Raw genomic sequence first — 57671 nt, forward strand, 5'->3', positions numbered from 1 at the left:
GATCCGAGGGCGTCGCCGCCACCGTGGCGGCGGCCGCGGGGCCGTCCGTTTGCGGCCCACGTGGTGCTGTGCGGGTCGGCTTACCTCCCCCCACCTCTGCGCCTATCTTGCCGCTGAGTCCGGACCGGAATTCCCGGCCGGCGAGTGGATCCGTAGAGAGGGAGGCGAGGATGGCGAAGGTGAACCCCCGGCTCGACGCGGCGCGGACGGCGTACCGGGAGGCCCTCGAGGCCGCCCGTGCCACCCCGTCTGCGGAGACGTGGGCCCGGCTGCTCGCAGCCGGGAAGGAGCTGTCGGCGGCGTCGGAGCCACCGCCGCGGAGCCGGCGAGGCCGGAAGCCCGCGGCTCGCGTCGAGGAGCCGTCCGGGCCGGCCCCGGACCTGCCGAACCTGGAAGGCGTCGAGTAGCGGCCCCGCCGAGCAGGGATGGGGCGGGGACGCAGTCCCCGATCATATTCGGTGCCGAGAGGGGCGCCGGGTGCGGTGGGCCGAGGGGCTCGCGGCGCCCGGCGCCTCGTCTCGTCAGGAGCGCGTCTTCGCCTGGCGGACGTAGCGGTCGAGGTCCTCGCGGTCGATGAGCGAGAGCACCTCGATCGCGTTCTGTCTCTCGCCCCGTCGGTAGAGGAGCCGCACGTCGGTCGCGACGCGCACCCGGTAGTAGCCCGGGAGCCCCTCGAGCGGGAGCGCGCGGAGGCTCGGGTGGCGGTGATCCTGCGCGAGCAGGTTCGCCTGCTTGAAGGCCGCGCGCTGGATGCGCCGATCCCAGCCTTGCAGGGAGTCGTAGAACTCGCGCGTGTAGACCGGCATGAGCCACGAGGCGGGCGCGTCCTCGGGCTCGTCGGCGCCCTCGGGCTGCGCGGACGCGGCGCCCGACGCCGGCCGCTCCGCCTCCGCGCGCGCCCGCGCCTCGCGGAGCGCGGCCTCGAGCTCGCGCTCCCGCTCCTCCTGGCGCGCGAGCTTCGCCTCGAGCGCTCCCGCGCGCGCCTCGAGCTCCCGCGCCGCGGCGCGGGCCCGCTGCGCCTCCGCCGCCGCGTCGGTGGCGCGCACCGCGGCGAGCTCCGCGTCGGATCGCTCCCTCGCGCGCTGCGCCGCCTCCATGGCCTCCCGCGCGCGCGCCGCGTCGTCCACCGCCTGCGCCGCCCGCGCCCGGGCGTCCTTGAGCCACTCCTGGAGCTTGTCGCGCTGCTCCTCGGCCTTCTTCCTCCCCGACTCCACGCGCGCCCGCGCCTCGGCGAGCTCCTTCTCGAGGGTCGCGACCCGCGCGGCGAGATCCGGGCCCTCCTCGCGCGGCGCCGCCTTCGCCGCCCCTCGCCCCTCTGCCTCGGGGAGCGGGCCGTAGTACTCCTTCACGAGCTCGTCGAGGAGCGGCGCCGCGCGCGCGCGGACGTCCGCGGCGGGATCGGCGAGCACGCGCCAGAGCGCGAGCGTGAGGCCGTGGTCCGAGGCGCCCGTGGTGAGGAGATCGTCCGCCGTGGGCGCGTCGAGGGGCGTCCGGGCGAGGGGCGGCGCGCCGAACGCCTTGCGGAGCGCGTCGAGGACGCGCGCGCGCGTCGCGGGGCGGGCGCGGACCTCGTCCGCGAGCACGTCGCTCCGCTCCACGTCCGAGAGCGCCTCGGTGCGGAACCCGGGCACCGACAGCCCGAGCTCCTTCACGAGCGCGCGCGTCTCCTCCGGGAGGAGCGCGACGTAGAGGAACACGGAGAGCGCGTCGCGCGAGAGCTCCTCGAGCGGCGCGTCGCCGCCCGGATCCGGGAGCGCGGGAGCCTTCCGGCGGGGCGGCGCGCGCTTCCGCCCCGTCGCCGCCTCGCCCTTGCTCTTGCCCTTGCCGCTCGCCTTCCGCGTCGTCACGGCGGGCCTAGGGCGCGGGCGCCGCGGCCTCGCGCACCTCCGCCTGGAAGACGGCGCCGGGCGGGAGCTTCCACGCGTCCGGGATCGGGATCTGCGCCTGGAACGTGGCGGGCCGGACGGCGCCGCTCGCGCCGCGGACGTCGGTCTGGATCTCGAGCTGGACGGTGGCGGCCTCGCGCGGGAGGAGCTCCACCCACCAGGTGCCGAAGATCGCGCCGGGCGGGAAGTCGTCCTGGAACCGCTCCGGGTCCGCGAGCTTCTGGTAGGGCTCTCCGCCGCCGCTCATCTCGCCGTAGGGCTTGCCGGCCGCGTCGAGCAGGTGGAAAACGATGCGCCGGAACGCCACCGGCACGACGCTCCGCACGACGGTGCGCTCCCCGCCCCGCTCGCGCTCGAGGAACCGCGGGCTGCCCCACAGCGCGAAGTCGATGCGGAGCCCGGGCGCGCCGCCCTCCGGCGGCGTCCCCGGCTCGACGGCGAGCAGATCGAGGCGGAGCCCCTCGGCGAGCATGGACTGGACGGGCGCGTAGCGGCCCTCGCGCAGCAGCGCGAGCCGGCCGTCGGCGTACTTCTGGAAGTCCTGGAGCTGGGAGCGATCCTTCTCCTCGAGCTTCCCCTTGCGGTCGCCCGCGGCGGCCTCGACGCCCGTCGGGCGCGCCGGCTCGGAGGGGTGGCGGTTGCGGATCGCCTGCAGCTCGTCGAAGTACCAGCGCGACAGGGCGGCGATCTCGTCGCGCCACTCGGGCAGCCGGTCGGCGGGGATGGCGCGCGCCGCGCCGGCACGCTCGGAGAAGTCGCGCTTCAGGCGGGCGCGCTCGAGCCGCGCCTCGTAGGCGTCGGCCTTCTCGCGGGAGCCGGTGAACAGGAAGGCGATCGCGAGCACGGCGAGCCCGATCGGCACCGCGACGAGGAAGAGCTTCTTCATGGGTTCACTCCGAGCCGGAGACGAGCGCCTCGACGCTCCGCAGCCCGGTACGATCGATCTCGTACACGTAGGCGCGCGCGCGGCGGATCGGCTCGTCCGCGACGCGCGAGGCGGAGCCCGCGCAGAGGACCGGCGTCGCGCCGGCGGCGCCGGGCAGGTCCACCCGGAACGCGATGTGACGGTGGCCGTGCAGCACGGCCGCCACGGGGAGCTCCGCGACGAGCCGGACGATCTGATCGGCGTCCGCGAGCGGCATGCGGGCGACGTGGGCGTCGGAGGGGACGCGCTCGGGAGGGAGGACGACGTGGTGGTGGAAGGCGAGGACCACGGCGCGTCCGAGCTTCGCGTGCTCGCGGACGATCTCCCGCGCCGCGCGGAGCTGGTCGCCGCCGAGGCGGCCGGGGGTCGTCCACGGATCCTCGCCCCAGCGCGCGCTGTCGAGCGCGACGAGCACGGCCGCGTCGCCGAGCGGGACGACGTGCGGGTAGCTCGGCGCCGCCTTCTTCATGCCGAGCCCGTCCGGCCCGAGCGCGCGCAGGAACCGGGCGGTCTCGACGGAGTCCTCGGTCCAGAGATCGTGGTTCCCCGGCACGACCGTCAGCTTGCGCGCCTCGGCGAAGGGGCGCAGCAGGTCGGCGGCCCGCTCGAACTCGCGGGGCTCGCCCGAGAACGTCAGGTCGCCGGTGACGACGAGGTGATCGACGCCGACCTCGCGGAGGGCGTCGAGCAGCCCCTTCGCGAGGCGAGCGGAGTGCTTCTCGCAGTCTCGCGCCGAGAAGCCGTTGCGGGGATAGCGGCTTCGGTCGGAGACATGGAGATCGCTGATGTGGCCGAGTCGGACGATGCGGCCTCCCGGGGCGGCGGCGATGCTATCGCAGCCCCGGCGCAGGTCAAACCTGCGACGGATCGGGGCGCGCGCCCTCCGCCACGCGCGGCAGGACGATCCGGAGCGTCCTCCCGCGCCCCGGCACCGCCTCGTCCTCCACCTGGCCGCCGTGCGGCGCGACGAGCGCGCGTGCGACCGCGGCCGCTCCGCCGTCGTCCGCCGCGGCGCCCCCCGCGATCTCCACCACCGCCTCGGAGCCACGTCGCCCGACACTCACCGCGATCTCCCCACCCCGCCCCGCACCGGCGCCCACCGCGCGGAGCGCCTCGCGGATCGCCGCTCGCAGCGGCCGGTCGTCGCCCATCGCGAGCGCGGGTTCGAGCGCGCTCCGCACTCGCACGCCCGGCGGCGGCGCCCACGCCGCGAGCAGATCGGCCACGAGCGGCGCGAGCTCCAGCGCGCGCGGCGCGCCGGCCGCCTTCTCCGCCGCGTCGTGCAGCGCGCCCACGCGGCGCGCGGCCTCCTCCAGCGCCGCGTCGAGCAGGGAGAGCTGCTCGGCGGCGCGCGGGGGCAGCGGCGGCGCCAGCAGCCGCAGGTACGAAGCGGCGGTGGCGGCGCGCGCGACGGGCGCCTTCACGCACGCGGCGGCGCCGGCGAGCACCTCGCCGAGCCGCACGGGCGCGGGCCCGGCCGCTGGTCGCGCCGCCGGCAACGGCGGCGGGGACGCGCGCGGCGGCTCCGCGCGCAGGACGACGACGTCCACCATGGGTCGATCCGAGACTCGGACGAGCGCGGCGGTCGCCCGCAGGCCGGTGCGCAGGGAGACCGCCCCGGAGGTGGCGTCCGCGCGTCGCAGCCCGTGCCGCAGGACCGCGAGCGCCTCGGCCATGGCGGCGAGGTCCTTGCCTTCGAGCGGCGCCGCGTCGGAGCCCGCGAGCCGCCGCGCCTCTGCGTTGGCGCGGACGATGCGCCCGTCCCCTCCGATCACGAGGACGCCGTCGCCGAGCCGCTCGAGCGCGCCCGCGACGAGCCGCTCCGCCGCCTCCGGCAGCCCCGCGCGGCGCCTGGCGCGGAGCGCGCGCAGCACCGCCAGGGCGGCGACCGCGAGGGTGGCGCCGGCCAGGAGCACGAGCGCATGCGTACCGGGCAACACGGCGCCCAAGGTGTCCACCCGCTTGCCCTCGCGGAAGCAGGCCTTATGCAGAGGGCATGATCCGCAAGCACGTATGGTCCCCGGCGGAGGGTCCCGGAGCCGCACCCCAGCAGATCTCCCGCCGCGCGGGATACGTCTCCGGGAGCGGCGACGACGACCGGAACGCCGGGTCCAGGCTGTGGGCGCCTTCGAGCGGTCCCACCCGTACCGACCCGGGAGGAGCCGGTGGCGAACCCGACGGCCACACGGTGCCGCGCCCCGGCCGCACCGCCCTCAACGAGGACTGACGCCTCGGGAGAGGTGGCCGCAGGGTGGGCTCTCGCCCGCCATGCCGTACCCGTAACGCCCGACAGGTCAAACGCTTTTCATTGATATCCGCTGCTCGCGCGGGTATCCCATCCCACCCGAAGCTCGGCAAGGAGACGGCGATGTCTGAGAAGGAAAAGAAGGCCGCAGCCGGCGCGCAGGTCGCTCCGGCGATGGTGCCTCCCGGGCTCATCGCCAAGGAGGACATCCCGCAGGTCCTCCCCATCCTGCCACTCCGGAACTCGGTGTTCTTCCCCGGAGGCGTGCTCCCGCTCGCGGTGGGGCGGCAGAAGACCATCGCCCTCATCAAGGACGCGGTCCGCGACGAGCAGGTGATCGGCGTCGTGACGCAGCGGCGCGCCGAGGAGGAGGATCCAGGCGCGGCCGATCTGTACACCGTCGGGACGGTCGCACGCGTCGTGAAGCTGCTCAAGATGGGCGAGGACAACTACTCGCTCGTCGTGCAGGGGCTCGCGCGCTTCAAGGTCCTCGAGCTCGTCCAGGAGAGCCCGTACCTCAAGGCGCGGGTCGATCCCGTCGAGGACAAGGCCGTCACCGACGACGTCGAGGTCGAGGCGCTCGCCATCAACCTGAAGAAGCTGGCGCGCGAGGTCATCGAGCTCATGCCCGAGCTCCCCGCGGCGGCGACCGAGCTCGTGGAGTCGATCACGCACCCGGGCCACCTCGCGGATCTCATCGCCGCGAACGTGGACGTCCCCATCGAGGAGAAGCAGCAGGTCCTCGAGACGACCGACCTCAAGTCCCGGATGAAGCTCGTCCTCGAGCTCCTCAACCGGAAGCGCGAGATCCTCAAGCTCTCGAACAAGATCGACTCCGCCGTGAAGGGCGAGATGTCGAAGACGCAGCGCGAGTACTACCTGCGCCAGCAGCTCAAGGCGATCAAGGAGGAGCTCGGCGAGCTCGGCGAGGAGGAGGAGGAGCTCGACGAGCTGCAGGAGCGGCTCAAGAAGGCGGGCCTGCCGCCCGAGGTGGAGAAGGTCGCGCAGAAGGAGCTCAACCGGCTCAAGTCGATCCCCACGGCGAGCTCGGAGTACACCGTCGCGCGCACCTACCTCGACTGGATCGCGGACCTCCCCTGGTCGAAGAAGAGCGACGACAACCTGGACATCGAGAACGCGCGTCAGATCCTCGACGCCGACCACTACGGCCTCGACAAGATCAAGAAGCGCATCCTCGAGTACCTCGCGGTCCGCAAGCTGAAGAACGACATGCGCGGGCCCATCCTGTGCTTCGTCGGGCCGCCCGGCGTCGGCAAGACCTCGCTCGGCCAGTCCATCGCGCGCTGCATCGGCCGCAAGTTCGTGCGCCTCTCCCTGGGCGGCGTGCGCGACGAGGCGGAGATCCGCGGGCACCGCCGCACGTACGTGGGCGCCCTCCCCGGCCGGATCATCCAGTCGATGAAGAAGGCGGGGACGGTGAACCCCGTCATGATGCTCGACGAGATCGACAAGCTGGGCGCGGACTTCCGCGGCGATCCGTCGGCGGCGCTGCTCGAGGTGCTCGATCCGGAGCAGAACCACGCGTTCTCGGACCACTACCTCGACCTCGCCTACGACCTCTCGAAGGTGATGTTCATCGGGACGGCGAACCTGCTCGATCCGATCCCCGGTCCGCTCAAGGACCGCATGGAGATCCTCGAGCTGCCCGGCTACACGTTCGAGGAGAAGGTCCACATCGCGCAGAACCACCTCATCCCGAAGCAGCTCAGGGAGCACGGGCTCTCGGCCGACGCGATCGACATCACCGAGAAGGCGCTCATCAAGATCATCATGGCGTACACGCGGGAGGCGGGCGTCCGTAACCTCGAGCGCCGCATCGCCGACGTGTGCCGCGCGGTCGCCGTGGAGGTCGCGAGCGGGAAGCTCCAGGCCGGCGCGAAGCGCTCCATCGAGGAGGCCGACGTCGAGTCGATGCTGGGGCCCGAGAAGTTCTACAACGAGACCGCCGAGCGCACGGAGATCGCGGGCGTCGCGACCGGCCTCGCCTGGACGGCCGCGGGCGGCGACATCCTCTTCATCGAGGCGACGAAGATGACCGGAAAGGGGTCGCTCACCCTCACCGGCCAGCTCGGCGACGTCATGAAGGAGTCCGCCCAGGCCGCGCTCTCGTACCTGCGCTCGAAGTCCGACTCGCTCGGCATCCCGGCGAACTTCCTCGAGCGGACGGACATCCACATCCACTTCCCGGCGGGCTCGATCCCCAAGGACGGCCCGAGCGCGGGCGTCACCATCCTCACCGCGCTCGTCTCGCTCCTCACCGGGATCCGCGTCCGCTCCGACGTCGCGATGACCGGCGAGGTGACGCTCCGCGGCCTCGTCCTGCCGGTCGGGGGCATCAAGGAGAAGGTCCTCGCCGCGCACCGCGCGGGCATCAAGCGGATCATCATCCCCGCCCGCAACGAGCGCGATCTGGTGGACGTCCCGGAGCAGGCCCGCAAGGAGCTCGACTTCGTCTTCGCGGCGCACATGGACGAGGTGCTGAAGGCGGCGCTCGAGGAGAACCCGGTCGGGCGGCAGGCGCCGCCGACCCCGGACGCGGAGGCTGAGAAGAAGGCCGCCGCCGCGAAGAAGTCCGAGGAAGTCCGGGCCTGAGCTTCGGACCGTGATCCGCGAGCCGCCTGGGCCCGCGGATCACGGTCGGCCCGGCCGGCTCCAACGGGGCCGCCGCCTCCCTCTGCGCGCAGTATCGCCGTCCTCGCGCGCCGGTGCGCCCCGGCAGGCTCGCTCCGCCCGCCTGCCCGTGGCCCGTCCCGCTGCTACACTCGCGGAGTGAACCGGCTCGCGATCCTCACCGGCTCGGCCGGCGCCATCCCGGACGCCGTCGCGGCGGCGCTCGGGCGCGCCGGCTTCTCGGTCCGTCAGGCGCCCATCGGCGCGGACGGCCGCCCGCGGCTCGAGGTGGACGCGCGCGGGGTGGACACGGTCGTCCACCTCGGCGTCCGTACGCCGCGCGAGCTCGACGAGCGGGCCCGCTCCGAGGCGGAGGCCGCCGCCGCCGCCGCCGCAGCAGCGCTCGCGCGCGAGGCCGGCGCGCGGCGGCTCGTGCACGTCTCGACCGCGGCGGTCTACGGAAGGCCACGGAACCTCCCCTGCCGCGAGGGCGAGCTGAAGGAGCCGCGGACCGCGCTCGAGCGGATCCGCTGGCGCGCCGAGCAGGCGAGCTGGGCGGAGTTCCGGCGCGGCGCCCCGCTCACCGTGCTGCGCCCCACGATCCTCTATGGCCCCACACTGACCGGCGGCCCGGTTCGAGCGCTCACGTTCTTCGCCCTGCTCGACCCGGGCAACCGCCGGATCCCGATCATCCGCCGCGGCCCGGTCGCGCACCTCGTCCACCTGGACGATCTCGCCCGCGCGGTCGTCCACGTGGTGCAGCACCCGCACGACGAGGAGGTGGTGGGGCGCGCGTTCAACGTGGGGGACGAGGCGCCGCTGCCGCTCGCGGAGCACCTCTCCGCCGCCCTCGCCGCGCTCGGCTACGAGCCGGGGCGCCTCCTCCCGGCGCTCCCACGCCTCACCGCGGCCCTGCTCTGGCTCGTGCGACACGTCCCGGACCGGGTCCTGCTCGGGCCGGTGAACCGCCGGCTCGAGCGCGCGTGGCGGCTCCTCGCGGGCCGGAACGGCGCGACGGCCGCGCTCGCGCCGCGCGTCGAGCGCGAGGCGCTCCACTGGATGACCGCGGACCACTACTACGACACGACCCGCCTCGCGGCCCTCGGCTTCAGGCCGCTCCATCCCATCTCCACGGAGGCGATCCCCGCGACGATCCAGGCGCTCGCGGAGCGGCGATTCCTGCCGGGATCGAGCGTGGGCGCCCTCCCCGCCGGGTAGCCTCGGCTGCGGCGAGCAGGCGTGCGCCGTCCCCGTCGCTGCAAGATGGCCGAGTCGGGGCAGCCGTGTCATAGTGCAGCGTCCGATCCGGTCACCGCTGTCGCGATCCGGAGCGAGCCGCGGCGGGGGTGCGCCGCGGGTGCCGGGTGAGTCGTGCAGCACGAGGATACCCACGCGAGCGCGAGGCTCGAGGGCGAGGGGGCGGTGATCCGCAGGCTCGGACGATACGAGCTGCTCGAGCAGGTCGGCAGCGGGGGCATGGCCGTCGTGTACCGCGGCCGCGACACCGCCCTCGACCGCGAGGTGGCGGTGAAGCTCCTTCACCCGCACCTCGCCTCCGCGCCGGACTCGCGCGCTCGCTTCTCCCGCGAGGCCCGCGCCGTCGCGCGCCTCTCCCACCCCGGCATCGTCGAGATCTACGACTACGCGGGCGACGGGGCGGCCGACAGCTACCTCGTGACCGAGTTCGTCCGCGGCAGGACCCTCCGCGCGTTCGCGCACGAGGTCGGGTTCGGCTTCCCCGAGATCGGCGCGCTCGTCGGGCGCGCGCTCGTGGACGCGCTCGTCCACGCGCACTCCGCCGGCGTCATCCACCGGGACCTGAAGCCCGAGAACGTCCTCGTGCAGGAGGGCGAGCGACCGGCGGTGAAGCTCGCCGACTTCGGCATCGCGCGCATCCTCGCGTCCGACGAGCGGATGACCATGACGGGCGCGCTCGTGGGCTCGCCGCACCACATGGCGCCCGAGATCGTGGAGGGGCGCGAGGCGGACGCGCGCAGCGATCTCTTCTCCATCGGAACCATCCTCTACTGGCTCGCGACCGGGAAGTTCCCGTTCGCCGCGCCGAACCCCACCGCGATCCTCCGCCGCGTCCTGGAGGCCGACTTCGAGGAGCCGCGCGCGGTGGACGCGCGCGTGCCGGACGCCCTCGCCGACCTCGTCGTCCGCTGCCTCTCCCTCGACCCGGAGCGGCGGCCGTCGAGCGCCGCCGAGGTCCGCGAGGTGCTCGATCGGCTCCTCGCCGAGAGCGGGCTCGAGCGCGCCCCGGACGAGCTCGTGGCGTTCCTGCGGGACCCGGCCGGCTTCAAGGCGGCCTTCCCGGCGCGGGCCGTGGTCGCGCTCTCCGCCCGCGGCGACGCCGCCCTGGCCGAGGGCGCGTCCGCGCGCGCTCTCTCGTTCTACTCGCGCGTCCTCGCCATCGATCCCGAGAACCCGGACGTCCCGGCCAAGCTCGCGCGACTCTCGCGGCGGCGGCGCCTCAGGAGGATCGCCCTCGGCTCCGGGGCGGCGCTCGTCGTCGCGGCGGCGGCCGCCGCGGTGATCGCCGTCGCCCCGCGCCGGGACATCGCGCCCCCCGCGGACGCGGCGGCCGTGCCTCACGACGCCGTGCCTCACGACGCCGCGCCGCCCGGCGGCTCCGCGCCGCCGGCCGCCGCTGCGGCTGCGCTCCCCGCCGAGCCCGTGGCCGACCCCGAGGCGCGCCCCGCGGAAGGCGCCGCGCCCGCCGGCGAGGCTCACGCGGCCCACCGGCCGCGGGGTGGCCGCGCCGGTGCGCCCTCGCCGCGCGCGCGGGAGAGCGCCTCGGGCCCTCCCGCCTCGCTGTCGGTGCACGTCCGGCCGTACGCGCAGCGCGCGCTGCTCGACGGGATCGAGGTGGCGCGCGGGGAGCAGCTCGTCCGCTTCTCGGTCGCGCCGGGCCGCACCCACGTCATCCAGATCGAGCACGCCTGCTGCACGCCGTTCGTCCGGGAGATCACCGCCGAGGAGGCGCAGCGCCTCGGCGAGCTGCGGGTGCCGCTCACGCCACGCCCGGCCCGGCTGCGCGTCGAGGGAGACCCGGCGACGCGCGTGTACGTGGACGGCAAGCTCGTCGGCACCGCGGGCGACTCGCAGCGCGCCTCGTTCGCGATCCCGGTGCCTTCCGGGGCGGACAGCCCCTACGAGGCGCCCGCCCGGATCGGCCTCGAGGCGGCCGGCGCGGCGATGCGCGACGTTCAGGTGAAGCTGCGGGCCGGGGGCGAGGTGATCGTCGCCGCCCCGACGGCGGCGCGGCAGCCGCCCCCGCCCTCCGGCGCGCCGGAGCCCGGCGCGGGCCCCGCGAGCGCGCCCCACTCCGACGGAGCCGTGACGCCGTGATCCCCCTCCTCATCGCGCTCGTGCTCACGGCCCCGCCGGAGCTGAAGCGCGCGAAGGACCGCTTCGAGTTCGGCGCCTACGCGGACGCGGCCGGCACGCTCCGGCGCTACCTCGCCACGGGCCCCTCGCTCAGCGAGGACGAGGCCATCGACGCCTACCGCATCCTCGGCATCTCCGAGTACCACCTCGGCGATCAGGCCCAGGCGCGCGCGGCGTTCGTGAACCTCCTCTCCCACGATCCCGACTACGCGCTCGACCCGTTCCTCGTCCCGCCGCCCATCGTCGAGTTCTTCGACCGCGTGAAGCGGGAGCACGAGCCCGCGCTCGCGCCGCTGCGCGAGCGGCGCCGCGCGCTGCGAGAGCAGGAGCGGCTCGCGGACGAGGCGAAGCGGCGGCTGCTGGCGGAGGAGCAGGCGCGCACCGGGCCGCCGACGAAGGTCGTGCGCGTCCAGGAGCGCCTGTACCTGTTCAACTGGATGCCGCTCGGCGCGGGCCAGTTCCAGAACGGCGATCGCGCCAAGGGGACCGCCATCGCGGCCGGCCAGATCGTGGCCGGCGTCGTGAACCTCTCCGCGATCATCTTCCACAACCAGCTCGCCGAGGACCGCACCCGCTCCTGCATCTCCGGCCAGCCGGGCTGCTCGCGGCCGCCGTACTCCGACTCGGACCGCGTGCTGCTCGGCCGGGTCGAGGCGGTGAAGTACGTGTCCGCCGGCCTGTTCTGGGCGCTCTACGCGTACGGGGTGTGGGACGCGCACAAGCACTTCGTGCCCATCGTCGAGACCGAGGTCTCGCCCGGTGGCGGCGCCGGGTCGGTCAAGCTGGAGTGGGCGTTCTGAGAGACCGATGACGATTCGGAACTGAGGCAAGTCGATCGTGGCAACGCTCATCGTGAAGAGCCCGGACGGCGTGGAGCGCGAGATCGCGCTCGTGAAGCGCATCACGAGCGTCGGGCGCGACGTGGAGAACGACGTGGCGGTGCCCGATCCCGGCATGCCGCGCACGGCGGTGCACATCCACTGGGACGGTCGCGAGTACAACGCCGCCGCGCACGACGGCGCGGACATGACCGTGAACGGCAAGCGGCGCGCGGCGTGGCGGCTCGGCCCCGGGGACCGGATCCGCGTCGCGGGGACCGAGCTCGTGTTCGACCCCGCCCCCCGCGCGGCCCCCGCCCGCCCGGGCCCGAGCTCCGGCCAGCGGCTCCTGGCCCTCGAGACGCTGGTCCGGTTCTCGGAGCGGCTGCTCGGCGCGAACGACCTCGCCCGGCTCCTCGACGAGCTCATCGACGCCCTGCTCGAGGTGACCCACGCCGACAAGGGCTTCCTCATCCTGTTCGAGGACGGCGAGATGACCGTCCGGGCGGCGCGGAACGTGGCGCGCGAGACCATCGAGGGCGCGATGGCGCGGGTCTCCGACTCGATCATCCAGCGCGTCATCGACACGCGCCGGCCGATCGTGGTCGCCGACGCCCTGCACGACTCCGAGTGGTCCGGCTCGACCTCGGTCGTGAACCTGAAGCTCTGCTCGGTGATGTGCGCGCCGCTCATGCAGAAGGGCGACGTCTGCGGCGTCATCTACCTCGGGAACGACAGCGTGGTCTCGCTCTTCGACGACCGCGCGCTCGAGGCGCTCACCGTGTTCGCCGCCCAGGCGTCGCTGCTCGTGCAGAACGGCATGCTGCTCGACTCGCTGCGGCGCGAGAACGTGGCCCTGCGCGAGGCGGTGAGCTCGAAGCAGTACGGCGAGCTCATCGGCTCGGGGGCGTCGATGCGGGAGGTGTTCCGGCGCATCGAGAAGGTCGCCGGGACGGACATCAGCGTGCTCGTCTCGGGCGAGACCGGCACCGGCAAGGAGGTCGTCGCCCGCGAGATCCACCGCCGCAGCGGGCGGGGGAGCGGCCCGTTCGTCGCGGTGAACTGCGGGGCGATCCCCGAGGCGCTCCTCGAGTCGGAGCTGTTCGGCCACGTGCGCGGCGCGTTCACGGGCGCCATCGCCACCCGGCCCGGCAAGTTCCAGGCGGCGCACGGCGGGACCCTGTTCCTCGACGAGGTGGGCGAGATGCCGGCCGCGCTGCAGGTGAAGCTCCTGCGCGCGCTCCAGGAGCGCTCGGTGACGAAGGTCGGCGACACGCGCCCGGAGCCGGTGGACCTCCGCGTGGTCGCCGCGACGAACAAGGTGCTCGAGGAGGAGATCCGCAAGGGCACGTTCCGGGAGGACCTCTACTACCGCCTCAACGTGGTCTCCATCCTCCTGCCGCCCCTCCGCGAGCGCGGCGAGGACCTCGTCGTGCTCGCGAAGTACTTCCTGCAGAAGTACGCGAAGGACTTCGGCGCGAAGGTGCGCGGGTTCGCGCCGAGCGCGGTGGTCGCGATGCGGAAGTACGCCTGGCCGGGGAACATCCGCGAGCTCGAGAACCGCCTCAAGAAGGCGGTCGTCCTCGCCGACAAGGCGCTCGTGTCGGCGGAGGACCTCGACCTGCGGCCGGAGAACCTCGAGCCCATCCTCCCGCTCGTCGCCGCGAAGGAGGAGTTCCAGAAGCGCTACATCAACGAGGTGCTCGAGCGGAACCAGGGCAACCGCACCAAGACGGCCAAGGATCTCGGCGTCGATCCGCGGACCATCTTCCGGCACCTGGAGAAGCTCGAGGCCGAGCGGCGCGGCCAGAAGCTCCCGCCCGACGAGGAGGACGACGCGTGAGGAGAACCGCCAGGGCGGCCGCGATCGCGGCCGTGGTCCTCTCGGGGTGCCCGCTGCCGCAGCCCCTGCCCGATTACCCCGAGGGCCAGCCGGTGACGCCGCCGCGCATCGTGGTCGACGACACCGTCCGCGCGGTGCTCCAGCCGGAGTCGATCGTGCGCGTCCCGGCGGGCTGCCCGCGCGAGCCCGTCTTCCCGCTCGGCGCGACGCTCCGCGACGCCATCACCAACGAGGCGGTCGTGGCGCGCTGGTTCGTGAACTACGACCCGACGAACCGCCCGAGCCTCGCAGTCCAGCAGGCCAACGACATCCTCGCCCCGGGCGACGGGACCGTCGACCCCACGCTGCGCGAGACCCCCGCGTTCCAGTTCCCCGCCTACCAGTACCCGAGCGCCGGCGGCAGCGCCGCGGCCGGCACCGCGGGCGCCCTCCACGTCGTGGAGCTCGTGGTGTCGAACGGCTTCGATCCCAACGCCGACGTCGCGACCGCCACGTCCGCGTATCGCAAGCCGAAGCTCGGGTTCGAGGTCCAGGTCTATCGCTGGGTGTTCTTGACGGTGCCGCCCTCCCCGGACGGCTGCACGGGCGCGGGCTGCGTCACCTGCCCGGCGCCGCCCGTGGTCCCGGCCGGCTGAGCGGGGAGCTCACCGCCGCTCCGGCGGCCGCGCGAGCGCCTCGCGCGCCTCGTGCAGCGAGGCCGCGGCCTGGTGGGCGAGGTTCGCCTCCTCCTGAGCGAACCGGTTCACCTGCGCCCGGTACGCCCGGTGGAGCTCGAGCACCGCGTCGCGGGCGTGCGCGAGCTCCTTGCGCCCGCCGAAGCCCTGCGGATCCGGATCGGCCGCGTCGAGCCGGCAGCGCTCGGCGAGATCGTCCACGCGCTGCTCCCACTCCCGCGCCCAGATCTCCCAGCGCTGGATGGCGTCCTTCTCGCCGACCTCGTCCCCGAGGCGCCAGGCCCGCTCGTTCTGCTCGGCGTGCAGCGCCTCGAGCTCCGTCACGCACACCCGCAGCGCGGCGCGCGTCGGGAGCGCGCCCGTCGCGGGGGGCCGGTGGGGTCCGCGCAGGTTTCGCACGACGCTCGTCATCACCACCGCGAGCGCGAGGGCGATGACGGCGAAGTAGAGCAGCCAGAGCGCCGTCCGGTACGGCTTGTAGCGGGGGTCCCGCGGCACGCGCGGGACTCTGCCAAACGGGCGACGCCGCGTCGAGTGTTTGGGCGCCGGCGTTGGCTACTGATGACCTGCGAGCACCTCGAGGAACGTGCACGGGCGCCCGCTCCACATCGCCCGCAGGCACCGCACGTAGAACACGGGACCGAACAGCCGCACGATGGTGACGGAGTGGAACAGCACGTCCCTGCCTGTGATCGCGCCCTGCACGCAGCGGGTGGATTGCATCGGCGGTGCCGGACGGCGCCGCGTCGCCCCGCGGGGAACCTCTCCAATCTGCAAGAGAATCCCCGGGGAGCCCGTTCGGGCGAGCGCGGAAGCCGTGAACTTTCCCGCCCCCTGGGGCGACGAATTTACAGCCTGCCGGTCGAGGGGGTGGCGCATTGCAGTTTTGAATCGAATGCTTTCAACCCTGAAAGGTCCGGACTGGATGCTTTTCAGCCCCGATCCGGAACATCTCGGGATCGTGGGACATATTTTCAGAACCCGAGTGGGCACGTCGATTGAAAGTCATCCCGCCAGGACGTTCGCATCGGCTTGGGGTCACCCCCCCCGCACTCCGAGCCGGCAGCCGGGCGTCCACTTGGGAGCTCTCGGCGCGGTCGCTTTCACCGTCGCTCGTACAACGCCGAAGACGGCGCCGAGAGCTGCCCTTTTCCTCTTCCTTCAGCGTCGACCGACCCGCCGCTCGAGCTCCGAGAGCGGGAGCTCGAAGACCACCGGCCGTCCGTGGGGGCAGCGCGCCTTGAAGTCGATGGCGTCGAGCCCGTCGAGCAGGGCGCGCGCCTCCTCCGGCGCGACGTCCTGGTTCGCGCGGACGGCGGCGTGGCAGGCCATCGTGGCGAGCAGATCGTGCAGCGCCTCGTCCACGGCGCTGCCGGTCCCCACGAGCTCGAGCTGACCCGCGAGATCGAGGAGCAGCCCCTCGAGGTCGACGCCGGCGAGCGCGGCCGGGGTGCCCTTCACGGCGAAGCTGTCGCCGCCGAAGGGCTCGACGTCGAACCCCAGCCGGCCGAGCTCGGCGAGCCCGCCCTCGAGCGCCCGGGCGACCGCGGGAGGGAGCGTCACGACCTGAGGCAGCAGGAACGGCTGCACGGGGAGCTGCCTTGTCCGGAATGCCTCGCGCAGGCGGTGGAACAGGAGCCGCTCATGGCTCGCGTGCTGATCGATGACGACGAGCGTCCCGCCCGGGGCCTCGCACAGGAGGTAGGTCCGCGCGTGCTGCCCCACGTAGCGGAGCGAGGCGAAGTACCCGCCAGGCCGCGCCGTGCCCGTCTCGTCCGAGATCGGAAACGCGAACGCGGCCGAGGTGCCCGGCGCCGGCCTCGGGGGCGCGACGAGCGCGCCGCTCCCCTCCGGCGCGTGGGCCTCTCGCGCCCAGGCGAGCACCGCCGCCGTCTCCTCGCCGCCCGCGATCCCGTCGCCGGAGGGCACGAGCGCGTGGGGCGTGGTGGCGGCCCCCGTGCCCGCCGCGCCGCGGCCGTGTGCGAGCCAGGGGGCGGTGCGGAGCGTGCCGGCGATCGCGTGGAACAGGGCGTCGTACACCTCGCGCGCCTCCGCGAACCGCACCTCCAGCTTCTGCGGGTGCACGTTCACGTCGACGCGGTCGAGGGGCAGCTCGACGAACAGCACGCCCGCGGGGTGCCGCCCCGGCGGCAACGTCCCCGCGAACGCGCGGAGCACCGCGTGAGCGGCCCCCCGGTCGCGGATGTAGCGGCCGTTCACGAAGAGATAGAGCGCGCGCCCGGTCGCCTCCGAGTGATCGGGTGAGCACACGAGTCCGCGCACCCGGACCGGGCCGCGCGCGGCGTCCACCGGCACGAGGTGCCGGTGCGCGTCGCGGCCGAGCGCCTGCGCGGCGCGATCGGCGAGCTCCGCACCGGCGCGAGCGCCGAGGACGAGCCGCCCGGCGGACCGCAGCGTGAAGCCGACGTCCGGGCGCGCGAGGGCGAGGCGCACCACCGCCTCGCTGACGTGGCCGGCCTCGGTCGGCGGTGCGCGCATGAACTTGCGGCGCGCCGGGGTGTTGAAGAAGAGGTCCCGCACCTCGATGGTGGTGCCGCGCGGACGCGCGACGGGGCCCGCCGCGACGCGCGCGCCGCCCTCGATCTCGAGCCGGGTCCCGGCGCCGTCCTCCGCCGCTGCGGTGTCGAGCCGGAACCGCGCCACCGACGCGATCGCCGGCAGCGCCTCGCCGCGGAACCCCATCGTCGCGATGGCCGCGAGGCCGGCGGCGTCCCGCAGCTTCGACGTGGCGTGCCGCTCGAGCGCGAGGTGGGCGTCCTCGCTCGCCATCCCGCACCCGTCGTCGGCGACCCGCACCAGCGCGAGGCCGCCCTCCTCCACGTCGATCGCGACGGAGGTCGCGCCGGCGTCGAGCGCGTTCTCGACGAGCTCCTTCACGATGGACGCCGGGCGCTCCACCACCTCGCCCGCGGCGATCTGGTTCACGAGCCCGGGCGGAAGGACCTGGATGCGCGGCATCGCGGTGTCGTACCACACCGCCCGGACCCGCGGTGCCGGGTGGCCCGTCCCCGTCCGTCCGTTTGACGAGCGTGGGTACACCCGTCTATGAGGTGCGCGATGGCGGGAGGGAAGAGCCGAGGCCGAACGGGAGCCGGGAAGCGCACGCGCGCGCCCAGGCCCGAGGCCCGCGCACGTCCCGCGCCCAGGCCCAAGCCCACGCATCCGGTGCTGGGGAACGACCCGTTCGCGCGGGGTGCAGCGCCGCGCGAGCCGGTGCCCGCGGTGGCGCGCGCCGGGGTGAGCGGACCGATCCCGACCTCGACCTCGACCCCAGCCGCGACCACGACCAGGATCCCGACCCCGACCCCGACCCCGACCGCACCTCAGGCCCCCTCCCCCGACGCCGCGCGGCTCCGCGCCGCCGCCGATCGGCTCGGCGCGCTGGAGCACCGCGTCGAGAGCACGCTCGAGGGGCTCGAGCACCGGCTCGCCGACGTCGCCGGCCGCGCGGGGCTCGCGTCGGCCGCCGGGGAGCTGAGGGAGACGCTCGCCCGGCTGTTGCCGCGCGTGAAGCACGCGCTCGGGAGCGCGATCGACCTGGCGCGCCTGCTCGAGCCACCCGAGCGGCTCGACCGGTACGGGCTCGACGCGCGCTTCCACGAGCGAGCGCAGCCGCTCCTCGACCTGCTGTACGCGACCTGGTGGCGCACCGAGGCGCGCGGCCTCGACCGCGTGCCGCCGGCCGGTGCCGCCATCGTCGTCGCGAACCACGCAGGGGCCGTGCCGTGGGACGCGCTCGTGCTCCGGCACGCGCTCCACCGCGACCACCCCGCCCGGCGAGACCTCCGTCCCCTCCTCGACGATCGCGAGGCCGGGCTGCCCGTGTTCGGTGCGCTCGCGATCCGCCTCGGGGCGATCCGTGCCGCGCCCGAGCCCGCAGAGCGCATCCTGCGGGACGGGGGGCTCCTCGGCGTCTTCCCCGAGGGGAGCGCGGTCGCGCGGAAGGCGTGGGGCGAGCGCTACTGCATCGAGCGGTTCGGCCGCGGCGGCTTCGTGAAGCTCGCGCTCCGCACCGGCGCGCCCATCATCCCGTGCGCCATCGTGGGCAGCGAGGAAGCCTCCCCGGCCATCTCGCGGCCGGGCTGGCTCGGGGCGGCGCTCGGCCTCCCTGCCCTGCCCCTCGACTCGCTCCGGGTCGGCGCGGCCGGCCTCGTGCCGCTCCCTTCGCGCTGGTCGCTCCGGTTCGGCGATCCGATCGACCTGGGCGGCGCGGGCCCGGACGCGGTGCACGATCCCTCGACGGTGAGCGCCCTCACCGAGCGCGTGCGGTCGACGCTCCAGGCGATGCTCGACGAGGATCTGGCCGCGCGTCGCTCCGTGTTCCTCTGACCGGCGGCTTTCGGGGCCGCGTCGACCGCGGACGAACGCCGGCGCCGGCGAGCTCCAGCTCGCGTCTAGCCGAGGACGAGGGCGGGGTCGGTGTGGGCCCGCGCGAGCAGCTCGTCGCGGGCCTGCTCGTAGCCAGGGCGGCCGAGGAGCCCCTGGGCGTAGCGCTTGCCGGCCTCCACCCCGGGCTGGTCGAACGCGTTCACCCCGTACAGGCCGCCCGCGTACGCGGTGGCGAGCTCGAGGAGCATCAGGAGCTCTCCCATGGCCCGCGCGTCGAGGCGCGGGAGCTGGATCGAGACCGTGGGGCGCCCCGCCTTGCGCAGCGCGGCCTCGGTCGCGCGCCGCTCCGCCTCGATGAGCTCGCCCATCGTGTGGCCGTCGAGGTACGCGATCTCTCCATGCGGGCGGTACGTGTCGGGCACCGGGATCGACACGTCGGCCCGCGGCTGGACGACCCGCACGAACGTCACGACCTTGTCGTGCGGCCCCTCCATCATGAGCTGCATCGAGGAGTGCTGGTCGGTGGCGCCCACCGCGCGGAACGGCGTCGGGCCGACCTCGGGGCGCTTCCCGAGCGACTCCGCCCAGAGCTGCACGAACCAGTCGCCCGTGTCGCGCAGCCCGTCCGCGTAGGGCATGAGCACGTGGATCCGCCGCCCCTTTTGCCGGTCCATGAGGTGCAGCACGCCGGCGTAGAGGAGCGCCGGGTTCTCGCGCAGCGCGCCGGAGCGGCAGCGCGCCTCCATCGCGGCGGCCCCCGCGAGGAGCGCGGTGAGGTCGACCCCGCCCGCGGCGGCCGGCAGGAGCCCCACGGCGCTGAGCGCGCTGAAGCGGCCGCCCACGCTCGCCGGCACCGGCAGCGCCCGCAGCCCCTCCGCGTCGGCGATGGCGCGGAGGGCGCCCTTCGCCGGGTCGGTCACGAGGACGCAGCGCGCGCGGTACCCCTCCTCGCCGAACCGGGCGATGCAGCGCTCCCGCAGCACGAGGTGCTGCGCCATGGTCTCGGCGGTGCCGCCGGACTTCGTGATGGTGGCGAAGCAGGTCTCCTCGAGCTCGAGCGTGCCGAGGAGCGCCTCGAAGGTGGCGGGGTCCGAGTTGTCCGGGAAGAAGACGCGCATGGCGCCGCGCCGGTCGCGCGGCAGGAGGTTGTGGAAGGGGTGCGTGAGCGCCGAGAGGATGGCGCGGCCGCCGAGGGAGCTGCCGCCGATCCCGAGCACGACGAGGTTCTCGAACCGGGCGGCGAGATCGCGCGCGAGCGCGGCGCTCGCGTCGGCCGTGGCCGCGTCCCGCGGCAGGTCGGCGAAGCCGAGCTCGCCCGAGCGGCGCCGCGCCTCGAACCCGTCGAAGGCGGCCGCGGCGGAGGGCGCGAGCGCGTCGAGCGCGTCCGCGCCGAGGCCGTCGGCGGCGGCGTCGAAGCAGCCGTTCACGTCGAGTGACAGGCGATCCATGGGTTCCCTCCCGGTGCGCCGCCACTCTAGCGACGGTCCGCCGCGCTGGCGAGGACTCGCGGCGCGGGGGCCCCGACGGTGTCCGACGGCCCTCAGCCCGGATCCGGGACTGCGGCGGAGCGGGGCGCCGCCCCCGCGGTCGTGCGGTGGGCGAAGCGGACGCGGTCCGGCGCCATCCGGAGGTCGCGCACCAGGCCGACCGCGGAGAGGAGCCGGAGCGCGTAGAAGGAGACGTCGATCTCCCACCAGAAGAAGCCCTGGTGCGCCGTCGACGGGTAGAAGTGGTGGTTGTTGTGCCACCCCTCCCCGAGCGTGAGGAGCGCGAGCAGGAGGCTGTTCCGGGAGCCGTCCCCCGTCTCGTAGCGCCGGCGGCCGAACACGTGGGCGAGCGAGTTGATGGCGAACGTCCCGTGCCACAGGAGCACCGTCGAGACGCAGAAGCCCCAGAGGAACGCCGGCAGCCCACCCGCCAGGAAGAGGCCGCCCCCGAGGGCGAGCGGCACGGCGAGGTGCCAGCGGTCGAGGACGCGGAGCTCGGGGTAGACGGCGAGGTCCTTCACCCGCTCGAGCTTCGTCGCGTCGTAGCGGCGCGCCAGGATCCAGCCGACGTGGCTCCACCAGAAGCCGCGCTCGAGCGGCGAGTGCACGTCCTCGGGGCCGTCGGAGTACCGGTGGTGGTCCCGGTGGTGGGCGGCCCACCAGAGCGGCCCCTTCTGGACGGCCGACGCGCCGAGCACCGCCAGGGCGAGCTGGAAGGGGCGCGACGTGCGGAACGCGCGGTGCGAGAAGTAACGGTGGTACCCGGCCGTCACGCCGAACATCCGGAGGAGGTAGAGACCGACGGCGAGGGCGATGTAGCGGCCCTCGACGGGCGCGAGGAAGGGCGTCGCGAGGGCGGCCGCATGGACCGCGAAGAACGGGAGGGAGTGACCCCAGTGGATCGCGTCGAGGTTCCGGGGAGGCGTGGTCGTCATCTCCGGGCGATCTGGCGAGCGGCCGTCATGGGCGGGTCACCGCGCGCACGGTGGCCCGCCCCGCGGCGGAGCGCGGGGGATGCGCCATGCTGGATCGAGGACCACCCTTCGTGTGGGAGGGCCGGGGACCGGCGGGGAGCTCCTTCCGACCGCCTGGCTGCGCCATGGAGATGCTCGAGACCCCCACGACGGTCGAGGCGGCGAACGACGTCCAGAAGGAGGCGTTCATCCGCCTCATGGCCGAGACGCTCCCGCTCGCGGGCTACTCGGGGGTTCGGGCCGATCTCCCGGGCTGGGACCAGCCCGAGGTGATCCACGGCGCGATGCGCGATCACCGCCCGGCGCTCTTCTGCGACGCCCCGAAGCCGGTGTTCCTCGACGTGCTCTCACCCGGTCCGGTGACGCTCGAGGACGTCGCGAGCCGGTGGCAGCTCTTCGCCTCCGCCGCGGAGCTCACCGGGGGCGAGTTCCACGTCGTCATCCCACGCTGGGTGGCGGGGCGCGACGGGAAGCAGATCGCGAAGCAGATCGCCGAGCTCGTCGGCGTCCGCATCGGCTTCATCTGGGCTGTCTAGCCGCCCTTTTCCTCACGGCGCCGACGCGGAGGAGGTGGACGGCGCAGCCGCTCCGCCCTCGCCCGCCGCGGCCACGGCCCGCAGGAACGCCCAGAGATCCTCGCTCGCCTCGGCTCCCGGCGGCTCGATCCCATCGGTGCGGGCCGGATGGCTGCGCATCAGCTCCCGGAAACGGTCGTGCGACAGCCGCTCCGCGACCGCCGTGAGATCCGGCCCGCGCTCCCCGCCGGCGGTCCGCAGCCGGTGACAGGCGACGCAGCGCGCGCCGAACTCGCCCGACCCGAGCCGGGCCCGGTCGGAGGCGCCCGGGGGCGCGGCGAGCGCCGTCCCGAGCGTCTTCTGCCAGAAGACGATCTCGAGCGCGCGAACCCCGTGCGCCCACCAGGAGGCCTGCCGGGGATCCGTGGTGAGCCCCGCCTGCTCCAGGTTGGGCCACGCGAGGACGCGCATCGCGATCGGCGCGCCGTCGGCCCGGTCCGCGACCACCGGCCGCAGCTGGCGGATCAGGGTGAGCGGGATGGGGACGGCCGTGCCCTCGGTGGTGCGCACGATGACGGTGTCCGTCCCCTTCTTCGGCGCGGCGCGCTCCGAGACGAGCAGCGCGAGCGGGGTGCCCTCCCAGAGCGCCTCGCGGCCGGAGACCGGATCGACGCCGCGCACGGCGCGCCGGGGGAGCGCGGCGAGGTCCTTCTCACCGAGCGCGTAAGGCCCTCCGTCGACGGCGCCGCGGATCTCGATCACCGTCTCGCCCTGCGCGGAGCGCGGCAGGCGCGCGCCGGAGGAGCACGCGGCGAGGGCGAGCAGGAGGACGAAGCGGACGTTTCTCATCGGCTGCCTTTCGGGATATCTTGCGCGCACTCTGAAGGAGTGATCCCGCATGGCACGCGCGTTCATCGGAAGCATGGAGTGCCGGGTCGTGGTGGACAAGGATCTCGGCGACAGCTGGGCCGTCGCGGTGTACCCGCCCGCCGCGTCGCCGCTCGTCGTCAAGATCCAGGGCAACGACAAGGAGAAGGCGACGCTCGGCGCGCTCGAGGTCCTGCAGAAGGCCGGCAAGATCGATCGCTTCGAGCTCTGAGCGGGGCCCGGCACGCCGCGGCGCGCGGCCCGTCCTCCGTGGGCGCGGCGCCTGCGCGGCCTCACCCGGGCTCCGTCCGGACCACCGCGCCGTCGGGGAGCGCCGCGAGCAGCTCCGCCAGCGCCGCGTCCACCCGCGTCCCGTCCTTCGCCTCGATCGTCACCTTCACGCGGTGATCGGCTTCGTCGAAGCGCGGGTAGCTGCCGATCTCCACCGCCGGGTGTGCCTCCGCGACGCGCGCGAGCGCCGGCGCGATCTCGTCCTCCCCGAGCGAGAGGAAGACGCACGCGAGGTGGAACGGATCGGCCGCGAGCAGGTGCGCGATCCGGTCGAATTGCCAGCGGAAGAACTGCGGCACTCCCGGGAGCATGACGACGTTCTCCACCACGAGGGTCGGGAACGACGGGTCTCCGAGCAGGCGCGTCCCCTCGGGCACGTCCGCCATGCGCAGCGTCGCCTCGGGCGGCTCCGCCCCGTCGTGATGGCGGCGGTGCATCGCGCGGAGGCTCTCGACCAGCGCGCCCGAGCGCACGAGCCGGCGCCCGAGGGCGCGCGCCACGGCCGGGACCGTCACGTCGTCGTGGGTCGGGCCGACCCCGCCCGAGGTGAACACCCAGGTGGCGCGGCGACGGGCGCGGTCCACGGCGTCGACGACGTCGTCCACGCGGTCCGGGAGGGTCAGGATGGCGTCGAGCTGCACGCCGAGATCGCGCAGGCGGCGCGCGGCCCACGGGCCGTTCTCGTCCTGCACCTTCGCGGAGAGCACCTCGTTGCCGATGACGACGAGGATCGCCGTGGGACCGGGCATCCCATCTAAGTAGAGGGCGCGCGCGAGATCCGCAAATCGCGCGACGGGGCGCGGCGCTGCCGCGGGGGCGTCTCGGGGCCGAAGGGCGGGTCCGCGGCCCGCGTCAGCGGCCGGAGCGGAGCTGCTCGACCGCGGCCCAGACCGCGTCCGCCACGGCCTCCACCGGCGCCTCGCCGTCGAGCTCCACCACGCGCTGTCCCGCGGCGCGGAGCAGCGCGATGCCGCGGTCGTAGCTCCGCGCCACCGCGCGCTGGAAGTCCGACACCTCGTACAGCTCCGGGTCCATCGTCGCGGCGCGCCGCCGCTTCAACGCCACCGCCGCGCGGGCGCGCAGGAAGAGCGTCACGTCCGGCGTGGCCGCGCGGGCGTTCACCGCCTCGACCCAGGCCAGCGCGCCGGTCGTGAGCCCCTGGTAGGCGAGCGACGAGAGGGTGAAGCGGTCCGAGACGACGTCGACGCCCTCCGCCAGCTTGGGGGCGATCTCGGCGGCGACGTGGTCGAGGCGATCGGCGGCGAAGAGCAGCGCGAGCGCGCCGGGATCGAGCTCGCCCTGCCCCCGCCCGCCCACGACCCGCCGCGATAGCGCCTGGCGGACGAGGCTCCCGATCGGACCTCCGGACGGCTCGGCGGTGACGTGGACCGCCCGGCCCGCGCCGCGGAGGCGATCGCCGAGCAGACGCGCCTGCGTCGTCGTCCCGGCCCCGTCGAGCCCCTCGAGGACGATGAAGCGGCCGCGGCGGACGCGCCTCGCCGGCATGTCAGTGATCGAGCCCCAGCAAGCCGCGGAGCGCGAGCAGGCGGGAGAAGAGCGCGTCCTCGTCGCGCATCAGGCGCCGCGCGCGGAGCGCCTCGCGCACGGCGAGGACCGCGAGGACCGCGGCGAGCACGACGGCGAGGTAGAAGAACACCGGCGGTCCGGTCGGGATCTTCCGCGCGACGCCGGGCGCCGGGGTCCCCCAGCGATCCCAGCCGAGCTTCACGGCGAGACCGATGCCGATGAGGGCCGCGAAGCCGACGTACGCGCCACGCCGGACGTGGTCGATCGAGCGGCGGATCTCGAGGCGCGCCGCGAGCGCGTCGTGCTCGGCGCGCAGCGCGGCGGGGTCCTGGGCGGGGGTGGTCACCATCGGGCCGTTTCTACCGCTGACCGAAGCGGGCGGCAATCGCGTCCTGGACCGCCCCGAGCGTCGCGGCGAGCTTGACGCCCGGGTTCCGGAGGGGCGAGGCGATCCCCGGCAGCGTCCCGTCGTGGTAGCCGACCTTGAAGTCCGAGAACTTGAGCCCGTGCGCGGTGGAGATCACGACCACCCGCTCGCCCCTGCGGATCGCGCCGCGCGCGGCGAGCTTCTCGAGCGCGGCCAGCGCGACGCCCGTGTGCGGACAGGTGAACAGCCCGGCGCGGTCGGCGCGCGCCGCGGCGTCCGCGAGCTCCTGCTCCGTGGCCTGCTCGACGACGCCGTCGAGCGCCTCGAGGGCGCGCAGCGCGCGCTTCGCCGACACGGGGGCGCCGATCTGGATCGCCGAGGCGAGCGTCCGCTGCGCTGCGACCGGGGGCACGACCACCGCCGCGGTCGGCCTCACGCCGGCGCCGCTCGTCGCCCGCCACAGCGGGTTCGCCTGCGCCGCCTGCGCGACGACGAGGCGCGGGAGCCGGTCGACGAGCCCGAGCTCCTTCATGAGCAGGAAGCCCTTCCCGACCGCGCTCGCGTTCCCGAGGTTGCCGCCCGGGATCACGATCCAGTCCGGCGAGCTCCAGCCGAGCTGCTGCGCGATCTCGATGGAGGCGGTCTTCTGCCCCTCGATGCGCAGCGAGTTCATCGAGTTCGCGAGGTAGATGTCTTTCGTGTGCGCGAGCTCCCGCACGACGCGCATGCAGCCGTCGAAGTCGGTGTCGAGCTCGAGCACGAGCGCGCCGTTCGAGATGGGCTGGACGAGCTGGGCGGTCGAGATCTTGCCGCGCGGCAGGAGGACGACGCTCGGGATCCCCGCGGCGGCGCAGTAGGCGCTGAGGGCGGCGGAGGTGTCGCCCGTCGAGGCGCAGGCGACGGCGCGCACCGCCTGGCCGCGGGCGCGCATCTCGTTCACCGCCGAGACGAGCACCGTCATGCCCAGGTCCTTGAAGGACCCCGTGTGCGTGACGCCGCACTCCTTCACCCAGACGTCGTCGAGGCCGAGCTCGCGGGCGTAGCGGTCCACCCGCAGGAGCGGGCTGCCGCCCTCGAACATCGAGACGACGTTCTCGGTCGCGAGCTGCGGGTAGACCCACTCCTTCTTGCCCCACACGCCGGAGCCGTACGGCCACGCGCCGAGCTTGAAGCGGGAGTCGAAGAGCGCCTTCCAGTCGTCGCCGGAGCGCGCGGCGAGCGCCGCGCGATCGTGCTCCACCTCGAGCAGCCCGCTGCAGCGCGGGCACTCGTAGACGACGTCGACGAGCTCGGCGCGGAAGTCGCAGCCCGCCGCGCAGCGGAACCAGGCCGAGGGGGCCGGAGCGGACACAGGTCACCTCCCCTTCTGCAGCAGGCCGTGGACGCGCTCGGCGGCGAGCGCGAGGCGCGCCTCGTCCTCGACGAGCGCGATGCGGACGAAGCCCTCGCCGGCGGCGCCGAACCCTACCCCCGGCGCGACGCAGACCCCCGCCTCCTCCACGAGCCGGCGGGCGAACTCGAGCGAGCCGAGCCCGCGGAACGGCTCGGGGATGGGCGCCCAGGCGAACATGCTCGCCGCGGGCGGCGGGATGCGCCAGCCCGCCGCACCGAACGCGGCGACGAGCGCGTCCCGGCGGCGCTGGTAGCGCGCGCGGTTCGCGACGACGTCCTCCTCGCACTCGTCGAGCGCCGTCACCGCCGCGAGCTGGGTCGGGCCGAACAGGCCGTAGTCGAGGTAGCTCTTCACGCGCGCGGCCGCGGCGACGAGCGCGGCGTTCCCGGCGCAGAACCCCACGCGCCACCCCGCCATCCCGTAGCTCTTCGAGAGCGACATGAACTCGAGCGTGCGCTCGCGCGCCCCCGGGATGGTGAGCATCGCCGGCGCGCGTCCCCCGTCGAACACGAGGTCGCCGTAGGCGAGGTCGGAGATGATGAAGAGGTGCCGGGCCTCGGCGAAGCGGACGATCTTCTCGAGGAGCTCGGGCGTCGCGACCGCGGCGGTCGGGTTCGCGGGGAAGTTCACCACGATCCCCTTCGGGCGCCGCTCGGCCTTCTCCGTCGCCTCGACGAGCGAGTCGAAGAAGTCGAACCCGGGCCCCACGCGCACCGGGATCGTCTCCGCGCCGGCGAGCACCGCGCCGTAGGCATGGATGGGGTACGTCGGCGTGGGCGCGAGCACCGCGTCGCCCTCGGCGAGGAGGCCGAGCAGCGCGTGGCCGATGCCCTCCTTCGAGCCGATGGTGATGAGCACCTCGCGGGCGGGGTCTACCTCGACGCCGTGCCGGCGCTTCCACCAGCGTGCGGCGGCGGCGCGGAGCTCGGGCAGGCCGCGGGGATCGAGGTAGCGGTGGAGGCGCGCATCCCCAGCCGCCTCCCTCAGCCGCTCGACGACGCGCGCCGGGGCGCCGCGGTCCGGGTTGCCCATCGAGAGGTCCACGACGTCCACACCGCGGGCGATGGCCTCGTCGCGGAGCCGATCCGTGATCGTGAAGACGTACGTGGGGAGCCGCTTGACGCGCGCGAACACCTCGGGGTCGTGGAAGGTTTTCATGGAGGGACCCGCCAATTTGCCGGGAGCCGCCCCGCATTTCAAGGGGGCGAGCGAAGCCTCACGGCGGCGGCCGCGCGCCGCACGCCGGGCACGAGCGGCCGCGGACGAGCGCGCCGCAGCCGCAGACGTGCCCTGCCGGCGCGGCCGGCGCGCCGGAAGCCCCGCCCGCGAGCGGCAGGCGCATCCCGCACTGGCCGCAGATCCGCTCGCCGGGGAGCGCCGGGCTCCGGCAGTAGCGGCAGGTGACGAACACGGGGAGCGGCGTCGGCCCGTCGTCCGGCCCCTGCTGCGCCGTCCGCTCGAGGCCGTCCAGCGCGGGCGCGTCGACGTCCTGCGGCGCGATGCGCGTCTGCTCGAGCTCGAGCGGCGGCGGCGCCACCGCGCCGGCAGGCGCGTGGGCGGTCGGCTCGAGGCCCTCCACGGGCGGCGCGTCCGCCGCCCACGTGGCGGGATGGAGGGTCGGCTCCAGCCCGTCGAGCGCGGCCATCCCCGCGGCGAGGTCGGCCTCCGGCGCGAGCGGGCCGCCGCAAAGCTCGCACGCCCCTGCGCCGGGCTGGGAGTGGTCGCACACCGGACAGACGATCATCGCGGGGGAGTGTAGCGCATCAGCCGGCGGCGCCGGTGAGCGGCACGAAGCGGACGGGGATGAGCTCGGTCCAGACGTTCGCGCCGTCGTTGCCCTTGTCGACGGCGCGCAGCACCTGCAGGTCGGGCGCCTCGCCCACCGGGATCACCATCCGGCCGCCGGGCGCGAGCTGGGCGACGAGGGCGGGCGGCACCTCCGGGGCGGCGGCGGTCACGAGGATCCGCTCGAAGGGCGCGGCCTCGGGCCAGCCCGCCCCGCCGTCTCCGGTGCGGAGGCGAAGGTTCTGGAGACCGAGCGTGCCGAGCAGGACCTCGCGCGCGCGCTCCGCGAGCGCGGGGACGATCTCGATCGAGAACACCTCCGCCGCGAGCCGCGCGAGGAGCGCCGTCTGGTACCCGGAGCCGGTCCCGACCTCGAGCACGCGCTCGCGGCCGCCGAGGCGGAGCTGCTCCGTCATGTAGGCGACCACGAACGGCTGCGAGATGGTCTGGCCGAAGCCGATGGGCAGCGGGTGATCCGCGTCCGCCGAGCCGCGCAGGTCCGGGGGCACGAACAGCTCGCGCGGCACCTCGGCCACGGCGCGCAGGACCGCGGGATCCCGGATGCCCATCGCCTCCAGGGCGCGCGACAGGTCGGCGCTCACGAGGCCATCCTAGACGGTCGGTCACGACCGGGAAACGGTGAGACCGAAGCCTGCCGCTCAGCCGATCTGCGCGAGGGAGAGCCGCCCGGACCAGCGCTCCCCGAGCGCCTCGGCGGCCGGCCGGTGCTCGGCGCGGCGCAGCTCGGGATCGGCCTCCACGAGCGCGAACGCGTCCTCGCGCGCCTCCTCCAGGATGGCCTCGTCGCGGTAGAGGTCGGCGACCTCGAAGAGCTTCTGGCCCGACTGGCGCGTGCCGAGGAGCTCGCCTGGGCCGCGGATGCGAAGGTCCACGCGGGCGATCTCGAACCCGTCCTGCGTCTCCTCCATGGCGTGGAGCCGCTCCCGCGCCTCGTCGCCCACCCGCTTGAAGTGCGCGATGAGGAGGCAGTGGCTCCGCGACGCCCCCCGGCCGACCCGGCCGCGGAGCTGGTGGAGCTGGGAGAGCCCGAAGCGCTCGGCGTGCTCCACGATCATCACGCTCGCGTTCGGGACGTCCACGCCCACCTCGATGACGGTGGTCGCGACGAGCACGCGGAGCGCCCCCGACCGGAAGCGATCCATCACGGCCTGCTTCTCGTCGCCCTTCATCTTTCCGTGGAGGAGCCCGACCTCGTGGCCGGCGAAGACGCGGCGCAGCTCCTCCGCGCCCGTCGTCGCGTCGGCGAGATCGGTCTTCTCGGACTCGGCGACGAGCGGGTAGACCACGTACACCTGCTGCCCCGCCTCGAGCTCCCGCCGCGCGACGTCGTAGGCGGCCCGCCGCTGCGAGTCGCCGTAGACCCTCGTCGCGACCGGGGTGCGGCCCGGAGGGAGCTCGCCGATCTTGGACTGGTCGAGGTCGCCGTAGAACGCGAGGGCGAGCGTGCGCGGGATCGGCGTCGCCGTCATCACGAGCACGTCGGGGCGGCGCCCCTTCGAGATGAGCTTCGCGCGCTGCAGCACGCCGAAGCGGTGCTGCTCGTCCACGACCACGAGGCCGAGGCGATCGAACGCGACGTCCTGCTCGAGGAGCGCGTGGGTCCCCACCGCGATCCGGGCCGTGCCGTCCGCCACCCGGGCGCGCGTCTCCTTCTGCCCCTTCCCGCGAGACGCGGCCGCGACGAGCGCGACCTCGACGCCGGTCCCCGCGAGCCAGCCCGCGAGCGTGCGGGCGTGCTGCTCGGCGAGGAGCTCCGTCGGGACCATGAGGGCGGCCTGGTGGCCGGAGCGGACGGCGACCATCATCGCCGCGAACGCGACGGCGGTCTTGCCGCTGCCCACGTCGCCCTGCAGCAGCCGGTTCATCGGCTCGGGCCGGGCCATGTCGCGGGCGATCTCGTCGAGCGCCCGGGCCTGCGCGCCGGTGAGCAGGAACGGGAGGAGCTCGAGCGCGCGCGCGATCACCGCCGGTGAGGCGTCGAACGCGATGCCAGGCTCGGTGCGCACGCCCCGCCGGCGCAGCGCGAGGGCGAGCTGCAGGAAGAAGAGCTCCTCGAAGACGAGCCGGCGGAAGGCGGGGGTGGCGCGCTCGGCGGCGAGCGCGAGGTCGGTGCCGGGCGGGGGGAAGTGCGCGTCGTGCAGCGCCTCGGCCCGCGAGAGGAGCTCGCGGCGCGCCCGCACCTCGGGCGGCAGATCGTCCACCACGAGCGGCGCGTGCTCGTCGACGAGCCGCTTCACGAGCCTGCGCAGCGCCGGGTGCTGGTAGTCGGCCGGGCCGGCGTAGATGGGGACGACGCGCCCGAAGCTCGCCGAGTCGCCCGCCGTGAGCTTCTCGACCTCGGGCTGGCTCATCTGGAGCCGCCGGCCGAACCCCTCGGTCACCTTGCCCGAGCAGAGGAGCCCTTCACCCGCCGCGAACTGCCGCAGGCGCCACGGCGGCGGGTTGAAGAACACGAGCTCGAGCGCGCCCGACGCGTCGGCCACGCCGACCTTCAGGAGCGGCCGCCCGTTCCGCATGCGCTGCACGCGGACGTGCTTCACCGTGCCGAGCACGATCCCCTCGTCGCCGGCCCGCAGCTCCGCGACGCGCCGGACGTGCGTGCGGTCCTGGTAGGCCTTGGGGAAGAACTCGAGCGCCTGCTCCACCGTGGTGCGCCCGCGCTCCTCGAGCTGGGCGCGCGTCGCGGGGTGGACTCGGGGCAGCTCGGCGAGCGCCGTCGCGAGCCGCTTGCGGCGGGCGGCGCGCTCCTCCGGCGAGCGCGGAGGAGGCGCCTCCGTCCAGGGCTCGGGGGCCGGCGGGGGCGAGACGGTCGTCGTCGCGGACGGGGTCGCGGACGGGGTCGCGGACGAGGACGAGGACGAGGACGAGGACGAGGACGGGGTCGCGGTCGGGGTCGGGGTCGGGGTCCGTGCCGCGGGCGTGGACGGAGCCGCGGGCGTGGACGGAGCGGCGGGCGTGGACCGCGCGGTGGGCGAGGTCGGCGCCGCGGGCGCGATCCTCCTGCTCTTCCCGAGCTCGGTCCGCCCGAGCCGGGCGACCTCGCGCAGCTCGTCGGGCACGGGGATGAGCGCGGAGAGGCCGCCCGCGATGCGCGTCAGCGCGGCGCGACGGCCGTCCAGGGGGAGCGCGTCGAACCCGTCGGCCTCGACCGCGAGCCGCTGCAGCGCCGGGGTGTCGGGCGCGCCGGCGGCCCGGGCGCGGGCGATGGCGCCGCGCGCGAGCTCGCCGAAGCCCTTGAGGCGCGCCGCGCCGACGAAGCCGTCCTTGACCGCGAAGCGGAGCGGCGGCACGAGCGCCGCGAGCGCCTGCTGCGCGGCCTCGAGGCCGGGACCCGGCTCCCCGGCGGCGGGCGCATCGCCCTGGCGGCCCCTCCGCTCCACGGCGCGAGGCTACCAGCGCGGTCCGACTACTCCCCGGACTCGGCGGGCAGCTCCTCCTCGACGAAGGCGATGGAATGGATCTCGTACTCCTTCTCGCCGCCGGGGGTGCGCACCGTCACGGTGTCCCCCTCCTCGCGCCCGATGAGCGCGCGCGCGATGGGGCTCGTGACCGAGATCCGCCCCTGCTTCAGGTCCGCCTCGAGCTCACCGACGATCCGGTAGGTCACCTGATCGCCGGAGTCGGAGTCCTCGAGCGACACGGTCGCGCCGAACACGACGCGATCGCCGACGTGCTTCGAGACGTCGATGACCTCGGCGCTCGCGATCCAGTGCTCGACCTGGAGGATGCGGCCCTCGATGTGGCTCTGCTTCTCCTTGGCCGCGTGGTACTCGGCGTTCTCGGAGAGATCGCCGTGGGATCGCGCCTCGGCGATCTCCTTCACGATCTTCGGGCGCTCGACGTTCTTCAGGCGCTTGAGCTCCTCCTTGAGCCGGAGGAGGCCGCCCTTCGTCATGGGGACGCGCTCGGACATCATCCACCTTCCGAAAAAATGACTGCGGCCGGCCCGAGAAGCCCGGGGCGGCCGCTTCCAGACCTTTCAGTAGAGCGCCCGCGGCTTGCTGTCAACGGGACGCCTGCCGGCCGACCCCGTGGTACTCCTGGATCGAGCGCACGCTCGGACTGCCGCCGCGGGCGGCCTCCATCGCCCCCACCGCCGCTCGGGCGCCGGTCAGGGTGGTGAAGTAGGGCAGGCCCTTCATCAGGGTCTCCCGCCGGATGGAGTAGCTGTCGGCGATCTCCTGCTTGCCGGCCGTCGTGTTGAACACGAGGTGAACGTCCCCGTCCTTGATGCGGTCCACGATCGAGGGGCGCCCCTCGTGCAGCTTGAGGACGAGCGTGGTGGGGATGTCGCGCGCCCCGAGGTACGCGCTCGTCCCGGCGGTGGCGAGCACCTCGAAGCCCAGGGCGACGAGCCGCCGCGCGACGTCCACGATGGCGGGCTTGTCGGAGTCCTTCACCGAGACGAACGCCCGGCGCCCGGCGCCGGTGCCGGGGAGCGTGTTGCCCGCCGCCGCCTGCGCCTTGAAGAACGCCCGGTAGAAGTCGAGGTCGATGCCCATGACCTCGCCGGTCGAGCGCATCTCGGGCCCGAGCATGGTGTCGACCCCCGGGAAGCGCGCGAAGGGGAAGACCGCCTCCTTGACCGAGACGTGCCGCGGCCGCTCGGCCCCGCGCGCCCCCGCCTCCTCGAGGCTCTTGCCCACCATGCAGAGCGAGCCCGCCTTCGCGAGCGGCAGGCCCGTCGCCTTGCCGACGAACGGCACGGTCCGGCTCGCGCGCGGGTTCACCTCGAGGACGTACACGTCGTCGCCCTGGATGGCGAACTGGACGTTCATGAGGCCGACGACGCCGAGCTCCTTCGCGAGCGCGACGGACTGGCGCCCGATCTCCGCGACCTTGTCGGGCGCGAGGCTGAACGGCGGCAGGGCGCACGCGGAGTCGCCGGAGTGGATGCCGGCCTCCTCGATGTGCTCCATCACGCCGCCGACCACCACGTCGCGGCCGTCGGAGACCACGTCCACGTCGACCTCGGCCGCGTCCTTGAGGAACCGATCCACGAGGACGGGGCGCTCGTTCGAGGCCTGCACCGCCTCACGCAGGTAGGTCTCGAGGTCCTTGTCGTCGTATACGACCTCCATGGCGCGGCCGCCGAGCACGTAGGACGGGCGGACCATGACCGGGTAGCCGATGCGCCGCGCGACCGCGAACGCCTCGCCGGCGCTGCGCGCGACCCCGTTCTCCGGCTGGCGCAGCCCGAGCTTCACGATGAGCTCGGCGAAGCGCTCGCGGTCCTCGGCCCGGTCGATCGCGTCGGGCGTCGTGCCGAAGATCGGCACGCCCAGCTCGTGGAGCGGCACCGCGAGCTTGAGCGGCGTCTGCCCGCCGTACTGGACGATGAGCCCCTCCGGCTTCTCGACGTGGACGATCTCGAGCACGTCCTCGAGCGTGAGCGGCTCGAAGTAGAGCCGGTCGGAGGTGTCGTAGTCCGTCGAGACCGTCTCCGGGTTGCAGTTGACCATGATGGTCTCGTACCCGGCCTTCGACAGCGCGAACGACGCGTGCACGCAGCAGTAGTCGAACTCGATGCCCTGCCCGATGCGGTTCGGGCCGCCGCCGAGGATCATCACCTTGCGGCGATCGGTCGGCGCCGCCTCGCACTCCTCCTCGTAGGTGGAGTACAGGTACGGCGTGTAGGCCTCGAACTCGGCGGCGCAGGTGTCGACCCGCTTGAACACCGGCCGGACCCCCGCCTTCCAGCGCGCGTCGCGCACCGCCTTCTCGGTCGTGGTGACGAGCTGGGCGATGCGCTTGTCCGAGAAGCCCATCCGCTTCACGGTACGGAACGCCTCGGCGCCGGCGGGGAGGCCGCCCTCCGCGAGCCTCGCCTCCGCGCGGACGATCCCCGCCATTTCCCGCAGGAACCACGGGTCGACGTAGGTCAGCGCGTAGAGGTCGTCCACCGACAGGCCGGCGCGGAGCCCCTCCGCGATCCAGAAGATGCGGTGGGAGCGCGGCACGCGGGCCTGCGCCTTGATGCGCTCCACCTCGTCGGCCGAGTACGCGTCGCCGGGGCGCTTGCCGAGCGGCGACTCGAGCCCGCAGCGGTCGATCTCGAGCCCGCGGAGCGCCTTCTGCAGGCTCTCCTGGAACGTCCGGCCGATGGCCATGACCTCGCCGACCGACTTCATCTGCGTCGTGAGCGTGTCGTCGGCGCCCTTGAACTTCTCGAACGCGAACCGCGGCACCTTCGTCACGACGTAGTCGATCGTCGGCTCGAAGGAGGCGGGCGTGTAGCGGGTGATGTCGTTCTTGAGCTCGTCGAGCGTGTAGCCGACGGCGAGCTTGGCGGCGATCTTGGCGATGGGGAACCCGGTCGCCTTGGAGGCGAGCGCGGACGAGCGCGACACGCGCGGGTTCATCTCGATGACGACCATCCGGCCCGTGCGCGGGTGCACGCCGAACTGGATGTTCGAGCCGCCGGTCTCGACGCCGATCTCCCGGATGATGCGGACCGCGGCGTCCCGCATCCGCTGGTACTCCTTGTCCGTCAGCGTCTGCGCGGGCGCCACCGTGATCGAGTCGCCCGTGTGGACGCCCATCGGGTCGAAGTTCTCGATCGAGCAGATGATGACGACGTTGTCGTGCTTGTCGCGCATCACCTCGAGCTCGTACTCCTTCCACCCGATGATCGACTCCTCGCAGAGGATCGTGTGCGTCGGGGAGAGGGTGAGCGCGCGCTTCGCCAGCGGCTCGAACTCCTCGCGGTTGTAGGCGACGCCGCCCCCCTCGCCGCCCATCGTGAAGGACGGGCGGATGATCACCGGGAAGCCGATGTCCTCGGCGATGGCGCGGGCCTCGTCCCAGCTCGTCGCGTAGCCGGACTTGGGCAGCTCGACGCCGACGCGCTGCATGGCGTCCTTGAAGAGCAGCCGGTCCTCGGCCTTCTCGATCGCCCCGAGCTGCGCGCCGATGAGCTCGACCCCGTGGCGGGCGAGCGCCCCGTTCCGCGCGAGCGCGACCGCGAGGTTCAGCGCCGTCTGCCCGCCGAGCGTCGGGAGGAGCACGTCCGGCTTCTCGCGCGCGAGGATCTGCTCGGCGACCTCCGGGGTGATCGGCTCGACGTAGGTCCGGTCGGCGAACCCCGGGTCCGTCATGATCGTGGCGGGGTTCGAGTTGAGGAGGACGATCTCGAAGCCCTCCTCCTTGAGCGCCTTGCAGGCCTGGGTGCCCGAGTAGTCGAACTCGCAGGCCTGGCCGATGACGATCGGCCCGGAACCCACGATCATGATCTTCCGGATGTCGGTGCGACGCGGCATATGGGGCGGGGAACCTAGCACACCTCGGGCCGACCTCGACACGGTCGGCGAGCCTCGGCGCATGCCGCCCGGCGCGCCGGCCGGCGGCGCCGGGGAGCCGCCGCGGGCGCCCCGCGCCGAGGCGGGCCGGGCCACGAGCGACCAGGCGTGCGACGTCCCGCCGAGCGCCCGGGCCCGGCGTCAGGGATCCATCCGGATCAGCTGGAAAGGGGAGCTGCCGCCGCGGGCGGTGAAGAACAGGTCCGTCCGGCCGTCCGGGCTGGAGACGAGCTTCGCGTCCAGGATGTGCGTCAGCGCGGGCGTCCCCAGGCCGTCCCCTCCCAGCCCCTGGCACCCGGGCGTCCCGGCAGCGCAGCCGTCGAGTCCCGTGAAGTCGGAGATCGCGGGGAGCGCGGCGCGCGTGCGGAACACGTGGAGGCCGGCCCCGGGATCGTCGAGCCCGAGGTACAGGTGGCTCGGCGTGGCGAGCAGCATCGACGCGGCCGTGACGCCGGGGTACCCGAGCCGCGTGCGGTAGGCCGCGTCCGCCGCGAGGAGGGTCCAGTCCGTCGGGTCGCAGACGGCAGGGTCGGCGCCGCCCGCCGGGTCGCACGACCAGAGCTGGGGGCCGGTGGTGGTGTTCCGGATGGCGTACAGCCGCCCGTTCCAGGCCACCGACTGGGGCCAAGCCTTGTCGGGCGGCTCGAGATCGAACTGGCGCGGGGGAGCCACGGACTGCTTCCGGTCGTAGGCCGCGCTCGCGGCCGGAGAGCAGCCGAGGAAGTCGCTCTTCGCCGCGGGCGCCTGGCCGGTCGCGACGAGGCAGCCCACGTCGTCGAAGAAGTACACGCGGCCGCCGAGCTCGGCCATCGCGTCGACGATCGAGATCGCCGTGAACCCGCCGTACGCCGCGTTGTAGGCGTCGTGCAGGCCCAGGTCGAGGGCGTCGGTCCCCTGCGCCGCGTCGAGGCCGGGGGCGGTCGGGGCGCGGAGGAGCGCGATGCCGTAAGGGCGGGAGCCGCCGTTGTCCGGGAAGCCGAGATAGAGCCGCCCCCCCGCGCCGAGCGCCGCGGAGACGCCGCGCGTGTTCGCCCCGAGCACGGTGGAGAGGTCCACGTAGGAGAAGTCGAGCGGCGAGGCCGACGCGCGGCTCAGGTACACGTAGTCGAGCTCGCCCGACGAGCGCGCGCCACCGAGCACGAGCCACTCGTCGCCCGCGAAGGAGACCGAGGTGAGCAGGCCCCGCCCGTCCTCGCCGTCGGGCCCGCAGGCCGCGGCGGTGCACCCCGTGTAGCCGAGGGTCGTGTGAGGCCAGGGGCCTGCACTCGAGGAGGTGCTGCCGACGCCGGGGTCGCGCGGGAACGTCAGCGCGAGCGACTCCTGCCCCGTCCCGTCGCGCTGCATGCGAACGACGCCGTCCCCGGTCCGGCTCGGCCCCACGTACACCTGCCCTCGATACGGCGCGACGAAGGCGAACGTGCTCCCGTCCGCGAAGGGATCGCTGGCGAGGCGGGCGACGCCGTGCGGGACCGTCGCGGTGGTGGCCGTCGCGCTCGCGCCGAGCGCGCGCCCGTCGTTCGCGTCGGCGCCCGTCACCGTCGCCGTCAAGGCGAGCGTCCCCGCCGCGACCGCCCGGCACGACCAGGCGAAGGCGACGCTCTCCCCGGCGGCGAGCGTGACGGCCTGCGTCGGGCCGGACACGACCACGACGGCCCCGGTGGACCCGTCGTCCACGAGCGACGCGGGGACCACCGCGACGGCGGTCGCCTCGCCCGTGTTCGTGACGGTGAGCGTCACCGGGAGATCGCCGAGCGCGAGCGGCCCGGGCGGCAGCGCGAGCGCGGCGGAGAGCGCGGCCGGCCGCTCGACGCGGAGGCCGCCCGTCACCGTGGCGACGACCGCGGCCCCCGTGCGCGGATCCCGGCCGATCGCGGACACGGAGACCGACACGGCGCCAGGCGCCTCCGCGCGATACGCGAGCGTGAGGGTCGAGCGCGCGCCGGGCGCGAGGTCCTGCGGCGCCGCCGGCGCGACGAGCGCGAGCGCGCCGGGCCCGGTCAGCGTCGCCTCCGGCAGGACCCCCTCCACGGGGAAGTCGCCCCCGTTCTCCACCGTCACCCCGAGCAGCACCTCCTGACCGACGCTCGCCGCCTGGACCAGCGACAGGGACGCGGAGAGCGACGGCGCCGATCCGGGCAGCACCTCGTACGCGCCGCCCGCGGTGCCCTCGCCGTAGGGACCCGCGACCCTCAGATCGTGGAAGCCCAGGGGGAGCCCTGCGGGCACGCGCGCGCGGAGCCTGGTCGGGTCGAGCCACACGACGTCCCGGAGCTCGGTCGTGCCGAGCCACGCGCGATACGACGCGTCGACGCTGCTCCCGCCGTGGACGCGCTGCACCGCCCTCACGTGGAACGCGCTCCCGACGATGTCGATGAGGGCCTCGCTCTGCTCGAAGCCCTGCGCCGGCTCGGCCGCGACCGGACGCGGCGGAGCGGACGGCGCCGACTGCCGGCATCCGAGCACGACCGCGAGGACGGCGCCGGCGAGGGCACGCTCAGTACGCGTCATGGCGGTACCCCACGACGGCGAGGAGCGTGGTGAGCGAGCCGCGGAGCGCGTCGAAGCGGGGATCGCTCATGCGCGCGACGCGGGCCTCGAGGAAGGGGCCTCCGTGCCGGCGGAGCAGCCCCCATCCACCCCCGGCGTGCAGCAGCGTCACGAGCCCCGCCTCCGCGGACATGGGGCCGGCGTCGGTCGAGACCTCCGACGCGACGTGCGCGACGCCCGCCCCTGCCCCGGCCCAGAGCGCCTGCCCGCCGGCGAGGCGCTGCTCCCATCGCACGGTGAAGAGCGCCGGGAGGTAGCGAGCGCGGCCGCGGACCTCGACCGCGCCGCCGCCGACCTGCGCCGTGTCGGTGCGCTCGTGCACGAACGCCCCGGCCTCGCCGGCCACGGCCAGCCGGCCCGCGAAGAGCGTCGTCCGGTATCCCGCCTCCACGGCGGCGTACGGCGCGAGGAGGCCGCTCGCGGCCGCGACCCCCAGCTTCGGCGCGACCCCCAGCCGCCGCTCCGGCGCCACGATCGTGAGCCGCGCGGCGCCCATCAGCCCGCCCGCGCGGACGGAGAGGACGTCGGCGCGGTCCTCTGTCGCGCGGCGCGGGCGATACCGCACCACCCAGGCCCCGGGCCCGTCCGGCTGGGTCTCCACGACGGCGGGCCGCGCGTCCGCGATCTCGGGCGCGGCCCCCTCCGCAGGGTTGCCGAAGCGGTCGCGCAGCCGGACGCGGACGCGCGCCGCCGCGCGGCCGTCCGCGACGAGCGGGGCCTCCTCCGCGACCACCTCGAGCTCCACGGGGGGACCCCCGGCGACCTCGAGCTCGGCGCGGCCCTCCACGGCGCCGGCGCGCGCGAGGACCTGCAGCCGCCGGGCCGACCCGACGCGCCCGGGGACGGAGAGGCGCGTCTCCCACGCTCCGGGGGCGACGGGCACGAGCGCCGAGAGCTCGCCGAGCGTCGCCTGGACCGCGGGCGAGGCCTCGACGGCGTTGCCGGCCGCGTCCGACGCCTCGACGCGCAGCAGGACCGCCCCGTCCGCCGCGACGCGAGCCTCGGCGGCCTGCACCGTCAGCCGCGCCAGCGCGCCGGCCCGCCGGGCGAGCTGGGCGGACGCGGCGAGCCCCGGCTCGTCGGCGAGCGCCGCGGATGCCTTCGCCACGCCGGCGCGTGCCGGCGCGAGGCGCCAGGTGCCCGCCCAGCTCCCCGGGGCCACCTCCGCGAGCCCCACGACGCGACCCTCGCTGACCTCGAGCCGGAGCGGTGCGCCGGCGCGCGGGGCGCCGTCCGGCGCGACGACGAAGGCGCGCAGCGGCAGGTCGCGCGGCGCATCCGCGGCCACCTCGGCGCTGCCGAGCGCGAGGTGGACGTGCAGCACCGGGGGTACGTTGAGATCGAGCGGCCGGCCGCGGTGGTAGGCGAAGCGAGCGCCGGGCGGAGCGACCACCGGGACGCGCGCCTCGCCGGAGGCGTCCGCCGTCACGGGTCCGAAGGACGCCTCGCCGATGGTGACGCTGATACGGGCGTGCGGGGCGGAGCGCGCCGTCGCGAGCCCCCGGCCGGTGAGCGGGAGGGCCGTCCAGCCCCACGACTCCCCGGCGGTCGCCGCGACGATCGCGACCTGCGGGTATTGCTCGGGGGGCGCGACGTACTCCGCCACGAACCGGCCGGCGCCGGCGGGGCGAAGCCCCTCGACGCGCCCCACGTTCACGGTGAGCCGGGGAGGCGCGTCGCCGGCCCCCGCGAGCTCGATCACGGCGCGTGCGTCCGGCCCGAGCACGAGCCGCTCGGGCGTCACGCGCAGCGCGAGGTCGCCGGCCGCCGCCCGGGCCGCCGCGACGAGCGCCGCGACCGCGCAGCTAGCGGTGACCGCGCGCGCTCGCATCCTGTCCCCAGCGGACGGCGAAGTCGGAGACGTCCTGCTCCGGCGCGATCGGCGCGCACGGGACCTGGCGCTCCGCGCCGTGGCCCGCCGCGTCGCGGATGACCACCGACGCGCGCATCGCCGCGCGCGCGGGGAGACGGACCGAGAACCTCCCGTCCCCGCCGACCTCGACGAGGCGCCCCTCGACGCGGACCTCCGCGCCGCGATCGACCACGCCTGACACGGTGCACACCCCCTCCCCCCGCGCGGTCCTCGCGATCTTGAGGAGGAGCGCGGGCGGAATGGGACGGGACGGATCCGGGGCCGCTCCGCGAAACGCCACCGCCTGGCGCCCGGCGCTCACATCGACGCTGGCGCCTGCCGCCTGGAGACGGACGACGCCGGTCTCGGTGGCCACGGCGAGGGACCTGCCGCTCGCGAGCACGCTGAACCGCGCCTCGTTCGCGCGCGCCACGCTCGCGCCGTCGTCGCTCTCGACCACGAGCACGCGCGCGCCGTCCGGCTGGTGATCGACCGAGATGCGGCCCCGCGACAGGCGCAGCCGCTGAACCGCTGCGGTGAGCTCACGAACCGTGAGCTGCGTCGCGTCGGACACGGCGACGCGCGAGCGGTCGCCGACCGCGAGCGTCGCGGCCGCGCCGGCGCCCGTGCGGATCGTGTCGTCCTCGCGGAGCCGCTCTCCCGCGACCACCGGCTCCCACCCGCCGGGGCGGAGCCGCTCGATCGCCCCGGTGGCGGATTCCAGCACCACCTCGCCCGCCTCGGCCGAGGCGATGACCGCGGCCGCCTCGCCGGCGGTGCGCGACGGGCGGAGCCCGGCCCACCCGGCGGCGGCCGCGGCCAGCAAGGCCACCCCGACGAGCGTGACGCGGAGCCCGCGCCTGCGGGGGGCCGCCATCGCGGGGGCGACCGGCACCGGCTGCGCGGCGCTCGCGGCGAGCTCCACCACGAGCTCGGTGCTGGCCCACGGGCGCCTGGCCGGGTCCGCTTCTGCCGCGAGGCGGAGCTCGCCGCCCGCGGCCCGCAGCATCCGGCGCGCGATGGCGAGGCCGAGCCCGCTCCCCTTCCCCCGCGCCTTCGTGGTGTAGCCCACCGTGAAGATCCGCTCGCGGTCCGCCGTGAGGATGCCGATCCCCTCGTCGGCCACCCGCACCTGGGCCCGCGCGCCGTCCGGCGCTCGCAGCACCCTCACCTCGATCCGACCGCCGCCGCCCTGCTCGACCGCGTCGAGCGCGTTCGAGACGAGGTTCGAGACGGCGTGGAGGAGCGCCTGGGCGCTGCCGTGCGCGCCCGGCACGTCGCCGTCGACGACGAGCGCGAAGCGATCGCCCAGGAGGTCGAGCCGCGCGCGCGCGGCCGCGATCGCGCGACGGACCACCGGCTCCACCAGGAAGGCGCCCAGCTCGGCGCCCCCCGTCATCAGCTGCTGGAAGGTGTCGAGCGTCTCCTGGAGCCGCGCGACCTGCCCGGTCGCCATGGACCAGACGTCGAGCGTCGTGACCGACGGGCCGAGCTCGCGGGCGACGAGCCGCAGGGCGGCGTCCAGCGCGGTCAGCGGCTGGCGCAGCTCGTGGATCAGGCCGGGGCCGAGGAGCTCCCGGTCTCCCGTGTCCGATCCAGGCGGTCGGCTCGACGACCTCTTCATCCATCGTCCCCCGGGTGCGCGTCGCCGCAGCTGGGCTCGCGGCGGCGCGCAGGCGGCGTCGCGCGCTGCGAGCGTCCGCGGGACGCCCCGGCGCGCTTTCGACCCGGAGCATACCTGGACCCGTTCGCCTTTCCGTGAAGCTGCCCGTCTCGGGCTGTCGTCGGGTGGGCGCGGCTGGCTGCGGATGTGCGCCGCGCTCGCCCTTCCGCGCACTGGCCCCCTCGCCCCTGGAGACGACGACGCCCCGCGCGGCGCATGGCCGGCGGGGCGTCGAGGTCGCGGGGTCCCGACGAGCTTCGCTCGGCGGGGCGGGGGCGCAGCCCCCGGTTAGAAATAAAATCGCAGGAACGCGAGGCCCGTCGTGAACACGCCCGAGGAGTCGCCGGACGCGTCGGAGTCGGAGCGGAACCCGAGCTGCGCCTCCGCGCCGAGGGAGAAGTTCGTCGTGAGGTAGTGCTCGCCGCCGATGGCCGCGGCGAGGATCACGTCCGTGCCGCTCTCGTCGTTGGTGCCGTTGTCTCTGCTCGCGAAGTTGAGCTTGAACCGGCCGCCCATGTAGAGGTCGAACGGCGCGGCGAGGCGCTGGACGTAGAAGACGCCGACGCCCACCGTCACGTCGCTCCGGTCGACCTGGCCCGCCGGCCGGTCCTGGGTCAGCACCCCGAGCGAAGGCTCGATGCGGAGCGTCGGGGCCACGTTGATGGGCGCGTAGACCTCGATCGTCGGCGGGCCGGCGCCCTCCAGCGGGACGATGGAGATGCCGAGACCGAAGGGCCGGCGCGCGTCCTGTGCGTGGGCGGTGGCGGAGAGCGCGAGGGCGGCGAGGGCGAACACGAGCTTCTTCATGAGGCTCCTTTCCTTTCACGCACGGTCGGTGCGTCGTGGGCTCGCGGGACTGTAGCCCCGGACGGCCCACCGCCGAAGAAAAGGACCCCCCGCGGCAGGACGCCGCGCATGTCGTGGCGCGGCCACGCCACGAGACGACGACGCCCCGCGCGGCCAACGGGGCCGGCGGGGCGTCGGGGTGCACGGAGCGGCGCGCAGCCCTCAGGAGGTGGTCAACCCTGAGGGCCCCGTGAGACGGAGCCTCAACCCAGGCTCTTCGCCATCTCGGCGATGCGGTCGCAGCCCTTGTCGATCTGCTCCATCGACGTCGCGAACGAGAGCCGCATGTAGCCGGGGGCGCCGAACGCCGAGCCGGGGACGGCCGCGACGAGGTGCTTCTCGAGGAGGAGGTCGATGAGCTTCCCGTCGGTGCCGAGCGGCTCGGCCGCTCCGGGCGCCTTCCGGGACAGGAGCGCGCTCACGTCGGGGAACGCGTAGAACGCGCCGCCCGGATCGAAGCAGCGGACGCCCGGGATGGCGTTGAGCCGCCCGACGATGTGCTTGCGCCGCTCGTCGAACGTCTTGCGCATCTTCTCGACCTCCTCGTCCACGCCCGGGAGCGTGAGCGCGCCGAGCGCCGCCTTCTGGGAGATCGAGGCGGGGTTCGAGGTCGAGTTGTCCTGGAGCTTCTGCATCGCGGAGATGAGCGCCTGCGGGCCCGCGGTCCAGCCGATGCGCCAGCCGGTCATCGAGTAGGTCTTCGACGCGCCGTTCACGAGCGCGACCTGCGGCTGGAGCGAGGGATCGAGGTCGAGGACGTTCTCGAAGCGGCCCTTGTAGACGAGCTTGTCGTAGATGTCGTCGGAGACGATCAGGATCTCCGTGCCCTTCACCGCGGCGACGACCGTCTCGAGCGTGCGCCGCGAGAGCATCGCGCCCGTCGGGTTCGACGGGCTGTTCACGATGATCGCCTTGGTGCGCGGGGAGATCGCCTTCTTGATCTGCTCCGGCGCCGGGTCGAAGCCCGTGTCCATCGTGGTCTCGACGAGGACCGGCACGCCGCCGGCGACGCGGACCATGTCGGCGTAGGAGACCCAGTACGGCGTGAAGATGACGACCTCGTCGCCCTCGTTCAGCAGCGCCTGGAACAGGTTGTAGAGGGCGTGCTTGCCGCCGCAGGAGACGAGCACCTCGGTCGCCTTGTAGGTGACCCGGTGCTCCTTCTGGATCTTCGCCGCGATCGCCTCGCGCAGCTCGGGGATGCCGTTCGTGGGCGTGTACTTCGTGAAGCCCTGGTCGATCGCCTTCTTCGCCGCGTCCTTAATGAGCGCGGGCGTGTCGAAGTCGGGCTCGCCGGCGCCGAAGCCCACGACGTCGATGCCCTTCTGCTTCATCTCCCGGGCCTTCGCGGTGATGGCCAGGGTCGGCGACGGCTTCACGGCGTCGAGCCGCTTCGCGAGCTTCATGATCGGTGTCTCCTCGGGCGAGGTGTGGAGGCCGCCCCAGGGCGGCCAAAGCGCCGACGATAGCAGAACCGAGGTGGGGTACGCGCCCCGAACGCGGGAGCGGACGGCTAGTGGCGCCCCGGGGTGCCGAGCTTGCGGCGGAGCCCCTCCGCCACGTTGGGCGGGACGAGGCCGCTCACGTCGCCGCCGAAGGTGGCGACCTCGCGCACGAGCTGCGCCGACACGAAGAAGTAGTCCTCGCCCGTCATGACGAAGACCGCCTCGAACTCGGGCAGGAGCTTGCGGTTCATGTTGGCGAGCTGGAACTCGTACTCGAAGTCCGAGACCGCCCGGAGCCCGCGGATGACGGTGTAGACGCCCTTCGAGCGCACGTAGTCCACGAGGAGCGCGTTGAAGGAGTCCACCTCGACGCGGGGGTCGTTCCCGACCGCCTCGGAGATGAACGCCATGCGCTCGTCCGCCGTGAACAGGGGCGATTTCTGCGGGTTGTTCGCGACCGCCACGATCAGCCGGTCGAAGACCTTGAGGCCGCGGTTGATGATGGCGAGGTGGCCGTTCGTGAGCGGGTCGAACGAGCCGGGGTAGATGGCGGTGCGGCGGGGCATGAGGTGGCGGAGTATCCCTCACTCGCCCACGTAGATCGAGATTCCCGTGCCGCCGTAGTGCCGGCGGTCCGCGAGCGCGAGGCCCCCGATCCGCTCGGGCGGCGGGCGCCGCGCGTCGTGCTCCGCCACGGCGCGGCCGCCCGGCGCGAGGCACCCCTCGGCGAGCGCGAGCGCCGCCTCCGGACCCTCCGCGTACGGGGGATCGACGAAGACGAGCGCGAAGGCGCGCCGCGGCAGGCGCGGCACCACGTCCTCCACCCGGCCGCGCCGGACGTCCAGCCGCGCCTCGAGCCCCAGGGCCGCGGCGTTCCGGGCGATGAGCTCCGCCGCCGCGCGGTCCGCCTCGACGCAGACGGCGCGGGCGCAGCCGCGGGAGAGCGCCTCGAGCGCGAGGGCGCCGGTTCCGGCGTACAGGTCGAGGACGTCCCCCCCGTCGAAGAACTGGCCGAGCACGTTGAAGACCGCCCCGCGGACCTTGTCGCTCGTGGGCCGGGTCGAGACGCCGCGGGGCGCCGCGAGCCGCCGGCCGCGGGCACTGCCGGCGATGATCCGGGTCACGGCCCGCGCTCCTCGACCCGGCGCAGGAGCGCGCTCGCGAGGGCCAACGCGGAGCCGGCCGCGCCGAGGCCCTCCACGAGGTCGGTGACCTCGGCGAACGCGCGCGCCTCGCGGCGCTCCGCGTCCTCGCCTGTCTCGGTCCCCGATCGCGGAGCAGGATCCCGGCCGGCCCGCGCCTCGGCCGCGCCCCCGTCCTCGCAGGCGCGCACGGGCGAGCCCTGCAGCGCGCCGAGCAGCGCCGGGGTCACGGGCCCGCGGCGCATGACGGCCGTCCCCCGCAGCGCGAGCGCGAGCCGCGCGAGCGCGTCCGCCTGGGCCCGCGCCTCGCCCTCGTCCGCCGGCGCCGGGCAGCGCACCGCCGCGAGGTCCGGGCGGAAGCCCCGGCGCGCGAGCGCCTGCAGCCCGGCGATCGCCCGCGGCGCGCCGCCGGACGCGTCCTCGAGCGGCAGGACCCAGTCCACGCCGAGCCCGCGCTCGACGGCGGGGGCGGCCACCTCGGCGAGGACGCGGCCGCGCTCGGGCGCGGAGACCGCCTCGCCGTCGATCGACACGTGCGTGAGCCCGGCGTCCACGAGCGCCCAGGACTCGGAGACGGCGCGCTCCACGTCGAGCGCACCCTCCCCCGCGACCCTCACCTCGCCCGCGAGCAGGAGCGGCAGCCCGCCGGCGACCTCGTCCGCGGCGGCGGTGACCTCGGCGAACCAGCGCTCGGGGCGGCCGCCGCGCGGCAGCGCGAGCCCGAGGGCGCTCCCGAGCGCCTTCGCCGCGACGAGGGCGCCGCGCGCGACCGCCGCCGAGGGCGCGCGGACGAGCGGCAGGACGAGGCCCAGCTCCGCCGCGGGCGCGAGCAGATCGCGGAAGGAGAGCGGGCACGCTGCGCTGCGCGGGGGCAGGCGCTGGACGGTGCGCGCGGGCCGGAACGCGGACAGGCGCGAGATCACCCGCACGGTATAGCACGCGTCCGACCGGGCCCGCGGGCCACCCTCGGAGGGAGCGCCGTCAGTGCGTGTGCACGTCGTGGAGGTGCTCGTACTCGACCGACTCGATCTGGAGGGTCGTGTGATCGATCCCGAACGAGCGGCGGAGCCCGCGCTTCACCTCGTTCAGGATGTCGTCGTTGCGGCCCATCGACTCGGCGCGGACGACGAGGTGCGCGGAGAGCGCGTAGAGGCCCGAGGAGATCGTCCAGATGTGGAGGTCGTGGACGGCGGACACCCCCGCCGCCGACTCCATCTGGCGCGTGACGGCGGAGACGTCGAGGTGCCGCGGCACGCCCTCCATCAGGATGTCGGTGATCTCGAGGATGAGCCGGAGCGCGCCCCACACGATGAGCGCGGAGATCGCGAGGGACAGCACCGGGTCGAGCCAGCGCAGCTCGGGGTGGAGTGCCATCGCGCCCGCGCCGAGGAGGATGGCCACGGAGGAGACGGTGTCCGAGAGCACGTGCAGGAACGCGGCGCGCGCGTTGAGCGTGTGCTCCCCGTGGAGGAACCACAGGATGGCGAGGTTCGCGGCGAGGCCGATCGAGGCGATGATCGCCATGAGGCGGAGGTCGATCGGGCCGTGCGGCTCCTGCAGGCGCTGCACCGCCTCCCAGACGATCCAGGCGGAGAGGAGGACCAGCGCGCCCACGTTGATCTGCGCCGCGAGCACCTCCGCGCGGCGGTAGCCGAAGGTGCGCTTGTCGTCCGCGCGGCGGGTGGCGAGGAACGCCGCGACGAGCGCGAGCCCCAGCGCGCCGGCGTCGGTGAGCATGTGGGCGGCGTCGGAGAGGAGCGCCAGGGAGCCCGAGAGCCACCCGCCGATCGCCTCGGCGACCATCACGCCGCCGGTGATCGCCATCGAAGCGCCGAGGCGGCGCACGCTCGCGCCGGCGTGGTGACCTCCCACGCCGTGCGCGTGCGGCCCGTGATCGTGCTCGTGCGCCGGATGGCCGGGCGCGTGCCCGCCCTCGTGCCCGGCGCGCGGCTCGTCGTTCGGCCCCGGGTGCCGGTGCTCGTGCGCTCCGTGGCCGTGGGAGTGGCCGTGCGACATTCCGCTTGAACCTCCGCGTCCCTCAGTCTACGCCATGGAGCCACGGACGGGCACCCGGGGCGCGAGGCTCTCGCGCGGCGCGGCGCCGGTCCGGCGGAGGTCCATGGAGAAGACCGAGCATCTCGCGACGGGCCAGGACGGCACCCGTCTGCACTGGACGAGCACGGGCGCGGGCGGACCTCCGGTGGTCCTCACGGACGGGATCGGCTGCGCCGGCTACGTCTGGCGGGCGCTCGAGCCCGCGCTCGCCCGCGAGCGGCGCGTGCTCCACTGGAACTACCGGGCGCACGGGCGCAGCGCCGCCCCCGAGGATCCCGAGCGCATGACGATGGACGACTGCGTGTCGGACCTCGTCGCGGTGCTCGACGCGGCGGGCGAGGAGCGCGCCGTGCTCGCCGGCCACTCCATGGGCGTGCAGGTCGCCCTCGAGCTCCAGCGCCGCCACCCGGAGCGGGTCGCGGCGCTCGTCCTCCTGTGCGGCGCCCCGGGGAACCTGCTCGACACCTTTCACGACTCGGCGGTGCTCCGCTACGCGTTCCCCTACGCGAAGCAGCTCGTCCTGCGGTACCCGGACGTCGCGCGGCTCGCCTTCCGGACGATCGTCCCGACCGACCTCGCCCTCGGCTACGCGATGACCTTCGAGGTGGACGGCACCCGCGTGCGCCGCGCCGACCTCGTCCGCTACCTCGACGAGCTCGCCGAGGTCGATCCCACCCTGTTCGTCCGGCTGCTCTCCTCCGCCGCCGAGCACGACGCGAGCCCGCACCTGCCGAACGTCGCCGCCCCGACCCTCGTCGTGGCGGGCGAGCGCGACTCGTTCACGCCCATGCGCCTGTCCGAGGCGATCCACCGCGCCGTGCCGGGCAGCGAGCTCGTCGTCGTGCCGGGCGGCACGCACGTCGCGCCGCTCGAGGAGCCCGAGCTCGTCGCGGAGCGGACGCTCGCGTTCCTCGGCGAGCGGGCCCCCGTCCGCCGTGCCGGGCGCGGCGGCGGCGCCGCGCCCGGCACCCCGAAGAAGCCCCGCCGCCGGACCGGGGCGGAGCCGTCGCCCAGGCGCCGCACCCCGCGCGCGCAGAAGCCCCGCGCCCGCTAGAGGCGACCCTTGCGCCGCGCGCTCCTCGCCGTCGCGCTGCTCGGGGCGCTCGCCGCCGCGCCCCGGCCCGCCGCCGCGCAGCCGTACGATCCGGCCTATCGCTGGCGCACGATCGACACGGCGCACTTCCGGGTCCACTTCCACCAGGGCGAGGAGCCGCTCGCCCAGGACGTCGCGGTCGTCGCGGAGCGCGCGCACGCGGCGCTCACCCCCGTGCTGGGCTACGCGCCGCGCCGCACCGAGATCGTCCTCTCCGACGACGTGGACGACGCGAACGGCTCGGCGACGCCGCTGCCCTACGACACGATCCGGCTCTACGCGGTGCCGCCGCCGTCGCTCTCGGAGCTGAACGACTACCGCGACTGGCTCGAGAGCCTGGTCTTCCACGAGTACGTCCACATCCTCCACCTCGACCACGTCGGCGGCATCCCGGGGGGCGCGAACCGGATCTTCGGCAAGCTGTTCGCGCCGAACGGGCTCGTCCCGGCGTGGATGACCGAGGGGCTCGCGGTGCTGCACGAGTCGAACGGCGATCCCGCGAGCGGGCGCAACGCGAGCGCCATCCACGAGATGTACGCGCGCGCGCTCGCCCTCGAGCCGCCGGGGTTCCCGCCGCTCGACGAGGCCTCGAACCCGCTGCTCGAGTGGCCGGTCGGGACCGCCCCGTACCTCCTCGGCGGGCGCTTCATGCGCTTCCTCGAGGAGCGCTACGGGGACGCCGCGATCGCGGGCTACCTCGGCCGGCAGGGCGCGCAGCTCTGGCCGTACGCGCCGTCCTGGGTGGCGAGGCCGTACTTCGGCGGCCGGTCCTTCCCGGAGCTCTGGGCCGAGTACGCGGAGGCCGAGCGCGGGCGCGGCGAGGAGGTGGTGACGGCGGTGCGCGAGCGGCCCGTCACCGCGGCGCGCCGGCTCACGGCGCGGGGCGGGCGCGCGGAGAACCCGCGCTGGAGCCCGGACGGCTCGTTCGTCGCGTACTGGCGGCGCCCGCTCGACGGCCGCCCCGGGCTGTTCCGCGTCTCGCCGGAGGGCGAGGACCTCGGCCGCGCCGCGACCGTGGACGCGAACGGCACGTTCGCGCTCCGCTCGCCGGGCGAGGCGATCGCCGCGATCGGCGAGGTCCACCGCGAGTTCCGCGTCTACGACGACCTCCGCCGCGTGGACCTCCGCACCGGACGCACCCGGGCGCTCACCCGCGGCGAGCGCGCGACCGATCCGGATCTCGCGCCGGGCGGCGCGTTCCTGGTCTACGTCCAGCGCTCCGGCCCGGGGGTGCTCGCGCTCGTGCGGCGCCCGCTCGACGCCGCCGGCCGGCTCGGCGCCCGCGAGGTGCTCTTCTCGCACCGCGGCGCGGAGGTGTACGAGCCCCGCGTCTCCCCGGACGGCCGGCGCATCGCGTTCACGCTCCAGGAGGGCGGGCGTCGCGATCTCGCCCTGTGGGAGGACGGGCGCGTCACGCGCCTCGCCGACGACGGCGCGCTCGACACGTCCCCGGCCTGGACGCCGGACGGACGGTTCGTGCTCTTCGACTCGGATCGCGGCGGGCTCTACAACCTGTACGCGTGGGAGGCGGCGACCGGCGAGATCTCGCAAGTAACGAACGTCGAGACCGGAGCGTTCCAGCCGGACGTCTCGCCCGACGGGAAGACGATCGCGTTCCTCCTGTACTCGCGCGCGGGCTACGACGTCGCCACGATCCCGCTCGATCCCGGCAGCTTCATGCCGCCCTTCCCCGCCCCGCCCGCGCCGGCGGCGGCGTGGGACCAGACCCCGACCGCGACCGCGACGGCGACCCGGACGGCGCCCGCGCCCGCGGCGGACGATCCCGCCCCGCTCCCCTCCCGCCCCTACCGCGCGCTCGACACGCTCGGCCCGACCTTCTGGCTTCCCTTCCTCTCCGGCGACGCGTCGGGGACGGTGGTCGGCGCGATCACGGGCGGCGTCGACGTGCTCTTCCGCCACGCCTGGGCGGCGCAGGCGTTCTGGAGCACCTCCTCGCGCGAGCCCGGCTACGCCCTCGCCTACCAGGGCGCCTGGTCCTGGCCGCGGCTCGATCTCTCCTCGTCGCGCTTCGTGGGCAGCTCTCCCGACCCGGGCGACCGGCTCCTGTCCGTGTGGACGCTCGCCGACGCGGGAGCGACCTTCACGTTCACGCGGCTCGCCCGCGTCACCGCGCTGAGGCTCGGCTGGAGCGGAACCCGCTACGACACGCTCGCGGGCGAGCCCGGCCCGGATCCGCGCCTGCCCTACCCGTTCCGCGACGGCTTCCTCTCGGACCTCTCGCTCCGGCTCTCCTACTCCGACGCGCGGCGCTTCGTCCGCTCCATCTCGCCCGAGGAGGGGCGGAGCGCCTCGCTCTCGCTTCGCTACGCCGGGCCGGGGACCGGAAGCGACTACGACCTCGCGCGTGCTCGCGGCTCCGTGGAGCAGTACCTGCGCGTCCCGGGGCTCGCGCGGACGGTGCTCGCGCTCAGGCTCTCCGGCGGCCTCGCGCGCGGCACGCTGGGGGGGAGCGCGCCGTTCGAGCTGGGAGGCGTCTCGCAGCCGGACGTGCTCTCGATCGCCCTCGGGGCGGCGCTCGGGCTCACGGGCTCGCCGCCGGATGCGCTGCGCGGCTATGCGGTCGGGTCGTTCGAGGGGACGGGGTACGTCCTCGCGAACGGGGAGCTGCGCTTCCCGCTCGGCAATCCCCGGCTCGGCCACGGCACCTGGCCGCTGTTCCTGCGGCGGGTGCACGGCGCCCTGTTCGCCGATCTAGGCGAGACGTTCGACCGGCCCGGCGAGCCGATCCTCGCGGGCAACCGGCTCTCGGGCGAGGCGCTCCGGCTCGGCGTCGGCGCGGAGCTCCGCCTCGAGCTCGTCCTGGGCTACTTCCTCCGCACCGACCTGCGGCTCGGGCTCGCCCGCGCGATGGGCGCGCCCTTCGGCGGGTGGCGGGCCGCGGACGCCTGGCTCGGGCCCGACGAGGTCTCACCCTACGTGATCCTGGGAGCGTCCTTCTGACCGGGTCGTGGGGCGTCGTCGGGTCAGGCCGTCCGGGGCCGCCGCACGAACGCCTGGGCGATGCGGAACGGCGCGAGGACGAGCGTGCGCGCGAGCCGCGTCGTGTCCTGGACGAGCTCCGCCAGGATGGCCGAGATGGGCGTGCCGAGCTCCTCGGCGGTCCGCGTCGCCGAGTCCACCTCGGCCATGCGCTCGACCTTGCGCCGCTCCGCCTGGCGGGCGGCCTTGCTCTGGCGGGCGCTCTCGCCGCCGATGAACTGCTTGCCGGGCGCGGCGCGGCGGAACGCCGCCTCCTGCTGCCCCATGGCGCTCTTCGCCGAGCCAGGACGGTTCTTCCTCATGCCCTGAAGCTAGGCGCGGAGCGTCATGGGCGCGAGCGACGCCCGAGTCCGCGACTCCGCCCTTGCAGGGCGCTCCGGGCGGTGCTAAACAACGCGCCCGTTTCGACGGAAGAGCGCCGACATAGCTCAGTCGGTAGAGCAACTGATTCGTAATCAGTAGGTCCCCAGTTCAAGTCTGGGTGTCGGCTCCAGTTTCGCGGGCGCTTGGCCTCACGGTCGAGCGCCCGTTTCCTTTTGGGCCACTGGAACCCCTCCGCGAGTACCTCCTCGTGCCGTCGATGCCGCCCGGCTGGGAACGCCCGGCCCATCGGCTGCAAAGAAGAGCGACGGCGCTCGCCCTCCCCGAGCTCGGGCGCCGCCGCCCGCCAGTCGTGAGCGGCGGTCCCGCTCCTCGCGTTTTTACCCGGGTGTTATTGACGGGCGGGCGCGCTCCGCGGTAGGTCTCTCCCGAGTTTGACCCGGGTGAAATACCGGCGGCTCTGGGGACGCGACTTGGCGGACGAGGACAGGTACACGGCGTTCGCGGGCGCCCGGCGCCTCGCGTCGGGCGCGAGGCGCGACGTATTGCTCGCGGTGAAGGCGCACCACGACGCCGGCGGGGGCTCGGTGCTGGTGTTCGCGGACGCGACGGGCCGGCAGATCGACTTCGACATGCGGGGCACGCCGGAGCAGGTCGTCGCGCGCGCGGAGCCGCCGCCGCGGGTGGGGCCGGGCCGGCCGAGGCTGGGGGTGGTGAGCCGCGAGGTGTCGCTCCTGCCCCGTCACTGGGAGTGGCTGGAGCAGCAGCCGAGCGGGGCCTCTGCGGCGCTCCGGCGGCTGGTGGACGAGGCGAGGAAGCGCGAGCCGGACCGGGAGCGCGCGCGGCGGGCCCGCGAGGCCGCAGGCCGGTTCATGTGGGCGATGGCTGGCGATCTCGCCGGCTTCGAGGAGGCCTCGCGCGCGCTGTACGCCGGGGAGACGAGGCGGCTCCGGGCGCTGGTCCGGTCCTGGCCGAAGGACGTCCGCACCCACCTGCTGGCGCTGTGGGAAGAAGCGGCCCGGCTCGAGCGTCCGCCTCCGGACGAGCCCACCGCGAAGCCTCGCGGCCGCTGAGGAGAGACCCGATGGATCGGAGAGCGGAGCTGAAGCGCGCGGCGCGCGAGACGAGGCCCGAGGCCGGCGTGTACCAGATCAGGAACGTCCGGACGGGGATGATCCTGGTCGAGAGCACGTTGAACCTGAAGACGCTCAACGGCAGGCGGATGGAGCTCGCGCGCGGAGTGCACAGGAACGCGCGGCTCCGCGCGGACGTGAGCGCGCTCGGCCCCGACGCGTTCGTCTTCGAGGTCCTCGAGGTGCTGCAGGAGCAGGACGAGGGCCTCGTGTACCCCCGGGACGCGGTGCGGCAGCTCGAGGCGGCGTGGCTGGAGCGGCTGCAGCCGTACGGCGACCGCGGCTACAACACCCCGTCCGGACCAGGACCGACCTGACCCAGGCTGCGATGGAGCCCGCCGAACGCTCGCACGGCGGAGGCCGGCGACGCGGCGGTTCGCGGCGCAATTCCAGCGCTTTGGAGGGTGAAGCAAGCGTCCGATCTTCGGGGTGGGCGCACCTCCCCGTAGAGCCCTTCCGTGGCTCACGTGGACCGGGGGACCACCCGCCCGTGCGCCCCCTATCCGGGCCGCGCGTTGGACTGTCGGCCCGTTCTTGGCGGCGTTAGATTGCCGCCGCCTGCAGAGCCCCCGAGGCGGGGTCCCGGAGGCGCGGATTTCCGCGCGCTCGCGCCGTGGCAACCTCGCCATTATATTGAGGAATTGCGGTAACTCGCAGATTTTGACCGCGAGCGGAACGAGGGCTAGCATGCGCCCGGCTTCGCCTCCTTAGCGAAGCGCGGAGTCCCCCCCAACCGAGGTCGACAGCGATGGCCGGTCGAAACGGCAGGAAGAGCTTCTACGACGAGGCGATGGAGACGTTCCATCGGGCGGCGGATCTCATCCAGATGAACCCCCGCGTCCGGATGGAGCTGGAGGAGCCGGACTTCGAGCACATCTTCTACGTCACCACGGAGCTGCGCGACCGGCTCGTGCCCCTCTCCGCCGAGGACGCGCCCAAGTTCAAGGACCTGCAGCCCTCGGACATGAAGGCGGCCGACGCGCTCGAGCCGCTCGCGAACGGCAACTTCATCCTGCACCGCCGCGCGCTGCTCCGCTCCGACATCCACATGCGGCAGGGCGTCATCAACATCCCGAAGATGGGCCTCTTCCGGATCGAGAAGGGCGGCCCGCGGAAGTTCAAGGCCTACCGCATCCAGCACAACCAGGTGCGCGGTCCGTACAAGGGCGGCATCCGCTACCACAAGGACGTCTCGCTCGACCTCTTCAAGATGCTCGCCGCCGACATGACCTGGAAGACGGCGATCGCGGAGATCCCGTTCGGCGGGGCGAAGGGCGGCATCAAGCTCGACCCCTTCAACTACTCGCGCGAGGAGATCGAGCACATCACCCTCCGCTACATCTACAAGTTCAAGAACTTCATGGGCCCGTTCGTGGACATCCCGGCGCCCGACGTCGGGACGAACGGGGAAATCATGGCGTACATGATGCGCCAGTTCACGGACGGTGAGCGCGAGCACCACAAGCTCCGCGGGGTGGTCACCGGCAAGGACGTGCGCATCGGCGGCTCCGAGGGGCGCGTCCGCGCCACGGGCCAGGGCGTCGTGTACTGCATCGAGGAGTGGGCGCGCGATCGCGGCTTCGATCTCAAGGGCGCGCGGATCCTCGTACAGGGCTTCGGCAACGTGGGCTCCTCGGCCGCGGAGATCCTCGCCGCGCACGGCGCCAAGATCGTCGCCGTGAACGACGCCAACGGGACGATCCACAACGACAAGGGGATCGACGTCGCGGCCCTGGTCCAGTACGTCCACGGCAACAAGGAGAACCTCCGCCGCACCGTCGAGGGGTTCCCGGGGGCGACGGCGATCTCCAAGGACGACTTCTGGTCCATCGACGCCGACATCTGCATCCCCGCCGCGCTCGGCGAGGAGATCACGGGCGACGTCGCGGAGCGGCTCAAGGTGAAGCTCGTGGCGGAGGGCGCGAACGGCCCCACCACCCGCGACGGCGATCGCGTGATGATGGGCCGGAAGATCGATCTCATCCCGGACATCATCTGCAACGCCGGCGGCGTCACCGTCTCGTACTACGAGTGGCTGCAGAACCAGCGGCTCGAGCACTGGACCGAGGGCGACGTGAACCGCCGCCTGGAGCAGGCCATCAAGAAGAACTACGCGATCATCCGCGACATCGCGCGGAACCGCCCGCAGCGCACGCCGCACTACGACTCGCGCCCCTACTGCGTCGGGCAGGAGATCGACGTCCGCACCGCCGCGATGGTCCTCGCGCTGAAGCGCGTGGAGGCGCACTACCTCATCGAGGGCTTCTCGCAGTAGCGGCCCCGAAGGTCGCCCTCCGGCGGCCCGCCTCACCCCGCGCCCGGCGTCGCGCCAAGCCTCCCCGGAGGCCGGCCCGCCGGGCGCGGCCGTTCAGTCCTCGTCGCCCGCGATCGCGTCGAGGAGCGGCTCCCGGCGCCGCGCGAGGAGCCGCGCGGCCGCGGGCAGCGCGAGGCGGTAGGCGATCGCGCCGGCGAGCCCGAGCGCCGTCCAGCCCAGGACGAGCAGCCAGGGCGCGTCGCGCCGGACGGCGAAGACCACCGGGACCGCGAAGGCGCCCGCGGCGCAGGAGACGATGACCATCCCCGCGAGCGACGAGAGCGGGGAGAGCGACCCGCCGCGCTGAACGGTGCTCGCGGCGGCGCGCGGGTTCAGCACCGAGACGAAGTTGCCCGCCGCGAGCAGCCAGGGGGCGATGCCGGCGTGGAGCGCCACCGCGGCGAGGAGCGCCCAGCCCGGCAGCGGACCGCCGACCGCGATCGCCGCGGCCGCGGCCGCCGCGAAGAGCGCGGCGGAGAGCCCGTAGGCCGCGAGGTTCTTCGCGACGAGCACCTCGGCCGGCGCGACGGGGACGAGGAACCAGACGCGGCCGCCGCCGCGCTCCCAGCCGAAGGCGTTGAGCCAGAAGATCTGCGCCGCCATGTGCGCGTAGAGCGCGAAGCCCAGCACCGGCAGCGCGCGCACGACCTCGCCGGACCCGGCGGGCAGCCGGGGCGGGATCTTCCACGCGACGATCGCGGCGAACGGCGGCAGGATGAGCGCGAGCAGCGTCGCGACCGGGTGGCGGAGGACGTACTTCGCCTCCTTCTCGACGAGCGCGCCCAGCCGGCCCGGGAGCGGCCAGCCGCCCCGGCCCGTCGCCGCCGCGCGCGGCGCGCCGCCTGCCCCGGCCCGGGCCGAGGCGAGCGCGAGCCGGTAAGCGGCCCAGGCGGTCGCGCCGCCGGCCAGGACGAGCGCCGCGGCCCAGGGCAGCGCCGCGAGCACGCGGCCCGCGTAGAGCTCCCCGGCGCCGGCCTCCGCGAGCGCGGCGGGGTACGCGAGCCAGCGGAGCGCGCGGGCGCCGCGCAGCATGCGGAGCAGCGCGCCGGGATGGCCGGCGGTCCAGGCGAGGAGCACCCCCACGCCGACGTAGACCGCCGCGACCAGGATCTCCCGGGCGCGCCGGCCGCGGAGCAGCCGCGCGAGGAGCTCCTGGAGGAGCGCGACGAGCGCGACGGTGGCCACGACGAAGGCGGCGAGCACGACGGCGAGCAGCGCGAGCCAGGCGCCGGGACGCGCCACCGCGGCGCCGCCGAACGCGCCGGCGAGGAGCAGGCACCAGAACGCCGCGAACGGATCGCCCGCAACGGACGCCGCGAGCCCGTGGCCGAACGCCTGCGCCGGCGAGATGGGGTAGACGAGGAAGCGGCGCAGGTCGAGCGCGTCGCGCTCCGAGATCGAGAGCGACACCACCGTCCAGGTCTGCCAGACGCCGAAGAAGAGGGCCGCGATCGGCACGGTCGCCTGCAGCCCCCGCCCCGCGCGCACCGCCTGGTACGTGCCGATCCCGGTGAGCGCCGCGAAGGCGAGCCCGGCCGGCACGGCGACGACATAGAGCGCGACGCGCGCGACGACCTCCGGCACGCCGCCGGGGCGCCGCAGCCGGCGCAGGAGCAGGAGCCAGCGGAGCTCCGCGAGCGCGCGCAGGGTGCCGAGCGCGCCCGGCGGCGCGGGCGCGCGTCCCCCCTCCCCCGCGCTCACGCGCCCTCGCCGAGCCAGGAGAGGCCGCGCACCTCGCCGCGCTCGTCTCCGACGGTGCGGATGAACACCTCCTCGAGCGTGAGGGCGCCGCGGACCTCCGCGAGCGTGCCCTGCGCCGCGAGGCGGCCCTCCCGGATGATCCCCACGTGCGTGACGATCCGCTCCACCACCTCGAGCACGTGGCTCGTGAGGAAGATCGTCAGGGCGCGCCGGGCGACGAGGTCCTGGAGGAGGCGCCGGATCCCGCTCACGGCGACCGCGTCGATGCCCTCGAACGGCTCGTCGAGGAAGAGCAGCCGGGGCCCGTGGATGAGGGCGCAGCCGAGCGCGAGCTTCTTCCGCATCCCGTGGCTGTACTCGGAGACGAGCTTCCCGGCGTCGTCCGCGAGCTCGAGCGCGCCGAGGAGCTCGTCGGCGCGCCGTCCGGCCTCGCGGCGCTCGAGCCCGTAGAGCTGCCCGTGGATGCGGAGCTGCTCCGCGCCGGAGAGGCGCTCGAAGAGCGCGAGGCCGTCCGGCACGACGCCGACGCGACCCTTCACGGAGAGCGGATCGACGGCGAGGTCCGTCCCGAGCACGCGCGCCCGCCCGGAGGTGGGGGCGAGCAGGCCGGTGAGCATCTTGATGGTCGTGCTCTTCCCCGCGCCGTTCGGACCGAGGAACCCGTAGAACGCGCCCTCCGGCACGGCGAGCGCGAGCCCCTCCACGGCGGCCCGCCCGTCGAACAGGCGCGTGAGCCCCTCCGTCTCGATCGCGAGCGTCGTCACGGGGCTGTTCTACCGCGGGCCGGGGAGGCGTGCCGGCGAGCCACCCACGATGGCACGCGGCCCCGGCGGGCGGCGCGACGCAGGCGACACGGCGGGTGAAGCGGGATCACTGGAGCGCGGCGGAGACCGCGTCGTCCTCGAAGTAGAGGAACCGCACGCCCATGCCGCGAAGCGCGAGCGGGCCGCGGTCGGCGGCGGGCGTTCGGCCGATGAGGTGGCAGACGTAGCGGACCTCCGCCACGGCGGTCATCTCGCCCGACTCGGCGGGGAACGTGACGCGGACCTGGGAGCCGATGGGGTGCGGGACGCGGGTCTCGACGAACATGCCGCCCTCGGAGATGTTCCGGGCGATCCCGAGCCCCATCCCGCGCTCGCCCTCGAGGTAGACGCGGAAGACCTTGTCGAGGCGCGGCGTCGCGCGACGTTCCACCGGCGCCGTCGTCCGCCCGTCCTTGCGGCTGTTCAGCATGTCGTCCGCCTCCTGCCTGAGACCGCAGGCTAGGGC

The 57671-nt window shown here is 74.6% G+C and carries 48 protein-coding genes and 1 tRNA gene; 16 read left to right on the forward strand and 33 right to left on the reverse strand.

Annotated elements, in window-relative coordinates:
• The first annotated feature begins 170 nt into the window (after positions 1-170).
• On the forward strand, positions 171-407 hold the full coding sequence (locus MLV88_RS03635) for a hypothetical protein (protein ID WP_242340208.1): 237 nt from the start codon (positions 171-173) through the stop codon (positions 405-407).
• 114 nt (positions 408-521) lie between these two features.
• Here the strand turns inward: MLV88_RS03635 and MLV88_RS03640 are convergent, their stop codons facing one another.
• Genes MLV88_RS03640 through MLV88_RS03655 form a run of 4 tightly spaced genes read right to left on the reverse strand, consistent with a single transcriptional unit; the run spans position 522 to position 4769 of the window.
• Positions 522-1847, reverse strand: coding sequence for a type II toxin-antitoxin system RelE family toxin (locus tag MLV88_RS03640; protein WP_243336890.1), 1326 nt, complete (start codon positions 1845-1847; stop codon positions 522-524).
• 7 nt (positions 1848-1854) lie between these two features.
• On the reverse strand, positions 1855-2772 hold the full coding sequence (locus MLV88_RS03645) for a hypothetical protein (protein WP_243336891.1): 918 nt from the start codon (positions 2770-2772) through the stop codon (positions 1855-1857).
• Positions 2773-2776: 4 nt separating this feature from the next.
• Positions 2777-3679 carry a metallophosphoesterase family protein gene (locus MLV88_RS03650; RefSeq protein WP_242357080.1) on the reverse strand — a complete coding sequence of 301 codons (903 nt, stop codon included), beginning with the start codon at positions 3677-3679 and terminating at the stop codon, positions 2777-2779.
• Positions 3663-4769, reverse strand: coding sequence for a PAS domain-containing protein (locus MLV88_RS03655; protein WP_243336892.1), 1107 nt, complete (start codon positions 4767-4769; stop codon positions 3663-3665). The genes MLV88_RS03650 and MLV88_RS03655 overlap by 17 nt, the downstream gene beginning before the upstream one ends.
• Positions 4770-5179: 410 nt before the next feature.
• On the opposite strand from MLV88_RS03655, the gene lon reads away from it, so the two are divergent.
• The 6 genes from lon to MLV88_RS03685 all read left to right on the forward strand — a co-directional run bounded on the left by lon (position 5180) and on the right by MLV88_RS03685 (position 14376).
• On the forward strand, positions 5180-7669 hold the full coding sequence (gene lon, locus MLV88_RS03660; RefSeq protein WP_242341389.1) for an endopeptidase La: 2490 nt from the start codon (positions 5180-5182) through the stop codon (positions 7667-7669).
• A 177-nt stretch (positions 7670-7846) separates the two neighbouring features.
• On the forward strand, positions 7847-8905 hold the full coding sequence (locus tag MLV88_RS03665) for an NAD-dependent epimerase/dehydratase family protein (RefSeq protein WP_242356973.1): 1059 nt from the start codon (positions 7847-7849) through the stop codon (positions 8903-8905).
• A 153-nt stretch (positions 8906-9058) separates the two neighbouring features.
• Positions 9059-11041 carry a serine/threonine-protein kinase gene (locus tag MLV88_RS03670; RefSeq protein ID WP_243336893.1) on the forward strand — a complete coding sequence of 661 codons (1983 nt, stop codon included), beginning with the start codon at positions 9059-9061 and terminating at the stop codon, positions 11039-11041.
• On the forward strand, positions 11038-11880 hold the full coding sequence (locus MLV88_RS03675; RefSeq protein ID WP_242340010.1) for a tetratricopeptide repeat protein: 843 nt from the start codon (positions 11038-11040) through the stop codon (positions 11878-11880). Before MLV88_RS03670 ends, MLV88_RS03675 begins: the two co-directional genes overlap by 4 nt.
• A 37-nt stretch (positions 11881-11917) precedes the next feature.
• Positions 11918-13741: a sigma 54-interacting transcriptional regulator gene (locus MLV88_RS03680; protein ID WP_242340009.1), complete on the forward strand. Its 1824-nt coding sequence runs from the start codon at positions 11918-11920 to the stop codon at positions 13739-13741.
• Complete coding sequence (locus MLV88_RS03685) at positions 13738-14376, forward strand: hypothetical protein (RefSeq protein WP_242340008.1); 639 nt, start codon at positions 13738-13740, stop codon at positions 14374-14376. Before MLV88_RS03680 ends, MLV88_RS03685 begins: the two co-directional genes overlap by 4 nt.
• Before the next feature lie 9 nt (positions 14377-14385).
• On the opposite strand, the gene MLV88_RS03690 is transcribed toward MLV88_RS03685, so the two are convergent.
• The 3 genes from MLV88_RS03690 to mutL all read right to left on the reverse strand — a co-directional run bounded on the left by MLV88_RS03690 (position 14386) and on the right by mutL (position 17394).
• A complete protein-coding gene (locus MLV88_RS03690; RefSeq protein WP_242340007.1) occupies positions 14386-14913 on the reverse strand; it encodes a hypothetical protein in 528 nt (175 codons plus the stop codon).
• A 57-nt stretch (positions 14914-14970) separates the two neighbouring features.
• Positions 14971-15138: a hypothetical protein gene (locus MLV88_RS03695; RefSeq protein WP_242340006.1), complete on the reverse strand. Its 168-nt coding sequence runs from the start codon at positions 15136-15138 to the stop codon at positions 14971-14973.
• 438 nt (positions 15139-15576) lie between these two features.
• The gene (gene mutL / locus MLV88_RS03700; protein WP_243336904.1) at positions 15577-17394 is read right to left on the reverse strand and encodes a DNA mismatch repair endonuclease MutL; all 1818 of its coding nucleotides are present in this window, start codon (positions 17392-17394) and stop codon (positions 15577-15579) included.
• A 207-nt stretch (positions 17395-17601) separates the two neighbouring features.
• Here mutL and MLV88_RS03705 point away from each other — a divergent pair, with 207 nt between their 5' ends.
• The gene (locus MLV88_RS03705; protein WP_242360789.1) at positions 17602-18765 is read left to right on the forward strand and encodes a lysophospholipid acyltransferase family protein; all 1164 of its coding nucleotides are present in this window, start codon (positions 17602-17604) and stop codon (positions 18763-18765) included.
• Between the two features lie 65 nt (positions 18766-18830).
• Here the strand turns inward: MLV88_RS03705 and MLV88_RS03710 are convergent, their stop codons facing one another.
• Both MLV88_RS03710 and MLV88_RS03715 read right to left on the reverse strand, forming a co-directional pair.
• On the reverse strand, positions 18831-20213 hold the full coding sequence (locus MLV88_RS03710; protein ID WP_242360791.1) for a glucose-6-phosphate isomerase: 1383 nt from the start codon (positions 20211-20213) through the stop codon (positions 18831-18833).
• Between the two features lie 92 nt (positions 20214-20305).
• Entirely contained in the window at positions 20306-21187 is an 882-nt protein-coding gene (locus tag MLV88_RS03715; RefSeq protein WP_242360793.1) for an acyl-CoA desaturase, read from the reverse strand.
• 164 nt (positions 21188-21351) lie between these two features.
• Here MLV88_RS03715 and MLV88_RS03720 point away from each other — a divergent pair, with 164 nt between their 5' ends.
• Positions 21352-21762 carry a hypothetical protein gene (locus tag MLV88_RS03720; RefSeq protein WP_242340001.1) on the forward strand — a complete coding sequence of 137 codons (411 nt, stop codon included), beginning with the start codon at positions 21352-21354 and terminating at the stop codon, positions 21760-21762.
• A 12-nt stretch (positions 21763-21774) separates the two neighbouring features.
• On the opposite strand, the gene MLV88_RS03725 is transcribed toward MLV88_RS03720, so the two are convergent.
• On the reverse strand, positions 21775-22590 hold the full coding sequence (locus MLV88_RS03725) for a c-type cytochrome (protein WP_242360795.1): 816 nt from the start codon (positions 22588-22590) through the stop codon (positions 21775-21777).
• Positions 22591-22639: 49 nt separating this feature from the next.
• Between MLV88_RS03725 and MLV88_RS03730 the strand changes: the two genes are divergently transcribed.
• Positions 22640-22840 carry a hypothetical protein gene (locus tag MLV88_RS03730; RefSeq protein WP_242339999.1) on the forward strand — a complete coding sequence of 67 codons (201 nt, stop codon included), beginning with the start codon at positions 22640-22642 and terminating at the stop codon, positions 22838-22840.
• Between the two features lie 61 nt (positions 22841-22901).
• Here the strand turns inward: MLV88_RS03730 and MLV88_RS03735 are convergent, their stop codons facing one another.
• From MLV88_RS03735 to MLV88_RS03825, 19 genes are all read right to left on the reverse strand, one after another.
• On the reverse strand, positions 22902-23648 hold the full coding sequence (locus MLV88_RS03735) for a competence/damage-inducible protein A (RefSeq protein WP_242356006.1): 747 nt from the start codon (positions 23646-23648) through the stop codon (positions 22902-22904).
• 103 nt (positions 23649-23751) lie between these two features.
• A complete protein-coding gene (gene tmk / locus MLV88_RS03740) occupies positions 23752-24405 on the reverse strand; it encodes a dTMP kinase (protein ID WP_243336906.1) in 654 nt (217 codons plus the stop codon).
• 1 nt (position 24406) lies between these two features.
• Positions 24407-24775 carry a hypothetical protein gene (locus MLV88_RS03745; RefSeq protein ID WP_243336908.1) on the reverse strand — a complete coding sequence of 123 codons (369 nt, stop codon included), beginning with the start codon at positions 24773-24775 and terminating at the stop codon, positions 24407-24409.
• A 10-nt stretch (positions 24776-24785) separates the two neighbouring features.
• On the reverse strand, positions 24786-26144 hold the full coding sequence (thrC, locus tag MLV88_RS03750) for a threonine synthase (protein WP_243336909.1): 1359 nt from the start codon (positions 26142-26144) through the stop codon (positions 24786-24788).
• Between the two features lie 3 nt (positions 26145-26147).
• A complete protein-coding gene (locus MLV88_RS03755; RefSeq protein WP_242339994.1) occupies positions 26148-27344 on the reverse strand; it encodes an aminotransferase class I/II-fold pyridoxal phosphate-dependent enzyme in 1197 nt (398 codons plus the stop codon).
• 58 nt (positions 27345-27402) lie between these two features.
• Entirely contained in the window at positions 27403-27930 is a 528-nt protein-coding gene (locus MLV88_RS03760; protein WP_242339993.1) for a hypothetical protein, read from the reverse strand.
• 19 nt (positions 27931-27949) lie between these two features.
• Complete coding sequence (locus MLV88_RS03765) at positions 27950-28573, reverse strand: protein-L-isoaspartate(D-aspartate) O-methyltransferase (RefSeq protein ID WP_308197069.1); 624 nt, start codon at positions 28571-28573, stop codon at positions 27950-27952.
• A gap of 57 nt (positions 28574-28630) precedes the next feature.
• On the reverse strand, positions 28631-31372 hold the full coding sequence (gene recG, locus MLV88_RS03770; RefSeq protein ID WP_243336912.1) for an ATP-dependent DNA helicase RecG: 2742 nt from the start codon (positions 31370-31372) through the stop codon (positions 28631-28633).
• 26 nt (positions 31373-31398) lie between these two features.
• Positions 31399-31905: a transcription elongation factor GreA gene (gene greA, locus MLV88_RS03775; RefSeq protein ID WP_242339991.1), complete on the reverse strand. Its 507-nt coding sequence runs from the start codon at positions 31903-31905 to the stop codon at positions 31399-31401.
• Positions 31906-31996: 91 nt separating this feature from the next.
• Positions 31997-35251 carry a carbamoyl-phosphate synthase large subunit gene (gene carB, locus MLV88_RS03780; RefSeq protein ID WP_243336921.1) on the reverse strand — a complete coding sequence of 1085 codons (3255 nt, stop codon included), beginning with the start codon at positions 35249-35251 and terminating at the stop codon, positions 31997-31999.
• A 180-nt stretch (positions 35252-35431) separates the two neighbouring features.
• Complete coding sequence (locus tag MLV88_RS03785) at positions 35432-37798, reverse strand: DUF11 domain-containing protein (RefSeq protein ID WP_243336922.1); 2367 nt, start codon at positions 37796-37798, stop codon at positions 35432-35434.
• On the reverse strand, positions 37785-39668 hold the full coding sequence (locus tag MLV88_RS03790; protein ID WP_243336923.1) for a hypothetical protein: 1884 nt from the start codon (positions 39666-39668) through the stop codon (positions 37785-37787). The genes MLV88_RS03785 and MLV88_RS03790 overlap by 14 nt, the downstream gene beginning before the upstream one ends.
• Positions 39643-41313, reverse strand: coding sequence for an ATP-binding protein (locus tag MLV88_RS03795; RefSeq protein WP_243336924.1), 1671 nt, complete (start codon positions 41311-41313; stop codon positions 39643-39645). Before MLV88_RS03795 ends, MLV88_RS03790 begins: the two co-directional genes overlap by 26 nt.
• 327 nt (positions 41314-41640) lie before the next feature.
• Positions 41641-42159: an outer membrane beta-barrel protein gene (locus tag MLV88_RS03800; protein WP_242341180.1), complete on the reverse strand. Its 519-nt coding sequence runs from the start codon at positions 42157-42159 to the stop codon at positions 41641-41643.
• A gap of 242 nt (positions 42160-42401) precedes the next feature.
• Positions 42402-43604 carry a pyridoxal phosphate-dependent aminotransferase gene (locus MLV88_RS03805; protein ID WP_242341179.1) on the reverse strand — a complete coding sequence of 401 codons (1203 nt, stop codon included), beginning with the start codon at positions 43602-43604 and terminating at the stop codon, positions 42402-42404.
• A gap of 107 nt (positions 43605-43711) precedes the next feature.
• The gene (coaD, locus tag MLV88_RS03810; RefSeq protein ID WP_242341178.1) at positions 43712-44209 is read right to left on the reverse strand and encodes a pantetheine-phosphate adenylyltransferase; all 498 of its coding nucleotides are present in this window, start codon (positions 44207-44209) and stop codon (positions 43712-43714) included.
• Positions 44210-44227: 18 nt separating this feature from the next.
• On the reverse strand, positions 44228-44767 hold the full coding sequence (rsmD, locus tag MLV88_RS03815) for a 16S rRNA (guanine(966)-N(2))-methyltransferase RsmD (protein ID WP_242341177.1): 540 nt from the start codon (positions 44765-44767) through the stop codon (positions 44228-44230).
• Positions 44764-45708 (reverse strand): hypothetical protein, encoded by a 945-nt coding sequence (locus MLV88_RS03820; RefSeq protein ID WP_243336925.1) that lies wholly within the window; start codon positions 45706-45708, stop codon positions 44764-44766. The genes rsmD and MLV88_RS03820 overlap by 4 nt, the downstream gene beginning before the upstream one ends.
• Positions 45709-45766: 58 nt before the next feature.
• Entirely contained in the window at positions 45767-46801 is a 1035-nt protein-coding gene (locus tag MLV88_RS03825; protein ID WP_243336926.1) for a cation diffusion facilitator family transporter, read from the reverse strand.
• Between the two features lie 103 nt (positions 46802-46904).
• On the opposite strand from MLV88_RS03825, the gene MLV88_RS03830 reads away from it, so the two are divergent.
• Positions 46905-47894, forward strand: coding sequence for an alpha/beta fold hydrolase (locus MLV88_RS03830; protein WP_243336927.1), 990 nt, complete (start codon positions 46905-46907; stop codon positions 47892-47894).
• Positions 47895-47903: 9 nt separating this feature from the next.
• Positions 47904-50894 carry a BamA/TamA family outer membrane protein gene (locus tag MLV88_RS03835; protein ID WP_243336928.1) on the forward strand — a complete coding sequence of 997 codons (2991 nt, stop codon included), beginning with the start codon at positions 47904-47906 and terminating at the stop codon, positions 50892-50894.
• Between the two features lie 23 nt (positions 50895-50917).
• On the opposite strand, the gene MLV88_RS03840 is transcribed toward MLV88_RS03835, so the two are convergent.
• On the reverse strand, positions 50918-51235 hold the full coding sequence (locus MLV88_RS03840; RefSeq protein WP_242356777.1) for a translation initiation factor IF-2: 318 nt from the start codon (positions 51233-51235) through the stop codon (positions 50918-50920).
• A gap of 115 nt (positions 51236-51350) precedes the next feature.
• On the opposite strand from MLV88_RS03840, the gene MLV88_RS03845 reads away from it, so the two are divergent.
• From MLV88_RS03845 to MLV88_RS03860, 4 genes are all read left to right on the forward strand, one after another.
• A tRNA-Thr gene (locus MLV88_RS03845) sits at positions 51351-51426 on the forward strand.
• A 271-nt stretch (positions 51427-51697) separates the two neighbouring features.
• Complete coding sequence (locus tag MLV88_RS03850) at positions 51698-52327, forward strand: DUF2239 family protein (protein ID WP_242356782.1); 630 nt, start codon at positions 51698-51700, stop codon at positions 52325-52327.
• Positions 52328-52338: 11 nt separating this feature from the next.
• On the forward strand, positions 52339-52704 hold the full coding sequence (locus MLV88_RS03855) for a GIY-YIG nuclease family protein (protein ID WP_242356779.1): 366 nt from the start codon (positions 52339-52341) through the stop codon (positions 52702-52704).
• 431 nt (positions 52705-53135) lie between these two features.
• The gene (locus tag MLV88_RS03860; protein WP_242356780.1) at positions 53136-54662 is read left to right on the forward strand and encodes a Glu/Leu/Phe/Val family dehydrogenase; all 1527 of its coding nucleotides are present in this window, start codon (positions 53136-53138) and stop codon (positions 54660-54662) included.
• 93 nt (positions 54663-54755) lie between these two features.
• On the opposite strand, the gene MLV88_RS03865 is transcribed toward MLV88_RS03860, so the two are convergent.
• From MLV88_RS03865 to MLV88_RS03875, 3 genes are all read right to left on the reverse strand, one after another.
• Entirely contained in the window at positions 54756-56402 is a 1647-nt protein-coding gene (locus MLV88_RS03865) for a hypothetical protein (protein WP_243336930.1), read from the reverse strand.
• The gene (locus MLV88_RS03870; protein ID WP_242339989.1) at positions 56399-57166 is read right to left on the reverse strand and encodes an ABC transporter ATP-binding protein; all 768 of its coding nucleotides are present in this window, start codon (positions 57164-57166) and stop codon (positions 56399-56401) included. The genes MLV88_RS03865 and MLV88_RS03870 overlap by 4 nt, the downstream gene beginning before the upstream one ends.
• A 106-nt stretch (positions 57167-57272) precedes the next feature.
• Positions 57273-57635 (reverse strand): PilZ domain-containing protein, encoded by a 363-nt coding sequence (locus tag MLV88_RS03875; protein WP_242339988.1) that lies wholly within the window; start codon positions 57633-57635, stop codon positions 57273-57275.
• Positions 57636-57671 lie beyond the last annotated feature (36 nt).

Origin of the sequence: Anaeromyxobacter soli (genome assembly GCF_022808855.1) — a bacterium.
GTDB lineage: Bacteria > Myxococcota > Myxococcia > Myxococcales > Anaeromyxobacteraceae > Anaeromyxobacter > Anaeromyxobacter soli.

Coding starts and splice junctions, on each gene's coding strand:
- MLV88_RS03635 (WP_242340208.1), top strand. CDS start 171: ATGGCGAAGGTGAACCCCCGGCTCGACGCGGCGCGGACGGCGTACCGG.
- MLV88_RS03645 (WP_243336891.1), bottom strand. CDS start 2,772: ATGAAGAAGCTCTTCCTCGTCGCGGTGCCGATCGGGCTCGCCGTGCTC.
- lon (WP_242341389.1), top strand. CDS start 5,180: ATGTCTGAGAAGGAAAAGAAGGCCGCAGCCGGCGCGCAGGTCGCTCCG.
- MLV88_RS03695 (WP_242340006.1), bottom strand. CDS start 15,138: ATGCAATCCACCCGCTGCGTGCAGGGCGCGATCACAGGCAGGGACGTG.
- mutL (WP_243336904.1), bottom strand. CDS start 17,394: ATGCCGCGCATCCAGGTCCTTCCGCCCGGGCTCGTGAACCAGATCGCC.
- MLV88_RS03710 (WP_242360791.1), bottom strand. CDS start 20,213: ATGGATCGCCTGTCACTCGACGTGAACGGCTGCTTCGACGCCGCCGCC.
- MLV88_RS03715 (WP_242360793.1), bottom strand. CDS start 21,187: ATGACGACCACGCCTCCCCGGAACCTCGACGCGATCCACTGGGGTCAC.
- MLV88_RS03720 (WP_242340001.1), top strand. CDS start 21,352: ATGGAGATGCTCGAGACCCCCACGACGGTCGAGGCGGCGAACGACGTC.
- MLV88_RS03725 (WP_242360795.1), bottom strand. CDS start 22,590: ATGAGAAACGTCCGCTTCGTCCTCCTGCTCGCCCTCGCCGCGTGCTCC.
- MLV88_RS03730 (WP_242339999.1), top strand. CDS start 22,640: ATGGCACGCGCGTTCATCGGAAGCATGGAGTGCCGGGTCGTGGTGGAC.
- MLV88_RS03735 (WP_242356006.1), bottom strand. CDS start 23,648: ATGCCCGGTCCCACGGCGATCCTCGTCGTCATCGGCAACGAGGTGCTC.
- tmk (WP_243336906.1), bottom strand. CDS start 24,405: ATGCCGGCGAGGCGCGTCCGCCGCGGCCGCTTCATCGTCCTCGAGGGG.
- MLV88_RS03745 (WP_243336908.1), bottom strand. CDS start 24,775: ATGGTGACCACCCCCGCCCAGGACCCCGCCGCGCTGCGCGCCGAGCAC.
- MLV88_RS03755 (WP_242339994.1), bottom strand. CDS start 27,344: ATGAAAACCTTCCACGACCCCGAGGTGTTCGCGCGCGTCAAGCGGCTC.
- MLV88_RS03760 (WP_242339993.1), bottom strand. CDS start 27,930: ATGATCGTCTGTCCGGTGTGCGACCACTCCCAGCCCGGCGCAGGGGCG.
- greA (WP_242339991.1), bottom strand. CDS start 31,905: ATGTCCGAGCGCGTCCCCATGACGAAGGGCGGCCTCCTCCGGCTCAAG.
- carB (WP_243336921.1), bottom strand. CDS start 35,251: ATGCCGCGTCGCACCGACATCCGGAAGATCATGATCGTGGGTTCCGGG.
- MLV88_RS03785 (WP_243336922.1), bottom strand. CDS start 37,798: ATGACGCGTACTGAGCGTGCCCTCGCCGGCGCCGTCCTCGCGGTCGTG.
- MLV88_RS03790 (WP_243336923.1), bottom strand. CDS start 39,668: ATGCGAGCGCGCGCGGTCACCGCTAGCTGCGCGGTCGCGGCGCTCGTC.
- MLV88_RS03795 (WP_243336924.1), bottom strand. CDS start 41,313: ATGAAGAGGTCGTCGAGCCGACCGCCTGGATCGGACACGGGAGACCGG.
- MLV88_RS03800 (WP_242341180.1), bottom strand. CDS start 42,159: ATGAAGAAGCTCGTGTTCGCCCTCGCCGCCCTCGCGCTCTCCGCCACC.
- MLV88_RS03805 (WP_242341179.1), bottom strand. CDS start 43,604: ATGAAGCTCGCGAAGCGGCTCGACGCCGTGAAGCCGTCGCCGACCCTG.
- coaD (WP_242341178.1), bottom strand. CDS start 44,209: ATGCCCCGCCGCACCGCCATCTACCCCGGCTCGTTCGACCCGCTCACG.
- MLV88_RS03825 (WP_243336926.1), bottom strand. CDS start 46,801: ATGTCGCACGGCCACTCCCACGGCCACGGAGCGCACGAGCACCGGCAC.
- MLV88_RS03830 (WP_243336927.1), top strand. CDS start 46,905: ATGGAGAAGACCGAGCATCTCGCGACGGGCCAGGACGGCACCCGTCTG.
- MLV88_RS03840 (WP_242356777.1), bottom strand. CDS start 51,235: ATGAGGAAGAACCGTCCTGGCTCGGCGAAGAGCGCCATGGGGCAGCAG.
- MLV88_RS03855 (WP_242356779.1), top strand. CDS start 52,339: ATGGATCGGAGAGCGGAGCTGAAGCGCGCGGCGCGCGAGACGAGGCCC.
- MLV88_RS03860 (WP_242356780.1), top strand. CDS start 53,136: ATGGCCGGTCGAAACGGCAGGAAGAGCTTCTACGACGAGGCGATGGAG.
- MLV88_RS03875 (WP_242339988.1), bottom strand. CDS start 57,635: ATGCTGAACAGCCGCAAGGACGGGCGGACGACGGCGCCGGTGGAACGT.